48 protein-coding genes and 2 pseudogenes (1 of these 50 only partly in view) are annotated in these 57,671 nt (G+C 65.2%); 29 read left to right on the forward strand and 21 right to left on the reverse strand.

The annotated features are described in order from the left end of the window. From C457_RS15635 to C457_RS15660, 6 genes are all read left to right on the forward strand, one after another. Positions 1 to 856, forward strand: partial view of an ABC transporter substrate-binding protein gene (locus C457_RS15635; RefSeq protein WP_008096161.1) — the 3' portion only. It extends 743 nt beyond the left edge of the window; the window shows 856 of its 1,599 coding nt (coding positions 744-1,599); its start codon lies off the left edge, out of view; the stop codon is at positions 854 to 856. Positions 857 to 877: 21 nt separating this feature from the next. Then, positions 878 to 1,882 (forward strand): ABC transporter permease, encoded by a 1,005-nt coding sequence (locus tag C457_RS15640; RefSeq protein WP_008096162.1) that lies wholly within the window; start codon positions 878 to 880, stop codon positions 1,880 to 1,882. 34 nt (positions 1,883 to 1,916) lie between these two features. Then, positions 1,917 to 2,930, forward strand: coding sequence for an ABC transporter permease (locus C457_RS15645; protein ID WP_008096163.1), 1,014 nt, complete (start codon positions 1,917 to 1,919; stop codon positions 2,928 to 2,930). Between the two features lie 42 nt (positions 2,931 to 2,972). After that, the gene (locus tag C457_RS15650; protein WP_008096164.1) at positions 2,973 to 4,019 is read left to right on the forward strand and encodes an ABC transporter ATP-binding protein; all 1,047 of its coding nucleotides are present in this window, start codon (positions 2,973 to 2,975) and stop codon (positions 4,017 to 4,019) included. Beyond that, positions 4,016 to 5,122, forward strand: a complete 1,107-nt coding sequence (locus C457_RS15655; RefSeq protein ID WP_008096166.1) for an ABC transporter ATP-binding protein — start codon at positions 4,016 to 4,018, stop codon at positions 5,120 to 5,122. Before C457_RS15650 ends, C457_RS15655 begins: the two co-directional genes overlap by 4 nt. 132 nt (positions 5,123 to 5,254) lie before the next feature. Continuing rightward, positions 5,255 to 5,488, forward strand: a complete 234-nt coding sequence (locus C457_RS15660; RefSeq protein ID WP_008096168.1) for a hypothetical protein — start codon at positions 5,255 to 5,257, stop codon at positions 5,486 to 5,488. A gap of 758 nt (positions 5,489 to 6,246) precedes the next feature. Here C457_RS15660 and C457_RS15665 read toward each other — a convergent pair. Next, positions 6,247 to 7,116: a class 1 fructose-bisphosphatase gene (locus tag C457_RS15665; RefSeq protein ID WP_008096171.1), complete on the reverse strand. Its 870-nt coding sequence runs from the start codon at positions 7,114 to 7,116 to the stop codon at positions 6,247 to 6,249. Between the two features lie 416 nt (positions 7,117 to 7,532). Here C457_RS15665 and C457_RS19825 point away from each other — a divergent pair, with 416 nt between their 5' ends. Further along, positions 7,533 to 7,733 carry a hypothetical protein gene (locus C457_RS19825; RefSeq protein ID WP_081605163.1) on the forward strand — a complete coding sequence of 67 codons (201 nt, stop codon included), beginning with the start codon at positions 7,533 to 7,535 and terminating at the stop codon, positions 7,731 to 7,733. A 237-nt stretch (positions 7,734 to 7,970) separates the two neighbouring features. On the opposite strand, the gene C457_RS19830 is transcribed toward C457_RS19825, so the two are convergent. Then, positions 7,971 to 9,287: an RNA-guided endonuclease TnpB family protein gene (locus tag C457_RS19830; protein WP_008096172.1), complete on the reverse strand. Its 1,317-nt coding sequence runs from the start codon at positions 9,285 to 9,287 to the stop codon at positions 7,971 to 7,973. 97 nt (positions 9,288 to 9,384) lie between these two features. Here C457_RS19830 and tnpA point away from each other — a divergent pair. After that, a pseudogene (tnpA, locus tag C457_RS19835) lies at positions 9,385 to 9,729 on the forward strand (IS200/IS605 family transposase). Between the two features lie 831 nt (positions 9,730 to 10,560). Here tnpA and C457_RS15675 read toward each other — a convergent pair. The 3 genes from C457_RS15675 to glpK are packed head-to-tail and all read right to left on the reverse strand — an operon-like array spanning position 10,561 to position 14,406. Further along, positions 10,561 to 11,727 carry a Cdc6/Cdc18 family protein gene (locus C457_RS15675; protein WP_008096173.1) on the reverse strand — a complete coding sequence of 389 codons (1,167 nt, stop codon included), beginning with the start codon at positions 11,725 to 11,727 and terminating at the stop codon, positions 10,561 to 10,563. A gap of 47 nt (positions 11,728 to 11,774) precedes the next feature. Continuing rightward, complete coding sequence (locus tag C457_RS15680) at positions 11,775 to 12,854, reverse strand: hypothetical protein (protein WP_008096175.1); 1,080 nt, start codon at positions 12,852 to 12,854, stop codon at positions 11,775 to 11,777. A gap of 1 nt (position 12,855) precedes the next feature. Next, a complete protein-coding gene (gene glpK, locus C457_RS15685) occupies positions 12,856 to 14,406 on the reverse strand; it encodes a glycerol kinase GlpK (RefSeq protein WP_008096177.1) in 1,551 nt (516 codons plus the stop codon). A gap of 372 nt (positions 14,407 to 14,778) precedes the next feature. Here glpK and C457_RS15690 point away from each other — a divergent pair, with 372 nt between their 5' ends. Both C457_RS15690 and C457_RS15695 read left to right on the forward strand, forming a co-directional pair. Continuing rightward, positions 14,779 to 15,012: a DUF2249 domain-containing protein gene (locus C457_RS15690; protein ID WP_008096179.1), complete on the forward strand. Its 234-nt coding sequence runs from the start codon at positions 14,779 to 14,781 to the stop codon at positions 15,010 to 15,012. Between the two features lie 110 nt (positions 15,013 to 15,122). Next, positions 15,123 to 16,463, forward strand: a complete 1,341-nt coding sequence (locus C457_RS15695) for a hypothetical protein (protein ID WP_008096181.1) — start codon at positions 15,123 to 15,125, stop codon at positions 16,461 to 16,463. Positions 16,464 to 16,495: 32 nt separating this feature from the next. On the opposite strand, the gene C457_RS15700 is transcribed toward C457_RS15695, so the two are convergent. Continuing rightward, the gene (locus C457_RS15700; RefSeq protein WP_049913653.1) at positions 16,496 to 16,795 is read right to left on the reverse strand and encodes a hypothetical protein; all 300 of its coding nucleotides are present in this window, start codon (positions 16,793 to 16,795) and stop codon (positions 16,496 to 16,498) included. 167 nt (positions 16,796 to 16,962) lie between these two features. Here C457_RS15700 and C457_RS15705 point away from each other — a divergent pair, with 167 nt between their 5' ends. Continuing rightward, complete coding sequence (locus tag C457_RS15705) at positions 16,963 to 17,265, forward strand: cupin domain-containing protein (protein ID WP_008096185.1); 303 nt, start codon at positions 16,963 to 16,965, stop codon at positions 17,263 to 17,265. A gap of 33 nt (positions 17,266 to 17,298) precedes the next feature. Here the strand turns inward: C457_RS15705 and C457_RS15710 are convergent, their stop codons facing one another. Further along, positions 17,299 to 17,916 carry a hypothetical protein gene (locus C457_RS15710; protein ID WP_008096187.1) on the reverse strand — a complete coding sequence of 206 codons (618 nt, stop codon included), beginning with the start codon at positions 17,914 to 17,916 and terminating at the stop codon, positions 17,299 to 17,301. Between the two features lie 175 nt (positions 17,917 to 18,091). On the opposite strand from C457_RS15710, the gene C457_RS15715 reads away from it, so the two are divergent. Further along, on the forward strand, positions 18,092 to 18,358 hold the full coding sequence (locus C457_RS15715) for a hypothetical protein (protein ID WP_049913654.1): 267 nt from the start codon (positions 18,092 to 18,094) through the stop codon (positions 18,356 to 18,358). A gap of 216 nt (positions 18,359 to 18,574) precedes the next feature. Here C457_RS15715 and C457_RS15720 read toward each other — a convergent pair whose 3' ends face one another. From C457_RS15720 to C457_RS15730, 4 genes are all read right to left on the reverse strand, one after another. Beyond that, positions 18,575 to 18,895: a DUF5789 family protein gene (locus C457_RS15720; RefSeq protein WP_008096191.1), complete on the reverse strand. Its 321-nt coding sequence runs from the start codon at positions 18,893 to 18,895 to the stop codon at positions 18,575 to 18,577. A gap of 154 nt (positions 18,896 to 19,049) precedes the next feature. After that, positions 19,050 to 20,129: a copper-containing nitrite reductase gene (gene nirK / locus C457_RS15725; RefSeq protein ID WP_008096192.1), complete on the reverse strand. Its 1,080-nt coding sequence runs from the start codon at positions 20,127 to 20,129 to the stop codon at positions 19,050 to 19,052. A 170-nt stretch (positions 20,130 to 20,299) separates the two neighbouring features. Further along, complete coding sequence (locus tag C457_RS20455; RefSeq protein ID WP_008096193.1) at positions 20,300 to 20,452, reverse strand: HVO_2142 family zinc finger protein; 153 nt, start codon at positions 20,450 to 20,452, stop codon at positions 20,300 to 20,302. A gap of 139 nt (positions 20,453 to 20,591) precedes the next feature. Continuing rightward, positions 20,592 to 20,951: a DUF2249 domain-containing protein gene (locus C457_RS15730; protein WP_008096194.1), complete on the reverse strand. Its 360-nt coding sequence runs from the start codon at positions 20,949 to 20,951 to the stop codon at positions 20,592 to 20,594. A 32-nt stretch (positions 20,952 to 20,983) separates the two neighbouring features. Between C457_RS15730 and C457_RS15735 the strand changes: the two genes are divergently transcribed. From C457_RS15735 to trpS, 4 genes are all read left to right on the forward strand, one after another. After that, positions 20,984 to 22,156 (forward strand): TIGR04053 family radical SAM/SPASM domain-containing protein, encoded by a 1,173-nt coding sequence (locus tag C457_RS15735; protein ID WP_008096195.1) that lies wholly within the window; start codon positions 20,984 to 20,986, stop codon positions 22,154 to 22,156. A gap of 85 nt (positions 22,157 to 22,241) precedes the next feature. After that, positions 22,242 to 22,808 carry a halocyanin domain-containing protein gene (locus tag C457_RS15740; RefSeq protein WP_008096196.1) on the forward strand — a complete coding sequence of 189 codons (567 nt, stop codon included), beginning with the start codon at positions 22,242 to 22,244 and terminating at the stop codon, positions 22,806 to 22,808. Positions 22,809 to 22,903: 95 nt separating this feature from the next. Then, positions 22,904 to 23,398, forward strand: a complete 495-nt coding sequence (locus C457_RS15745; protein WP_008096197.1) for a hypothetical protein — start codon at positions 22,904 to 22,906, stop codon at positions 23,396 to 23,398. Positions 23,399 to 23,765: 367 nt separating this feature from the next. Continuing rightward, on the forward strand, positions 23,766 to 25,040 hold the full coding sequence (gene trpS / locus C457_RS15750; protein ID WP_049913655.1) for a tryptophan--tRNA ligase: 1,275 nt from the start codon (positions 23,766 to 23,768) through the stop codon (positions 25,038 to 25,040). A gap of 137 nt (positions 25,041 to 25,177) precedes the next feature. Here the strand turns inward: trpS and C457_RS19845 are convergent, their stop codons facing one another. Together C457_RS19845 and C457_RS15755 are read right to left on the reverse strand one after the other, a co-directional pair. Beyond that, positions 25,178 to 26,098, reverse strand: a complete 921-nt coding sequence (locus C457_RS19845; protein WP_199514362.1) for an alpha/beta fold hydrolase — start codon at positions 26,096 to 26,098, stop codon at positions 25,178 to 25,180. Between the two features lie 166 nt (positions 26,099 to 26,264). Beyond that, entirely contained in the window at positions 26,265 to 26,921 is a 657-nt protein-coding gene (locus C457_RS15755) for a helix-turn-helix domain-containing protein (protein ID WP_049913656.1), read from the reverse strand. 220 nt (positions 26,922 to 27,141) lie between these two features. On the opposite strand from C457_RS15755, the gene C457_RS20215 reads away from it, so the two are divergent. Together C457_RS20215 and C457_RS15760 are read left to right on the forward strand one after the other, a co-directional pair. Beyond that, entirely contained in the window at positions 27,142 to 27,288 is a 147-nt protein-coding gene (locus C457_RS20215; RefSeq protein WP_007543159.1) for a DUF2080 family transposase-associated protein, read from the forward strand. After that, complete coding sequence (locus C457_RS15760) at positions 27,289 to 28,518, forward strand: RNA-guided endonuclease InsQ/TnpB family protein (protein ID WP_008096211.1); 1,230 nt, start codon at positions 27,289 to 27,291, stop codon at positions 28,516 to 28,518. It begins immediately after the preceding gene. Between the two features lie 495 nt (positions 28,519 to 29,013). Here C457_RS15760 and C457_RS15765 read toward each other — a convergent pair whose 3' ends face one another. Next, the gene (locus tag C457_RS15765) at positions 29,014 to 31,296 is read right to left on the reverse strand and encodes a nitric-oxide reductase large subunit (protein WP_008096213.1); all 2,283 of its coding nucleotides are present in this window, start codon (positions 31,294 to 31,296) and stop codon (positions 29,014 to 29,016) included. Between the two features lie 119 nt (positions 31,297 to 31,415). Here C457_RS15765 and C457_RS15770 point away from each other — a divergent pair, with 119 nt between their 5' ends. Next, on the forward strand, positions 31,416 to 31,739 hold the full coding sequence (locus tag C457_RS15770) for a CGCGG family putative rSAM-modified RiPP protein (protein ID WP_008096215.1): 324 nt from the start codon (positions 31,416 to 31,418) through the stop codon (positions 31,737 to 31,739). Between the two features lie 60 nt (positions 31,740 to 31,799). On the opposite strand, the gene C457_RS15775 is transcribed toward C457_RS15770, so the two are convergent. Further along, positions 31,800 to 32,435 carry a hypothetical protein gene (locus C457_RS15775; protein WP_008096216.1) on the reverse strand — a complete coding sequence of 212 codons (636 nt, stop codon included), beginning with the start codon at positions 32,433 to 32,435 and terminating at the stop codon, positions 31,800 to 31,802. Positions 32,436 to 32,588: 153 nt separating this feature from the next. Further along, positions 32,589 to 33,686, reverse strand: a complete 1,098-nt coding sequence (locus tag C457_RS15780) for a halocyanin domain-containing protein (RefSeq protein ID WP_008096217.1) — start codon at positions 33,684 to 33,686, stop codon at positions 32,589 to 32,591. A gap of 156 nt (positions 33,687 to 33,842) precedes the next feature. Between C457_RS15780 and C457_RS15785 the strand changes: the two genes are divergently transcribed. Then, positions 33,843 to 34,481, forward strand: a complete 639-nt coding sequence (locus C457_RS15785) for a helix-turn-helix domain-containing protein (protein WP_008096218.1) — start codon at positions 33,843 to 33,845, stop codon at positions 34,479 to 34,481. A gap of 3 nt (positions 34,482 to 34,484) precedes the next feature. Here C457_RS15785 and C457_RS15790 read toward each other — a convergent pair whose 3' ends face one another. Next, positions 34,485 to 34,853: a winged helix-turn-helix domain-containing protein gene (locus C457_RS15790; protein WP_008096219.1), complete on the reverse strand. Its 369-nt coding sequence runs from the start codon at positions 34,851 to 34,853 to the stop codon at positions 34,485 to 34,487. A 254-nt stretch (positions 34,854 to 35,107) separates the two neighbouring features. On the opposite strand from C457_RS15790, the gene C457_RS15795 reads away from it, so the two are divergent. From C457_RS15795 to C457_RS15815, 5 genes are all read left to right on the forward strand, one after another. Next, entirely contained in the window at positions 35,108 to 36,265 is a 1,158-nt protein-coding gene (locus tag C457_RS15795) for a multicopper oxidase domain-containing protein (RefSeq protein WP_008096220.1), read from the forward strand. A 152-nt stretch (positions 36,266 to 36,417) separates the two neighbouring features. Further along, positions 36,418 to 40,134 (forward strand): glycoside hydrolase family 97 catalytic domain-containing protein, encoded by a 3,717-nt coding sequence (locus C457_RS15800; RefSeq protein ID WP_049913657.1) that lies wholly within the window; start codon positions 36,418 to 36,420, stop codon positions 40,132 to 40,134. Positions 40,135 to 40,284: 150 nt separating this feature from the next. Beyond that, on the forward strand, positions 40,285 to 40,710 hold the full coding sequence (locus C457_RS15805; RefSeq protein WP_008096222.1) for an EamA family transporter: 426 nt from the start codon (positions 40,285 to 40,287) through the stop codon (positions 40,708 to 40,710). A gap of 155 nt (positions 40,711 to 40,865) precedes the next feature. Beyond that, the gene (thiC, locus tag C457_RS15810) at positions 40,866 to 42,314 is read left to right on the forward strand and encodes a phosphomethylpyrimidine synthase ThiC (protein ID WP_049913658.1); all 1,449 of its coding nucleotides are present in this window, start codon (positions 40,866 to 40,868) and stop codon (positions 42,312 to 42,314) included. A gap of 118 nt (positions 42,315 to 42,432) precedes the next feature. After that, entirely contained in the window at positions 42,433 to 43,467 is a 1,035-nt protein-coding gene (locus tag C457_RS15815) for a sodium:calcium antiporter (RefSeq protein ID WP_008096225.1), read from the forward strand. A gap of 54 nt (positions 43,468 to 43,521) precedes the next feature. On the opposite strand, the gene C457_RS15820 is transcribed toward C457_RS15815, so the two are convergent. Beyond that, positions 43,522 to 44,421 (reverse strand): universal stress protein, encoded by a 900-nt coding sequence (locus tag C457_RS15820; protein WP_008096227.1) that lies wholly within the window; start codon positions 44,419 to 44,421, stop codon positions 43,522 to 43,524. A gap of 181 nt (positions 44,422 to 44,602) precedes the next feature. Here C457_RS15820 and C457_RS15825 point away from each other — a divergent pair, with 181 nt between their 5' ends. The 4 genes from C457_RS15825 (at position 44,603) to C457_RS15840 (ending at position 54,121) form a co-directional block, all read left to right on the forward strand. Next, positions 44,603 to 45,397: a helix-turn-helix transcriptional regulator gene (locus C457_RS15825; RefSeq protein WP_004976123.1), complete on the forward strand. Its 795-nt coding sequence runs from the start codon at positions 44,603 to 44,605 to the stop codon at positions 45,395 to 45,397. A gap of 966 nt (positions 45,398 to 46,363) precedes the next feature. Beyond that, positions 46,364 to 51,418: a PKD domain-containing protein gene (locus tag C457_RS15830; RefSeq protein WP_449271578.1), complete on the forward strand. Its 5,055-nt coding sequence runs from the start codon at positions 46,364 to 46,366 to the stop codon at positions 51,416 to 51,418. Position 51,419: 1 nt separating this feature from the next. After that, positions 51,420 to 52,625: a hypothetical protein gene (locus tag C457_RS15835; protein WP_008096233.1), complete on the forward strand. Its 1,206-nt coding sequence runs from the start codon at positions 51,420 to 51,422 to the stop codon at positions 52,623 to 52,625. Further along, on the forward strand, positions 52,622 to 54,121 hold the full coding sequence (locus tag C457_RS15840) for a PGF-pre-PGF domain-containing protein (protein WP_008096235.1): 1,500 nt from the start codon (positions 52,622 to 52,624) through the stop codon (positions 54,119 to 54,121). Before C457_RS15835 ends, C457_RS15840 begins: the two co-directional genes overlap by 4 nt. 60 nt (positions 54,122 to 54,181) lie before the next feature. On the opposite strand, the gene C457_RS15845 is transcribed toward C457_RS15840, so the two are convergent. The 3 genes and pseudogenes from C457_RS15845 to C457_RS15855 form a co-directional block, all read right to left on the reverse strand. After that, positions 54,182 to 54,682 carry a hypothetical protein gene (locus C457_RS15845; RefSeq protein WP_008096236.1) on the reverse strand — a complete coding sequence of 167 codons (501 nt, stop codon included), beginning with the start codon at positions 54,680 to 54,682 and terminating at the stop codon, positions 54,182 to 54,184. A 46-nt stretch (positions 54,683 to 54,728) separates the two neighbouring features. Continuing rightward, entirely contained in the window at positions 54,729 to 54,926 is a 198-nt protein-coding gene (locus C457_RS15850) for a hypothetical protein (RefSeq protein WP_004976138.1), read from the reverse strand. A 229-nt stretch (positions 54,927 to 55,155) separates the two neighbouring features. Then, positions 55,156 to 57,565 (reverse strand): annotated as a pseudogene (locus C457_RS15855) (NADP-dependent malic enzyme). Between the last annotated feature and the right edge of the window lie 106 nt (positions 57,566 to 57,671).

Raw genomic sequence — 57,671 nt, forward strand, 5'->3', positions numbered from 1 at the left:
CGGTGTCCTGTTCAATCACGACGACCCCGACTTCGGGAAGCGAAACGTCCGGCAGGCGGTCGCTCACGTCATCAACCGCCAGCAGGTCGTTGATAACGCAGGGCCGCGAACGAAAGCGCCCGCACCGAAGGTGACTGGCATCGCCCCGGACGACCAGGAGTCGTGGCTCGGTGACGCGTACGACTCCTTCGAGGGGTACGGCATGGCGGCGTCGCAGACGGACAAAGCCGCTGCGCTCCTCCGCGAGGCCGGCTACTCGAAGGAAGACGGCACGTGGACACACAGCAGCGGTCGAACCCTCGGTGGGACGTACTACACTCCCGCTGGCTGGACGGACTGGACCACGGCGACGAACACTGTCGTCGACCAGTTGAACGCGTTCGGCTTCGACTTCGAAATCAGCCAGAAGCCGACGGGAGATTTCTTCGGCGGCTACATCGAATCCAACTTCAAGATCGGCGCGTTCTACTGGATGCCCGGCGGTGCACGGTCGGCGTTCCCGTACTTCCCGCTCCGCTGGCAGCTCACTAACCCGGACATCGACGGCGGGCACAACTTCCCGGAGGGCGAACAGACTGTCCCCGGGATGGACGGCGGCGAGATGACTATCGACCCACTCTCGGTGGCACAGGAGATTTCGACCACGCAGGACCGAGCCACGACGGAGGAACTCATCAAGCGTGTCGCGTGGCACCACAACCAGAACCTTCCAATACTGGGGCTGGTCGCGAAGCTCGAACAGTCGTGGCTCACCACCGACGAGTGGGACATCCCGGCGGAAGGGAGCGACGACCGAGCAATCAAGTGGCCAAGCGAGTGGCTCCCACGCCAGGGACAGCTCATGGCCGAGCAATAATCGAAGTGGAGCAACGTAACCATGAGTAACTACTACGTCCGTCGGACGGCCAGGGTGTTCGCGACCATCTTCGCGGTCGCGACGCTCACGTTCGGGCTGATTCGCCTCCTTCCGGGCGGCCCCTTCACGCAGTTGCGCGCGCAACTGCTTCGGCAGGGCGTTCCGGCATCGGAGGTCGACGCCCGGATTTCGAACCTCCAGAACATCGACCCCAACGCGCCGCTCTGGCGGCAGTACCTGGACTACATGGGCGCCGTCGCTCAGGGGAACTTCGGCGAGTCGATCTCGCTGGGCGAACCGGTGGCGCAGATCATCGCCGAAGCGGTGCCGTGGACGGTGTTCGTCGTCCTGGTGTCGACGATTCTCATGTTCGCCGTCGGTATCTTCCTCGGGTCGTTACAGGCCTACTGGGAAGGCTCACGGTTCGACAAGGCGTTCAGTGGCCTCTCGATCGGCCTCATGTCCGTCCCCTTCTACGTCGTCGCCGTCATCTCACTGTACGTCTTCGCGTACCAGTGGGGATGGTTGCCGACGGCGGGAACGGTCGGGACCAACGTCGAGAAAGAACTGAGCGTCCCGTTCGTGCTCAGCGCGCTCGAACACAGTCTCTTGCCCATCTTCTCGTACACGCTGGGCGGGATCGGCGGGCAGGCGTTGGCCATGCGCGGGAACAGTATCCAGGTGCTCGGTAACGACTACGTCCGGGTCGCGAGACTCCGCGGACTCCCCGACCGCCGTATCGCGACTCGGTACGTGGCGAGGAACGCCATCCTTCCGATGTACACCGGGTTCCTGTTGCTCCTCGGATTCCGCCTGTCGGGGACCGTCATTCTGGAGCAGATATTCTCGTACACCGGACTCGGCTACTACATGTTCGCCGCGCTGAAGGCGAACGACTACCCGCTCATGATGGCGACGTTCCTCATCATCACCGTCGCGCTCATCGTCGGCGTCTATATCGCCGACCTGACCTACAGCAAGATCGACCCACGAATCAGTGCCGGAGGTTCTGATGAAGCGTACTGAGAGAGAAGAGTCCAGCGCAACGGAGTCCAGCGCAGTGGTTACCGACGGTGCCGGCGTCGACTGGCGGGGGTCGGCCTCGTCGTCGGTGACGGTGACTCGTGCGGAGCGACTTCGAGAGTTCTACGAGGAAACCGTCTTGAAACCGATGCTCGTCGCGTGGTCGGACAGCAGAACCCGACTCGGACTGCTCATCATCGGTTTCTACGTGTCGTTGGCGCTCGTGGCCGTCCTCGGTCTCTGGCGAGCGCCTTCGACGAGTCAGGCCCCTCGGTACCTGACGCTGTTCGAGAACATGCAGTACCCACTCGGGACGACTGCGTCGGGGACGGACCTCGCCGCACTCATCATCCACTCGACTCCAGACATCTTGCTGATGGTCACCTCGGGTGGACTCTGGGCGACCGGTATCGCCGTCCTCGTCGGGACCGTCGCTGGGTACAAGGGCGGTTCGGTCGGACGCGCGTTGATGTCGATATCGGACTTCGTCATGGCCATCCCCGGGCTCCCACTGGTGATGATTCTCGCGATTACGTTCAATCCCAAGAACCCGATCCTGCTCGGAATCGTCATCAACATCAACTACTGGGCTGGCCTCGGCCGGTCGATCCATTCACAGGTGCTGACGATTCGGGAGAACAACTACGTCGAAGCCTCCCGGACGATGGGCGTGAGCACGCCGCGAATCATCCTGAAGGACGTGCTTCCGAACATCATGCCGTACGTGACGGTCAACTTCGTGTTCGCCGCGCGGTACGTCGTGTTCGCATCGATCGGACTGTTCTTCCTCGGCGTGTTGCCGTACTCCGACCAGAACTGGGGCGTCACCCTGAACTTCGCGTACAATGGTGGTGCCCTGTTCTCTTGGAGTGCCGCACACTGGCTTCTCGTCCCGATGGCCGCGATTATCGGCCTCTCGGTCGGACTCATCCTCCTCGGCCAGGGGATGGACCGCGTGTTCAACCCGCGCGTTCGGACTCGTCTGACGGGAGAATCAGCGTCGACCGCTTCGGCCGACGAGAAAGAGACCGGGATGACGGAGGTACTGTAGATGACTGCCAAACAGCGCGAAACGACGACCCCTACGACAGCTATGACGACAGACGACCCAATCATCGAGATCAACGACGCGGCCGTCACGTACGACGGCGGCGAGACGTTCGTGTTGGACCACGTGAGCATGTCGATCGAACGTGGCGAGATTCTCGGCATCGTGGGCGAGAGTGGAAGCGGCAAGTCGATGTTCGCCGACTCGATGCTGGACGCCATCCCCGACCCCGGGCGACTGTCCGGTGAGATACGCTACCACCGTGACGATGGGACCACAGTCGACGTGCTCGAACTCTCCGACGACGAACTTCGAGAGTTTCGGTGGGAGGAGGTGTCGATGGTCTTCCAGGGCGCGATGAGTTCGTTCAACCCGACGATGAAGATTGGCGGGCACTTCAGAGAGACGCTGAAGGCCCACGACGCCGATGTCACGTCGGGAATGGAGTTCGCCCGTGAACTCCTGTCTGACCTGTACCTCGACCCGGAGCGCGTGCTGACGTCGTACCCGCACGAACTCTCCGGCGGGATGCAGCAGCGGGCACTCATCGCCCTGTCGCTCGTTCTCGAACCCGAGGTGCTGGTGATGGACGAACCGACCGCCGCACTCGACCTCCTGATGCAGCGTTCGATTCTGACGCTCCTCGAGGACTTACAGGAAAAGTACGACCTGACGATGGTGTTCATCACCCACGACCTGCCGCTGGTCGCCGAACTCGCCGACCGGATGGCCGTCATGTACGCCTTCCAACTCATCGAGGTCGGCGACCGTGAGCAACTCATCGCGAATAGCGGGCACCCATACACGCGAGCGTTGCTCAATGCGACGCCCGACATCGAAGCGCCGCTCGAAGAGATGCGACCGATCGAGGGACAGAGTCCGGCACCCATCAACGTTCCACAGGGGTGCGCCTTCGCACCACGATGTCCACTTGCCACCGAAGAGTGCCGAGTTGAAGACCCGGCGTCCACGCAACTCGACGACGACCACGCCGTTGCCTGTCACTACGCTGAAGACGCACGAGACGAGATTGCGCTGCACTTCGACCGTTCCGAGGAGACCGTTCCGGTCTCGGGAGGTGATGGGTCGTGAGCCGTGTCGACGAATCGTCGACCGGGTTCGACCAGCACGACGAACCACTCATCTCACTCGAAAACGTCGAAGTCCACTTCGAAAAAGAGCAAGGACTGTCCGACCTCTTCGAGGAGCCAGACGTGGTCAAAGCGGTCGACGGCGTCTCGCTCGACATCGAGGAGAACGACGTCCTCGCACTCGTCGGGGAAAGCGGGTGTGGAAAGACCACCCTGGGCAAGACGACCATCGGGCTCCAGCGGCCGACGGGCGGGACAGTGACGTACAAGGGACAGGACATCTGGGCCGCCAAAGACGGCAACGGAGAGATACCGTTCGACGAGATTCGGTCGTCGCTCCAGATTATCCATCAGGACCCTGGGAGTTCGCTCAACCCCAATCGACGGATTCTGAACATCCTCGCAGAGCCGATTAAGCTCACTCACCCAGCGGTCGGGGCCAGCGAACGCCGCGAGCGGATTCACGCGCTTCTCGAGCGCGTCGGTATGAACCCCGCAGCAGACTTCGCAGACCGGTACCCACACCAGCTCAGCGGCGGGGAGAAACAGCGCGTGGCGCTCGCTCGCGCGCTCTTGATGAATCCCGACGTGATCCTCGCAGACGAGGCCATCAGCGCACTCGACGTCTCCTTACGGGTCGAAATGATGGACCTGATGCTCGATTTGCAGTCGGATTTCGACACCTCGTTCGTGTTCGTCTCGCACGACCTCTCGAACGCGCGGTACTTCGCGGAACACGGTGACGGTCGAATCGGTGTGATGTATCTCGGAAATCTGGTCGAAGTCGGTCCAGCAGAACAACTCATCGGCGACCCCAGTCACCCGTACACGAACGTCCTCCGCTGGGCGACGCCTAACTTGTCCCGACAGTCGGGTGAGGCTAGTGAGCCACCGATGCGGAAGATAGACATCCCAGACCCGGTCAACCCACCGAGCGGGTGCCGTTTCCACACGCGCTGTCCCGAAGCCCGTGAGGCGTGCCAAGAGGTAGTCCCACAACTCCAACAGTCCGGTGAGGCTGCCGGCCATCGCGTCGCCTGCTTCAGAGACGACCCGAACCACTCCTATTGGGATAGCGACCCGCTGACGGGGGAGGATGACTGATGTGAATGGGTGGTTGTCGCTTCCGCCTCACCCGCTGGTCACCGGTGCGAACCCGCCCTCCAATCTCGACCGAAACCGAGCCGATACCGTTCGAATCGGGAGCTTGATACTCTGTGCTTGATATGGAACCATATGGCACGCTTAGAGACGGTTGTCGACGTGATCTGCGACCAGCGTGACCGGTTTCCGCTGTTCGTCGCAATCGGCATCGTGATGGGGCTCCTGCTCGGGTTCTCGTTGTTGTATCTCGAACCGGGAACTGCCGCGTACGCGATCGCGCTCATCGACATTGGCCTCGTTGCAGTCACGGTGGTCGGATTTGGCGGCGGCTTTTGGCTCTGTACGAAGCGGTCCGTAGAGGAGTGATACGGTACTGGCGACGGCGATGAGCGCTCGGAGCGGACGAGCGGCCGGTCTCGCGAGAAACACGGAGTCAGCCGTGTATTGGAACTAGATATTCTCGTTTTATACCAAATTCAATACATTTAATTGTTGGCCTGCTTCCTTCGAGAGTATTCATCTGAAATAACAGCGTTCTGGATGGATCTCTCGTCAACGATACTCAACTTCGACAGTATAGTATTGATATTATCACACAATAATAATGAGTCGGTTGCTTCTTGGCGCTAAATTGGTTTGACGCCGTGAAGCTGCTCTGAGTACGTTCTACCTCCCCGAAAGAGGCACTTAATCACCCGTTTGACGCCATCCACGTCGTTGACCGCCGGTATTGGGCTCAGTCCCGAACCTCCTGACCGACTCGATTCGACCACGTGAAGAGAATCTCCAAAAGAGCCCCGTTCACACGATTGAGTACCGTTTGACCGGGAATCCCCTCCTACGAGTGGATAGCACACGCCCACAGACAATATTTTGGTTACCATACAATTTCATGTGACTCGTACGGCCTCGGTAGTTAACTGACGAGCCCAGTTGGAGACGTTGTCGCCGAGTCCCTGAGTCACCTCAAACAGACATAGAAATTTAATATTAACTTTGTTGATATGTTTTCAGCAGTCGGAACGGTCGGGTCCCATGGTAGCGAGCGCGTTGCTCGGTTCGGTAGGTGTCGGTGAGTCTGGCTCGTATCGGACCGCGACTCCGCCACCGCGTGAGTCGGACCGTCAGCCCAGTCGCGCTTCCAGCGACTCGACGAGCGAGTCGTTGCCGATGTAGACCGGGACGCGGTCGTGGATGCCGTCGGGCGTCCCCGAGAGGAGCGATTGCTCGCCGTCCGACGACCGCCCGCCCGCGCACTCGATGATGTAGCCGATGGGAAAGCCCTCGAACTGCTGTCGGAGTTTCCCGCTCGGTGCGTCGGTCTGTGCGGGGTACGCGAAGACGCCGCCGTAGTGGAGAATCTGGTTCACGTCACCGATCATCGACCCGCCGTAGCGGAGTTTCATCCCCTCGGTGCGCTCGGTCTCGCTGGCGAACGCCTCGAACTCGTCGAACCAGTGGTTGACGCGGCCGCCGAAACTGAAGATGGCGGGGTCGTCGGGCAGCGTCAACTCCTCGCGGAGCGGGCGCTTGATGCCCGATTCGAGGATGTACTCGCTGACGACGCCGTCGCGGGCGGCCACGAGCGTCGTCACCGGGCCGTAGAGGATGTAGCCAGCGGCGAGCAGGTTCTCGCCACCCGTGGGGAGCGGTTCGTCGTAGACGCTGTACAGCGTCCCCATCACGTTGTTCGGCTTCAGGTTCGTCGACCCGTCGAGCGGGTCGAGCGCGACGGACACGCCCTCGCCGATGTCGATGACGTCGGCGCGCTCCTCGCTGGCGTACTCGCCAACGCCGTCGAGGGGCCGGAGCCGCTTCAACAGCAGTTCGTCGGCGTAGGTGTCGGCTTCCAACTGGCGCTCGCCGCTCGGATTCGTGCCCTCCTCGTAGACGCGCCGGCCGGGCAGCCCCGCGCGAATCGACGGCGCGGCCGCACAGAGCGTCTCGACGACGGCGTCGACCACGTCGTCCTCCCGACTCGATTCGTCTGTCATGCGTTCGATACACCCTGCGGGGTCGCGGATGCGTCGAAGCGATTCGACGGGACGCCGACGGGCGGCGCGCGGACGGACGTCGGAGTGGTCGTCATTACCTACAGATTCCGTGGACGGAGTATAGTTCTGTCCCCGAGAGTAAGCGTTGCACCGTGCCGATGACGGGGTAGGCGGCGAGTTTTCGACTACGGAGGCTCTGTTGAAATCTTCCGCCGATAGAGGTTGTTGGACTCGTGCTGAATACAGGGTGCGAGTCGGCTATGAGTTCAGCACTCGATATGGGCAGAGCAAATCGCTACGTACACCCTCTATATTCAGCATACCTCACTACTCAATTCTCAATCATTTCAACAAGTCCAGAATTTCACAATCGGATATGCGAAAAGCCAAACATCGCTTCCCTGTACCATCAGTTAATGAGCGAGTCAAAAGACGCGGACGCGAGGCCAAAAATATCAGTTGCAGTTGTAGATAAGACGCACGCGAACGAGATTCCGGACAATATTGACTCTGAACTATATACGACAACAAGGCCTGAGTCATCGTTGGTTGAGTTTGCGGCTGACCCTGATGGGGAACTAGCAGAGGCACTCAGGCGAAACGGATTCGACGTCTGAGTTAATCCACTCGCACGCGCTACTGAACGGTTGGTTCAGCGTCGATACGATGGAATAAACGAAGGCTCCGTGAGAGATTACACCCTCTGTCTGTTGCACACTCCTTCTGACAGAACTTGACCGGTCATCGGTTGAAACTGGCGGCGTAGTGATACACCAGCGCCGGGTCAAGGAACATCAGGCATTCGGTAAACGACCACGGGTCGGGTAACCCGTGGCTTTTGTTGTTCCCTCAGCCTACGTTGTAAGCACTCCACGCGAAGCGATTTCGCGGGATGAGGATGGGCGGTTTACAGAGCGCCCCGACCCAGACAGGCTCACCTTCCGAACACTTGGTTGGGTTTTGCGAGTCCGGTAATTAACCGATTCAACATCTACGCCAGCGTGTTTCGCCCACACTCGCCACGCCACATTCACACTCGCGTTCCGGTCAGCATGGTCTTGATGAACCGCACACGAATCATTTGTACACCGGAACCGTCGTCCTTGACGGTATCCCCGATGACCACAGCACGAACATGACTTCGAGTTGTACGGAGACTCGACCGTCTCACACGGAATCTGGTTCCACGTCGCTTTGTAACGAACCTGTTGCTCGAACTTGTGGAACGGGAGTTTGTGCAGACGCCGATTCATGTACGTGCCGTACTTGATGGCGTCTCGAATTCCACTCAAGTCCTCGAACACCATAACGGGGTTCGGGAACTGTTGGGCGAACTCGACCACGACTCGGGACATTCTGTGAAGAACCCACTCTGTGTAGCGTTCTTCTTTGTCTCCGAGTTGGTTGTGGATGGAATGTTGGCCGTGTTCTTGACAGCGTTTCGTGATGGTGTGGTAGCGTTGGCGTTCGGCTTTCACCGAACCGTAGTCAAGCACGAGTGTTCCGAGCGTGTCCATCGTCTCACGGTTAAGAGCGGTGAGGGCGATGTTGCGCTCGTTAATATCGACGCCGACGAGTGTGTCCGCGTCTTCGGGTTCTGGCACCTCAACTTCTGTTTTGACCGTGACGTGTAGGTAATACACGCCATCTCGGTACAGAAGCTCGGCCTGTCCCAACGACCACTCATCTTCAGTCAAGGCTGACTCGATGAGGTTGAAGTCTTCCGGTCGCCCTCGAAGGTGTCCTTTCACCTTCTTGTACGGCTTCGGACTCACACGGAACCGAATCCTACCTTCTTCATCGTTGTGGGTGAGGCGGTAACCTTCGGTGTGTGCCATAACGAGTGGGTAGGCTCCTTTCTTGTCCGTGGCTGGTGGCGACGGTTTCCCGACGGTAGTGTCATCTTGGTCGTACCACCAGTTGAGGAGTTCTTTGTAAGAGTTCCACGCTTGCAGAGCCTTAGCGACGACCGCACACTTGTTGTTCCGGAGGAAGTCCTCGCGGTCAACCTCGCGTTGAATCTCGGTTTTGTTGTAGCCGTCTTGTTTGAGACGGAGTGTGTCGTTGGAGATGTCTCGTGCGGTGAAGCGGGCATCTTTGAGCCACGACCGCTCACCAGACTCTATGCAGAGTCGAGTGCGTGCGGTCTTCGTGACTGGTTCGATACCCATACATTGACTATCGAATCAAATGATAATAAGCGTAGGGATTCGGATGGAAGAGTACTGGAGTCATGCACATTCGATTAGTTTGTGTAAGTAACATTTCGTGTGGTGTCCGAAGTATCGACACGGGATGTTGGAGTTAGTTCGAGACGAACTTGCAGAGTTGTTCCGAGGAACCGCCGAACGGTTCGGTCACGAGATTGTGTCGATGGAGATTGCTACCGACCACGTTCACTTGTTCGTGGAGGCCGACCCAAAATGGAGTCCTGCCGAGATTGCCAAGCAATTCAAGGGATACTCGGGGCGAACAATTCTCAATCGTCACCCAGAAATCAAATAGCGGTACTTCTGGGGGAGTGGGTTGTGGAAGGAGGGATACTACGTTGGGACGACTGGTGTGGTGTCCGAGGATGTGGTTCGTCGGTACATCGAGGAAACTGAACATTAGGCAAGCGTACGCGATTCACCCACGGGTCAGGTGACCCGTGGAACTCTCGCTGTCTTCTTTAGAGAGAATAAATAGGTGAACAGAACAATCGAACTGCCAAACGTCAATGCTCCGTACAGCGGCAAAGACTTCCACGAGGAGGTTGGGCTGATCCAATTCGACACGAGTGTCCCGACTGCTGACAGTCCCAGAAGACCAGACACGATTGGCATTCCTTCCAACGAGAGATAGCCACCAATTACGTCCACAGCAATCATTGTGAAGTACCTCGGGGACAAGCCCCGAGGCTTCACCGTTTTGTCTGAACGCCCGAAAAGCGGACGGACAGACGCAGGCGAATTTAATTCCCCTCGGACTCCCGTGAGGTCGTCTGGAATTAACACCCGAACGTCCGATACGTCCGTGAGGGTCGGCGGCTCCACCCCCGCCCGACAACACCCGTCTCACCTGCCGTAGCAGGGTTTTGAGAGGTGTCGCATTCCTCCGCAACTGCATGCAGTTGCGACGAATNCCCCCGCCCGACAACACCCGTCTCACCTGCCGTAGCAGGGTTTTGAGAGGTGTCGCATTCCTCCGCAACTGCATGCAGTTGCGACGAATTAAGGTCTTTAACCCGCCCAACTGTAACGTGAGAGGCGGTTGCATGAGCAATAGGGGTGTCGGCATTCACCCTCGGGGTCAAGCCCCGAGGCACTCTGCCTTGATTTCTGTAGAAAGGAGTCCACAACAGACAGCGAGGATGCCAGCGGTGGCCCGTCGCGTAATCGTCAATCCCATACGAAGTTGTGACAATACTCTATAATAAATTCGTTGTCGCTCGGTGGAAACAGATTACCGAGCGGCGAACAGGCGTTCGAACACGACCGTTGGGAACCGCGGTTCGAGTCGGCTCGGCGGCCGGCCCTTCCGGTCGACGCGCTCCGCCGTGACCCGACGGGTGATGCCGTCTTCGGCGAGTTCGTAGAGGATCCGCTTGACCGTCGCCGCCGAGAGGTCGACCGACTTGGCGATGTGCTGGCTCGTCGCCCGCACCGACTGCTGTTGGTCGGGTCGCAACGCGAGGAGTTCGTGAAGCACCTGCTGGCGGTTCTCCGGGAGCGCGAACACGCGGCCGAGCGAGACGCACGGGCGCGGCACCGCAGCGATTCCCGCGGCGGTGTCGGCCGCGGTGATGCTCTGGTGTCTGTTCCGAGTCGCCTCGTCGGCCGCGCCGAACAGCGCCGCGAGCGCGTCGTGGGCGTCGCCGTCGGCCCACTCGGCGATGTCGCGCGCGAGTCGGTGGTCGAGCGTCCGCTGGGACCCGGCCGACGACGCCCGGGTCATCAACACGTCGATGAGCACCTGACTCTGGTACGGTTCGAACTGAATCTCGCTGGCCGTGTAGTCGGTCAGCACCGTCTCGTCGGGCGACGAACGCCCGATGGCCAACCAACTGACCTTGCTCGGCAGTCCAGCACAGAGGTCGACGAACGCCTCGCCGTCGAGCGTCCCCGGCTCTTCGAGGTGGTCGACGGCGACGATGGCACCCGTCTGCGGGCCGTCGAGCGTCGCTTTGAGCCGCGACTGGAGCGCCTCCGTCTTGATGCCTTGCTTCGGCACCGACTCGTCGACGAGCGCGGCGAGCACGGCGTGATAGAACGCGAACGCGCTCGTCGTCTCGCGCGCGTCGACGTAGACGAACCGCGGCGCGAACGTCGCCTGCACGCGGGTCGTCGTGTGAATGGCGGCGTTGTTGACGCTCGACACGCGGACGAGGCGGTCGAAAAGCGCCGTCACGACCGCCGACTTCCCCGACCCTTTGGGGCCGTAGACGTAGGCGTTCGGCGGGAGGTGGCCGTCGAACACCGGGTCGAGGTAGTCGAGTAATCGCTCCAACACCGGCCCGCAGTTCACCGGGTCGTCGATGTGCACGACCGGCGAGAGCGAATCGTAGTCGACGAGGAGGCGAGGCTCACCGTCACGGCGCTGCCGACGTTTGATCCTCGCTTCGATGTCCATGTCGTGGATGATAGTTCCGAAATGGGAGGTATATCAGTTCTGACTGCTCACGGCAGCGGCACCGCGCCGGCCGTGGTGAAGACGCCCGCGATGGCGAGCAGGCCGAGGACGAACGTGGTCGTCACGATGGAGGCCGCGGGCGGGTCGAAGTGGGTGCTGCCGTGCGCGTAGAAGACGCGCTCGTACACCTCGCCGAGGACGCCGCCGAGGACGCCGAAGCCCGCACCGAGCACGAGCGCCACGGGGACGCTCGCGCCGTCGAGCATGGCCATGCTGGCGATGAACGTCGCCGGGAGGCTCATGTGGTGGGTGACCGGAATTTTCTCGACGCCGAGGTTCAAGAACAGCAGGCTCGTCGCGGAGATGCCGAACGGGATGAACAGGCTCCCCGTGCGCGCGAAGATGTACGCGCTGAGGATGCCAACGGCCATCCCGACGGCGGCAACGCCGCTCCACTTGTACTGGTGCGGGAGCCACGGCTCGACCGCGAGGCGGTACGAACCGCCGGTGGCGGTCCCACCGTCGGTCATCGCCTCGCGTTTTGTGCCCGTCTCGAACGGCGACACGTCGAGGAAGCCCTTGCCGCGGGGGGTTCCGACGAGTTCGTAGCCGAAGACGGCGCGGGCGAGCAGCGCGGTCAGGACGACGCCGACCGCGGGCGGGTCGAGCGGGAGCGCGAGGCCAGCAGAGGTCTGACGAATCGCCATCCCGATGACGCCGAAGACGCCGCCCACCGCGAGGATGTCCGGTCGGGTGCCGAGCGCGTACGCGATGTCCTTCGCGGGGTGGTAGTCGCCGTCGGCGGGCGCGGGCATACCGTCGTTCTTCGCGGCGTAGGCCGCGGCGGCGACGCCGCCCGCGAAGGCGACGTGGGGGCCGAAGACGGGGCCGAACGCCAGCGGGCCGACGATGCCGGCACCGTAGCCGCCCGCGGCGTCGGCGACGAGGCCACCGCCCCCGACGAACTCCGTGGAGACGACGTTGCCGGCCTCGCCGACGAGCACCATGATACCGGTGAAAATGAACGCCGGCAGCGCCCCGAGGGACGCGCCGAACATCCCGCCCGCGAACGAGGCGATGACGAGCACGAGGATGTCGATGGCTTCGAGGCCGAACACGATGGCCATCTCACTCGTCCCCCTCGGCTTCGTCTTCGCGCGCCCAGTCGAGCGAGCGGTCGACCGCGTCGTGCCAGCGGTCGTACATCTTGTCGACGCGCTCGGCGTCGGCTTCGGGCGAGAACTCTCGGTCGACCTGCCAGTTGTCGCGGAGTTCGTCCACGGTGTCCCAGTAGCCGACGGCGAGGCCGGCGGCGTACGCCGACCCGAGGGCGGTCGTCTCGTCGACCTCCGGCCGGGCGATGTCCGTCTGGATGATGTCGGACTGGAGCTGACAGAGGAAGTTGTTCTTGACCGCGCCGCCGTCGACGCGGAGCGCGTTCAGTTCGACGCCCGAGTCGGCCTCCATGGCCTCGGCCACGTCGCGGGTCTGGTAGGCGATGGATTCGAGCGTCGCGCGGACGAGATGCTCCTTCCGCGTGCCGCGGGTCATGCCGACGATGGTACCGCGGGCGCGGCCGTCCCAGTGGGGCGCGCCGAGGCCCGTGAACGCCGGGACCATGTAGACACCGTCCGTAGACTTCACGGAGCGAGCGAGCTCCGCCGTCTGGGCGGCGTTGTTGATGAGGTCGACGTCTTCGAGCCACTCGATGGCCGCGCCGGTGATGAAGATAGAGCCTTCGAGGGCGTACTGGACGGGCTCGCCGGAGAGTTGGAATCCGATGGTCGTCAGGAGGCCGTGGTCGGACGAGACCGCCTCGGTCCCGGTGTTCATGAGGTAGAACGAGCCGGTGCCGTAGGTGTTCTTCGCGTCGCCCTCGTCGAAGCAGGTCTGGCCGAACAGCGCGGCCTGCTGGTCGCCGAGCGCGCCCGCGACGGGGATTTCCGCGCCGAGGAAGCCGTCCGCGTCCGTGTGGCCGTAGAGGTCCTCGTCCGAGGACGGCCGGACCTCCGGAACCATCTCTTTGGGTACGTCGAACTCGGCGAGGAGGTCGTCGTCCCAGTCGAGCGCCTCGATGTCGTAGAGCATCGTCCGCGAGGCGTTCGACACGTCAGTGATGTGGTTGCCCGTCAGGTTGTAGATGAGCCACGCGTCGATGGTGCCCATCAGGAGTTCGCCCTCCTCCGCCCGACTACGGAGGTCGTCGCCGCGCGAACTCTGGAGCTTCAGCGGCTCCGCGTTGTCGAGAATCCACTCGACTTTCGTCGCCGAGAAGTAGGCGTCTGCTTCGAGGCCGGTCTTCTCGCGAATCCACTCGACTTTGTCTTCGGCCTGGAGCTCCTCGACGCGGTCGGTCGTCCGGCGGTCCTGCCAGACGAGCGCGTTGTGGACCGGCTTGCCCGTCTCGCGGTCCCAGACGATGGTCGTCTCGCGCTGGTTCGTGATGCCCAGCGCTTCGAGTTGCTCCGCGTCGAGGCCGGCGTCGGCCAGCCCGTCCGCGATGACCTGTTTCGTGTTCTCCCAGATTTCGAGGGGGTCGTGTTCGACCCAGCCCGGATTCGGGTAAATCTGCTCGTGTTTCTCGTAGGCGTTGCCGACGACCTGCCCGCTGTGATCGAAGATCATGAAGCGCGTTCCGGTCGTCCCCTGGTCGATCGAACCGACGTATGTGTCTACCATGTGTGTTCCGTGCCCTGCCCAATTTGTTATTGCTGGTGTGGGCTTACCAGTAAACAATATATTGAATCGTTATAAATATATCTCTCAGACTGATTTTCGTCGGTGACACTCGAGAAACGACTGTCGTTCGGGTGGGTACTCCGAGAACCCATAGACACTATAGAGGCGCGTTATTCCACAAATTCCCGGCCCATCCAGTGTTCATCCGAAAGCAACCGACGCTCGGCGACGAACGTATTCTTCACCGAGAACAATCACAGAATCAGTATGTTTACTAGCCATCCGCAGTGGGTAGTGTCGATTCGGTTCAGCTGTGCGAGCGAACGTGTTCGGGGTAATCGACTCGGTGGTCTCCCGCGAGGGACGATACGCATGGCAGACACCACCCTCGACGTGCGCGACCTTCCCCCGGTAGAGCGCCATCCGAAGATTCACGCCGCCTTCGACGACCTCGACGCCGGCGAGTCGCTGACGATTCTCAACGACCACGACCCCAAGCCGCTGTTCTACGAGATGCAGGCGGAAGTCGACGCCTTCGACGCCGACAACTACACCGTCGAACAGCGCGCCCCCGACGAGTTCGCGGCGACGTTCCCGAAGAAGTAGCGTCGCGGCCGCGGGTCGTGACCGCGCTTCCGACCCGCCACCCGCAGTTCTCCACCTCGACGAATATGTTCGGAGTCACCGGTAGGACTCCGCGCCGCGCTAGGTCGCGTATGAGCGCCATTCCCGCCGACATCGACACGGCTCGACAGCCACCGATGACGATTCCGCTCCGGCACTTCGTCGTCGCGCTCGGTCTCCTCGCGGCCGCGGTGGGCCTCCGGGTCGGCCTCGCCGTCGGCGTCGCTCCCGGTGCCGCCCGCCTCGCGCACGTCCACCTCCTCGTCGCGGGGTGGGTGTGCGTCACCATCATGGGCGCGATGACGCAGTTCGTCCCGGTCTGGTCCGGCGTCGACCTCTACTCCCGACGACTCGCGACCGCCCAACTGTGGGCCGTCGGCGTCGGTCTCGTCGGCCTCGCCGCGTGCTTCCTCCTCGGCGCGTTCGCGTGGCTCCCGGTCTTCGGTGCCGCCGCCCTCCTCGGCTTCTGGACGTTCGCTTACAACATCGCGCGCACGCTCTCTCGACTCGACGGGTTCGACGTGACCGAGCGCCATTTCGGCCTCGCAATCGGCGCGCTCGTGGTCGTCACCGCGCTCGGGTTCCTGCTCGCAGTCGACTTCACGCGGCCGCTTTTCGCCGGCGTCGGCGCGACCCACGGAACCGTCCGCGCGACCCACGTCACGCTCGCCGTCTTCGGGGTCGTCGTGACGACCGTCGTCGGCGCGCTCTACCAACTCGCGACGATGTTCACCCAGACGAAACTCCGCGGCGTCGACGTGTGGCTCCGCCGCGTCGAGGAAGTCGGCTATCCGCTCGGCGTCGTCGCACTCGCCGGCGGGAGACTCGTCTCCGAGCCGACGCTCGCGCGGGTCGGCGGCGCACTCGTCGCCCTCTCGCTTCTCGGCGTCGCGGCGATTCTCGCCCGCCGCCTCGTCGAGTCGTCGGTCGACTGGACGCCCATGCTCACACGGTACGCCGTCGCGGCCGTCGCGCTCGCCGCCTGGGCCGTCCTGACGCTCCCCGCGTGGTTCGCAGACCCGCTGGCCGGGGACCGCTTGTTCGGCGCGTCGGGGGGCGACTCGCTGTTCCTCCTCGGGTTCGTCGGCTTCGTCGTGCTCGGGACGCTCTACCACGTCGTCCCCTTCATCGTCTGGGTCCACCGCTACAGCGACCGCCTCGGCCTCGAACCCGTACCGATGCTCGACGACCTCTACAGCGACCGCCTCGCCCGCCTCGACTTCGCCCTCGTCGTCGCGGGCGTCACCGCCGTCGTCGCACACGACCTCGTCGGACTCTCTCCGGCCGCTGAGACGTTGGGCTGGACGCTCATACTCGTCGGTGTCGCGGTGTTCGCCGCGAACCTCCTGCGGGTTATCTGGCTCCACAGCCCGCAGTCGCTGGTCGGCGGCGCAGTCGCGTCGGCCGCCGATGCGGACGACGGCGCGCACTGAGTCGGGTCGTCAGCGACGCGTCTCGCACTCCCTCACAGTCCGAAGAGTTCGGGAGCGAGGAAGAGAATCGCGAGCAGGCATGTCAGGACGAGAATCGCCGCGACGCGCAGGACGCCGGCTGCTCGTCGTCGGTGCTTCGGAAGCGATTCCGCGAGTCCGGACAGCGCAGTCCCGGCTATCATGAACAGCAGCCACCCGCCCGACAAAGACTGTTCCACGACCGCGTACTGCCAGTACAGACCCGAGAAGACGAGCGCGCCGCAGAGCTGGACGACTGGAAAGAGGCCGCCGGAGGGCTCGCTGAACACGGTTTCGTTCACAATGGAGGGCATCGAACGTGTCATCTCCCGCGACAGACAAAAGCGCCTGCATTCGCCACCCCGTTAGCCCTCGTTCTCACACTCAGACTCGCGCTCGCGCTCATTCGCTCCCGGTCGTGTCTCTCCCGAACAGGTTCGGCCGCAGGCTTACCGACGGCGCGGGCGACGACTCAGTCGTGATGCCAGAACACGCCGCGCTCGACGACCTTCCGGCACAGATGCACGCGCCCGTCTTCGAAACCGACAGACCGAAAACCGTCAGACTCCGCCTCGAGGCCGGGGACGAGGTGCCGGCGCACTCCCATCCCGGCTTCGACATCGTCTTCCACGTCGTCGACGGCCGGATGGAACTCGCGCTCGACAGCGAGACGCACGAGGTCGCGGCGGAGGAGTTGCTGCGGTTCGGCGGCGACCGCGACATCTCGCCGCGCGCGCCGGTTGATAGTAGCGCAGTGCTCGTGTTCGCGCCGGCTGACGACTGAACCGCGGGGTCACGACGAACGAAAAACGGACGCCTACTGTTTTTCGCCCGACAGCCGATTCAGCGCCGCCTCGAATCCCTCGGACAGCGACAGCGACTCCGGGTCCGACTCGTCGTCGCGCTCGTCCGTTGGCGTCCCGGCATCGGTGGTCGAGCCGTCCGTCTCCGCCTGCGCGTCGCCCGCGTCCATCGCGTCGAGTTCCGCGTTGATGGCGCCGGCCTGCTGGTGCATCGGCGCGACGCGGACCCGGACGCGGTCGTAGTCGTGGCGGTCGGCGAGGCCGTTCCACGCCCGGAACGCGCCGACGGTGAGCGTCTTCGACTGCGGGCAAAACGGCGTCGTCGGCGTGAACTCCGCGCGGAGGACCGACGGGTCGTCTCGGTCCTCCGCGTAGCGGAAGCCCGCGTTGGGGTGTCGTCGGTCGAGATTTAGTCGCGCGAGGTTGTAGCCGAACGTCACGTCGTAGACCCCGCGGTCTTCGAATAGTTCGCGGGCGACCCGGTGGACGGCGACGTGGTCGTCGCCCTCGAGGACGCGGTGACCGTCGAGGAAGGCGTCCGGGTCGGGCAGGTGCTCCGGGACGAACTGGTCGCTATCGTCGAAGCGGTCGGCCCGCGACCCGCCGCCGAACAGGGACGAAATGTCTGGCATAGTCCGAAATAGGGTCGCCACGGGCGTAGGCCCACCCCCGAACACGTTCACCACACTGTGCGGGGTGCCGGCGCTCCGGCTGGGTCGGAGCGGTCGACTACATACTGAACCGTCCACCCAGTCTCGAAGTGGCTTTATCTGCGGTCTACATCTACTGTACACCGCTTACGGAACGATGAGTTCTAACCAATCGCTCGAAATTCTTGCCGTGGCTATTCTCTATCTGTGCGTGTTTGTGATGGTCGTCGGACCAGCTATCGAGTCGATACTCGGCTTTGAAACGCTCTCGATGGATGCCACAAGCGGCGTTGAACGCACATGGGACTTAGTCTCGAAACCACAGGGCTGGGTTCTCTGTCTCGGCTACGTCCCAGTTCATTTCGCGTACCTGTTCATCCGCGCACGACTCGCTGGCGAATCGGTTGACACCTACTGGGACTGACACGCCAAGATGTGTGAATACGCCCTCTACATCTTGCACGCACCTTCTGACAGACGTCGGGTGAGTCTCAGCAGGTGTGCTGAATCGAGTGCGCGCCTCGGTTGTGGGAAGGGAGCTACTGATGCGGACGAGCCACGCGTAGGACAAACAGCGAGGACGCGTCTCGGAACGCAGGTTACCGAAATATCGTCACGACAGAAGCTGCTTTGGACGCACTCATCTCCGATTTATTTGTCGCTGTATCCGGTCGCGAACGTCGTCCGCGGAGTCGTATATTTCGTTGTCGACCGAAGCGAGCACCTCGTCGAGGGGTTTCCACCCTCCTTGCGTTTCGACCTCGTAGTCGCCGTAGTTCTCGGCGAGTTGCTCCGTTGTGGTCGGATAGTCTTGAACTTCGAGTGCATCGTCGAGATCCCCAAGTTCCTTCCCGGGTTTGGGTTCGTCGGCGCGGTTACGTGCCTCTTGGAGCGCTCGCTCGCGCTGGCGCTGTTCTTCGTTGGCGGCTTGCTTATCTCGTCCCTGTTTATCGTCTGGCATCCTTGGCTTCGCATTTTGAAAGCGAACGGCATAATGCTGTGGTCGATTCTCGGTATGTCGCTTCCGCCACACGGGTTCTGTCAGTCCCGGCGGGGTTCAACAGCGTCAGGTAGAAAACCGGTCAGTCCGGGGACTGCCGGCCGGTGCGATGGCGCTACTGCGGGTCAGGGTCGGGGTCGAATATCTCGGGGTCTTCCGGCCCTTCGGCGCGGACGACCGCCATACAGCCCTTGCGGACGACGCGGGACAGCGAGTGGTCGACGAGTTTGAAGTCGCCGGGGACGGGCGAACTCATCGTTGCGATGGTCGTGCTCCCCGGCGGCACTTGTCGCGTCTGGATGTGGGTCTGCGGGTCGGTCGTCAGCGACCCCTCGGGGTAGAGCGTCTCCCAGACGCTCCCGATGGGGTGGAAGCTACTGGAGAGGTTCGGCCCCCCGTCGACGAAGTACACCCGGACCGTCTCGTCGAGGCCGACCGTCGCGGCCGGCCCCCGACCGTTGGGCGTCCACGCGTACTTCTCGCCGTTCATGAGGACGTACGTCGGGTCCTCGTTCCGCATGGCCTCGTAGTCGAAGCTGTGTTGGCCCTCCTCGCCGGCGTCCTTGTCGGTGTAGAGTTCGTGCTGGCCGAGGTATATCTCGTGGTCGACCTCGGGCATCCCCTCCGGCGGTTCGACGAGGATGAGGCCGAACATCCCGGCGCTGATGTGCATGTCCATGTTCGGCACGGCGCAGTGGTAGATGTACGCGCCGGGGTAGGTGGCCTTGAACCGCAGGTGCGCCGTCTCGCCGGGGTTCGTCATCGTCGCTTCCGCGCCCCCGCCGGGGCCGGCGACCGCGTGGAAGTCGACGTTGTGCGGCATGGTGTTTTCCTCGGGGTTCTCGAACGTCACGTTCACCGTGTCGCCCTGCCGGACGCGGACGAGCGGGCCGGGAACCTGCCCGTTGTACGTCGTGTAGGTGAACGTCACACCGTCTTCGACCTCGGCTGTCACCTCCTCCGGCCGGAGCGTCACGTCGACTTCGGCGGGTTCGCGCCGGTCGATGGGACCGGGGATGTCCGTCGGGTCGGCCGCGACTTGGTCGACCAGATTCGTCGAACTCTGTTGTGTCGGTTCCTCCGTCTCGTCGAGCGACTGCGCGGCGGTCGGTGCGTCCGTCGCACAGCCGGCGAGCGAGGCGACGCCGCCGAGTCCGAGCCACTGGAGCGTCCGCCGCCGGGTCGTAGATAGCATCTGTGTCTCCCTCCAGTTGAATCGAGTGCCCGAACACGGGTATAAACGAACAATGGTTGTACGGTTGGGAGACGCACTCCGAACATCTTCGCGAGTCGTACCACGCCGCGAGACGCGAAGAAGCGCGGCCGCTTTCGAGCGCGTGAATCCCGAGAAGACGAACGGTCAGTTCAGTCGTCGCCGACGAAGCGGTCACGGCGGTACCGGCACTGCTCGCAGAAGAACTGCGCGAGTCCCGCTGGTTGTGTGCCGGTGAAGGCCATCTCGGAGCCGCAGTCAGGGCACCATTCGGAGTGGGTGGTATTCGTGTGGTCTGAACTCATACCACGTACAAACGCGTGAGGAGTTATTACATTAACGATTATGCCAAATTGCGCGCGATTGATACGTTTCGGGCCGCAGACGGGGCAACGCCGACGTTATCGAGGGGCACGTAGGAGGAGGGTCGGTGACGGCGACGACTCAGGGTTCCCAAATCGCGGTGACGACGCCGTCGTCTCGCTCGGCGGAGCAGTAGGCGAACCCCCGGTCGTCGAGCTTCGGGTAGAGGAACTTCGGCTCGCGGTCGTTGAGCTGGACGAACACGGTGTCGCCGTCGAGTGCGGCGAGGCGGTTCATCGTCTCCGTGAGCGGTTCCGGCGGCGGCAGCTCCCGAACGTCGAGGAAGCTCACCGCTCGTTCGCTCGGTGCGTCGAGTCCGTCGAGGTACGCTTCGTGCTCCATACCGGTGTCGTGGGGCCGCCGGAGCAGGAAGTTCACCCCGAACGTGTTCGTCCCGTCGCCACCGGTCTTGCGGCCGAACGCGTTCGGGGTGTGGCTCACCTTTCACGCCCTCGAACCACCCGACCAGAGCCATGTCTCGACCGCCACACCTCGACACCGACACGGGCACGGGGAGCGACGCGGACGCGCCGCCGACGGCGACCGCCCCGCCGGACCCGTCGAGCATCGACACCTCGCGGCGGCCGTTCGTCCTCATCTGGGAGGTCACCCAGGCGTGCGACCTCGCGTGCGACCACTGCCGGGCGGACGCGACGCCGGCGCGACACCCCGATGAACTGACGACGGCGGAGGGAACGCGCCTGCTCGACCAGGCCCGCGAGTTCGGCCCCGGGCAGCTCGTCGTCCTCTCCGGCGGCGACCCACTCGCCCGCTCGGACCTCGTCGACCTCGTCGAGTACGGGACCGACATGGGCCTCAGGATGACGCTCACGCCGAGCGGGACGTCGTCGCTGACGTCCGAGACGGTCGCCGCCCTCGCCGACGCGGGCGTCAAGCGCATGGCGCTCAGCCTCGACGGCGCGACCGCGGCGTCGCACGACGCCTTCCGAGGCGAAGACGGAAGCTTCGAGCAGACCGTCGCGGCCGCCCGCGCGGCCCGCGAGGCCGGGCTCCCGCTCCAGATAAACACGACCGTCTGCGCCGAAACGGTCGACGAACTCCCCGCGCTCTGCGACCTCGTGGCCGACCTCGGCGCGGTCCTCTGGTCCGTGTTCTTCCTCGTCCCCGTCGGTCGGGGGCGCGTTCTCGACCCGATTTCCCCCGAACGCGCCGAGCGCGTCATGGAGTGGCTGACCGAGGTGAGCGAGGAAGCGCCCTTCGGCGTCAAGACGACCGAAGCGCCCCACTACCGCCGAGTCGCCATCCAGCGCCGGCGGGACGCGAGCGACGCGCCCCCGACCGACGGCATCGGCCGCCGACTCGGTATCACCGCCGGTGACGGCTTCGCCTTCGTCAGCCACACCGGAGAGCTGTTCCCGTCGGGCTTCCTCCCCGCGTCCGCCGGCTCGGTCCGCGACGGCGGACTCGTCGAGCGGTACCGCGAGAGCGACCTCTTTCGGTCGCTCCGGGACCGCGACGCCCTCCGCGGGAAGTGCGGCGCGTGCGAGTTCCGCCACGTCTGCGGCGGCAGTCGCTCGCGGGCCTACGCCCACACCGGCGACCCGCTGGCCAGCGACCCGCTCTGCGGGTACGTGCCCGCCGACTACGACGGCCCGATACCCGGGACTCGGTCGGCGGGCGACTGACGCCTCGGGAAGTGGCAGCGCACGGGAAGCGACCCGAACACGTTCGGGACAACCGCTTGCATCCGTCGCCGCCGAGGTGTAGCTGATGACGCGCGACACAACCTTTACGAGACGGCGCTTTACGGCACTGACTGCGACGGCGGCGCTGTCGACGGCGCTCGCCGGCTGTTCCGGCTCCGGCGGTGACGCCGCGAACGCGGCCGCGGCGGACGGGGACGACGCGACGACCGCCGAATCGACCGCCGAGCCGACGACCGAATCCGGCGGCACGACCGGCGGCGACGACGGTTCCGGCGACGGGAGCGCTCCACAGTTCGACGGCTGGTTCGACAACGTCGACAACTACGACGGAGTGCTGGACAAGACGGGGAGTTCGACGGTGACGGTGACTGTTGGTGCGCAGGCCAACGGCGGGGCGTTCGGGTTCGGCCCGGCCGCCGTGCGGGTCTCGACGGGCACCACGGTCGTCTGGGAGTGGAACGGGAAGGGCGGGTCACACAACGTCGCCGCCGCCGACGGCGGGTTCGAATCGGAACTCGTCGGCGACAGCGGTCACACGTTCGAACACACCTTCGAGGAGGCCGGGACGTACAGATACGCCTGTACGCCCCACGAGACGCTCGGCATGAAGGGCGCGGTCGTCGTCGAGTAGCGTCCGGCCACGTCGTTTTTCGGTCTGTTTCCGCCCGCAGTCGGTCGGTTCTCGACTGCCGCGAACTTCTTCTTCCGGTGCGACGAATCTCTCGCATGGGCCACCCGCTCCTCGCCGCCGCGCGCCGCCGCCCCTCGATGACGTTCGCCCTCGCGGGCGGCGCGTTCGCGCTCTGGTACGTTCTCGCCGACCCAGTGGTCGCGTTACTGACCGGCGGCGACCCTGCCGTCCCCTCCGGACCGATGGTGGTGCTCGTCGCCGGGGGCTTTCTCGGGGGCGGCCTGCTCGCCAGCCTGCTCTGGCGGCGACTCGGCGGGGCGAACTCCCGAGTCCGCGGCGCGCTCGTCGGCGGCCTCGTGGGGTTGCTCGCGCTTCCGGTCCCGATGTACCTGCTCGAACTCGCGGTCGTCGTGATGGAGGGCAGTCCGTTCGAAGCGTCGGCCGGCGCGGGGCCGGTCTCGGCGCTCGTGGAGACCGTTATCCTGTTTCTCGTCGTCCCGCTGTTGCTCGGGGCGCTGGGCGTGATTGCGACCCTCGGCGGAACGGTCGTCGTCGGGGCCGCGACGGGGCTGGTACTCGCGTGGGAGTGAGTCGGGAGTCCACCGGCGGCATAAATCGGAAGAGGTGAATCAGTCGCTGGTGGCTCGTTGAATCCGCTTACTGGTGGGTGTACGGGACACGGACAACGGGTGTGTGCAGCGGGTTGGATTGACAGCCACGATAGTACAGCATCGAAGAAAACGTAACAATCGAAGCACAGATTATATATCTGAAGTACCCTTCGTCAGGTGTATGGAGTCCACTTCCTCCGCCAACTGCTGGCGTTGGCACGCGTCACGGGAAGTGGACAGTGTCTCGGTGTAGGGTCTGACGGGCTTCACCCAACGATACCACCGCGATGCTCACTCGCTTCTTCGCTGTACCGCACTCCAAGTGACTACCCTATCAACACCACCAATGCCAGCAGAAGACAACTTCACCGTAACGCCCTACGCCGTCGAAGGCGACATCGACTACGACCGACTCCTCGACCGATTCGGAGCCGACCAACTCACCTCCGAACAGAAAACGCGATTCCCCGACCCCGGCCACCCGCTCGTCCGTCGAGACGTCTTCTACGCCCAACGAGATGTAGACTCGTTCCTTGATGCCGCAAACGATGGCGAACCCCATTCAATTGTGACCGGACGTGGCCCCTCCGGGCCGATGCATATCGGCCACATCTTCCCCTTCTACTTTGCAAAATATCTCCAAGAGCAGACTGGCACACGCGTCTACATCCCGTTCTCCGACGACGAGAAGTACGTTCTCAAGGACAAATCGCTCGACGAAATCAGCGACTACACTCGCCAGAACCTCCGCGACCTCCTTGCCGTTGGCTTCGACCCTGACCGCACTCGCATCATCGTAGATACAGCAGACGCCGACGTGGTGTACCCACTTGCTACTGCCTTTGCAAAGGAAGTGACCCAATCGACAGTCGACGCGACGTACGGAGAACCGGAGAATATCGGCCTGTCGTTCTNGTACCCACTTGCTACTGCCTTTGCAAAGGAAGTGACCCAATCGACAGTCGACGCGACGTACGGAGAACCGGAGAATATCGGCCTGTCGTTCTACCCTGCCGTGCAAGCAACTCATCTGCTCCTTCCACAACTTGTCGAGGGACGCCACCCGACACTCGTTCCAATTGCAGTAGACCAAGACCCGCACGTACGCGTCTGTCGTGATATCGCCGCGAAGCAACGCTACGACGTGAGCAAGCCCGGGGCATTGCTTTCGAAGTTCCTCCCGAGTCTCGAAGGGCCGGGAAAGATGAGTTCGTCTGACGACGCCCCGAGTATCCTCCTTTCGGACGACCGAGAGACGGTCACCGATAAAATCCGGACGTACGCGTACTCAGGTGGACAGACGAGCATCGAGGAACATCGGGCGAAAGGTGGGAATCCAGAGGTTGACGTCCCCTATCTATTGTTGTACTACTTCTTTGAGGAGAGCGACGAGCGGGTTGAACAACTGGCAGCAGATTACCGTGAGGGCTCTCTATTGAGTGGTGAACTCAAGGCATTCGCGGCAGAGCGTATCGCGGATTTCCTCGAAACTCATCAAGCACGTCGGTCGGCACTCGGTTCGCTGGAAGACGAGTTGTCTGCATATCGACTGACTGAAACCGAGCGGCAGGCTGCAAGAAGGCGGGCAGGATATCCCGATAACGAACTCTCACGACAGTAGGCATATCGTTTCACCGTTCCCCTACAGTAGTTGAGATCGACTGTCTCAATGCATACGGTTCTCAAATTACTTTGTGGTCGAGAGCGACTTCGTCAACAGAGTGATTATTGCTCCCGTCGGAAACTAATAGTGCGGTTTCACCGACTCGGTTGATTCGAGTCTGTTGTTCCTCTGAGATGACGGTCTAGCGCATCAGTAACCTCTTCACGCTCGTGATGGACCCAATGTGAAGCGTCAGGAAACATCCGTATCTGGCCGTCTTCACAGTAGTCGATGCTTCTTTCAGCCATTGAGGGTAGGAGGGCTATGTCATCTTCTCCCCAACAAATCAGCGTCTTCTGGGTAACGATGTCGCATGATGGGTGTTCCGACCGACGGAATCCACGATACCAATTAATCCTCGGCTCAATACCTGTATGCTGCCAAGCCGCCTTGTAGCGGTTAATCGTTTCTTCGTCGAATGTCCCTTCGTTCGAGGTTATTTCAAGCGAGTCAACCATATTGGCCATATCGTTCCGACGCAGCATCCACTCGGGGAGCTTCGGTACCTGATAGAACCAGACGTACCAGCTCCGGAGAATTTGTTCGAGGCTAGACCGTAAGGTCTCTCGATACACCGTGGGGTGTGGGACGTTTAAGATTCCGAGACGATTAACAACAGATGGATAACAGAGTGCGACGTTCCAAGCGACGAACCCGCCAAAGTCGTGCCCGACTACGTGGGCCGAGTCTCGGCCCTCGCTGTGAATCAATTCGCGCACGTCAGCGACTAATTCCGATTGCCGGTAGGCATCGACCTCATCAGGTGCGTCGCTCAGATTACAGCCTCGCTGATCCGGAACAACCACTCGAAACCCGGCCTCAACGAGCGAACGAATCTGATGACGCCAGCCGTACCAGAAATCGGGATGTCCGTGTAGAAGGACGACCAGAGGTGCGTCGGGATCGCCGGCGGTGACGACGTGTAACTGCACGCCATTGATGTCACGATAGGTCGATTCGACATCGTGCCCACTGAGCAACGATGCATCAGTCGTTGTAACCGTCTCTGTGGCCATGGGTCTGGGTTTCGTCGTCGGCATCGTGCTCTCGTGGGAGGACATACGCGACAAAGCTGAATACGAGAACTGCCGCACCAATGTGGCTCCTTATATCTCCTGAAGCTTCTGGCTACTGTACGGCGGGAATCTCACTGACGCTACGATTCGTGAGCGAAGATCAGAATCAGTGAACGAGCTCGCTGAACACGCGTTCTTCGGCTTTCCGAAGGTGCTCACCGACTGTTCCGGGAGAAATCCCAACGATGTCGCCGATGTCTTCGAGTGACGCTTCGCGGGGCTCACGATAATATCCTAGATCAACTGCTGCCTCAAGCACTTCCTCCTGCCTCGGTGTAATCATTCTATTGAGCGATGATTTATCAGTCTTATAATCTCCCAGTCCAAGGACCTCGAATGTGAGTTGATCCATTTTCCTGGCGTATTCGTATAACTGACTGAACGTTTCGTCAGTTCCCAGGTAAGTGATTTTAAGGTGATTCTCGGACGTGAAGTGAATCGGGGTCTCTATCACCAGCAGTGATTCCTGTTGCAGTTGAAGAGATCGGCGAACCGCTTCTGTCGGTTCGAATTGGCTCACAGCCATCCATCGGTCTTCACCCGCAGTAAGATAACTAGTGACATGAGACGAATCCTCCATAATCTGTTTGTATCGTTTCTTACTGCCGCTTGCCTCGGCAAACAGGAGGACAGTATCATCATCAAGAAGCTCAAGATGATGGATAGCCCGCCGCCTGATCGACGGGTCATCCGCCAGTTCCTCTCCGAGTGGATGGAATGCCGCCCCTCCATCTGGTTTGACTAAGGCAGTAAGGTATCTCATAGCGTCAACCAAAACTGCGCGCAGTAAAATACCTCTGTAATCGAGGTTTAACTGGAAATAGGCGCTAAGTCCCCTTCCTCAAGGAGCAACGCAGGGAGCGAAGCGACCGAGTAGCGCAGTAGGGAGGGGATACAGCGCCGCACGATTCTCAAACACGTTCACTGCCCGGTCCACAGGCCCACCGCTACCTTTATGTCTATCCATAGTCTATACATCGGTGATGGATAGGTTTGAAATCGAAGGCGAAGAAGTCCTCGACGGGACGGCAAAACCGTCGGGGAATAGTGCCCACGTCATCGTCCCCAAACGATGGCGCGGAGCCGACGTGAAAGTCGTCCGCGTCTCCGAACCCGATTCAGACGAATAGATGCAGTACAACTACAAGTATCGACTTGACCCGTCGAAAGCCCTCACAGAGACGCTTCTGCACCACGTCGATACTTGTAGGCAACTCTACAACCACGTCCTCCACCTGCTCAACAAGACAGACGACAATCCCGCTCGCTACGAGATTCAGGGACGACTCCCCGACCTCAAAACGTGGTGGAGCGACCTCGGAGATGTTCACTCGAAAGTTCTCCAGATGGTCGTCAAGCGCATCTACGACAACCTCTCCACGCTTAAAGCGCAGAAGGAGAACGGACGTGCTGTGGGGATGCTCAAGTGGAAACCCCCTCGGGAGTATCGCTCGCTCACCTACAACCAGTCCGGCTTCAAGCTCAAGAATACGAGTGGTCGGCCCGTGTTGTGGTTGAGCAAAATCGGTGAGATTCCGATTCCCCTCCACCGAGACATTCCCGAGAACGCGACCATCAAACAGGTCACGGTCAAACAAGAACCCACGGGCGAGTGGTTCGCCACGTTCGGTATTGACGTGGATGAAGCCACGCCCGAGAAACCGGAGACACCCGAGCGAGTCGTTGGAATCGACGTGGGGATTCTCAAGTACGCCCACGATACTGACGGGTACGCCATCGAGAGTCCCGACTTCAGCGACGAGCGCGAACGGTTGGAACGCGCTCAACGCAACCTCTCACGGAAGGAACACGGGTCTGCGAATTGGGAGAAACAACGCCGAGTGGTGGCCGAACGCCACGCCGACCTGAAGCGGAAGCGACGAGACTTCCTTCACAAGTTGTCGAACTATTACGCCACCGAGTACGACTTGGTGGCCGTCGAGGACTTGGACGCAAAGGGCTTGGTCGAACTGCCGGGCAACTCACGGAATCGAGCAGGTTCGGCATGGGGAACGTTTCTACGGATGCTCGAATACAAATGCGACCGAGAGAGAACGCACTTCATCGCGGTTGACCCGAAAGACACGACGAAAGAGTGCGCCGCCTGTGGAGTCAAGACGGACAAGCCGCTGTGGGTCCGTGAACACTCCTGTCCTGCCTGCGGGTTTGAGGTGGACAGGGACGCGAACGCGGCGTGGAATATTCTTTCTCGCGGTCTCGAAGATGTAGGAGTGGGATACTCCGAATCAACGCCTGTGGAGACTGCGCTTCCTGTGGATACTTTGGTGTCTGCAAAGCGCGTCGTTGAAACAGGAAGCCCCACCCTCAAGGAGCGAACGGCGTCAGCCGTGAGCGAGTAGGGTGGGGTAGTTCACACCTCCTACTGGTGAGGTAGCGTGGCTACGGGACCCTACCGAGACCTAACAGCCGAAGGACGATGCAACAGCAACAGTTCTTGACCGTCAACCCACTCGTGGACGAGCCGGTCACAACCCTCCCCGGGATGTCATCGTCAACCGTGGCTCACACGAGAACACCCCCGCACTCGTGATTCGAGCCGATCACGTCCAGAAGGCACTCTCGGCGCTTCGCTCGGAAATTGGGTCTGGTTGGATGTGTGATAAGAATAGCCGCCTGGAGAGCTATCTGGGGAAGTGTCCGCTGACCGAATCGGTGAAATTCACGCATCACAGCTCTGCTAAATCGGTTTTAGTCTCAACACACCTTCCCCTAAATTGGCGGAAGCGACTGGGGAGTGCTTCTGCATAACCAGAACAAACTGACCAACTCGGCTCGCCATTCACCACGACCGTAACAAGTGAGCAGAAAAGAAGCGATTCGACAGCGCTCGCCCGTTAGTCGTCGCCCAGGATGCCCTCGGCGACGGCCATGTCCTCGACGCTCGGGTCGTCGGCGGACTGCCGGAGGACGAACCGCTTTCTGACGAGGTCAGCCGCGTAGATGACCGTCCCGAGGATGATGAGGGAGTCGCCGGGGAGCCGCGCCCAGAACAGCGTCTGAATCAGCGGCTGGTCGTAGAAGGCGACGCTCCGGGCGGCGGCGTAGCTCCCGGTGAACGCCGTCTCCAACTGGAGGAAGCCGACCGGGAGGACGGAGACGAACACCATCAACACGAGGCCGACGTTCCAACACCAGAAGGCGGCGTGCAGCCACGAGCCGTCCCAGCGCTCGGCGTCGATGGAGAGCTGGAGCATGTAGGTGACCATGCCGAGCGCGAGGAAACCGAACGCGCCGAACATCGCGGCGTGGGCGTGACCGACCGTCAGGTACGTCCCGTGCTCGTAGTAGTTGATGAGCGGGAGGTTGATGAAGAAGCCGAGCACGCCCGCGCCGACGAAGTTCCAGACGCCGCTGGCGACGATAAACATGAACGGCAGACGGTACGGGAACGACTCGCCCGACATCGCCCGGTACTGCCCGAGCGCCTCGTAGAGGATGAACACCAGCGGGATGAGTTCGAGCGTCGAGAAGACGCTCCCGATGGGCACCCACATGTCGGGCATGCCGACCCACCAGTAGTGGTGCGAGACGCCGATGATGCCCGTCCCCATGACGAGCAGCGCCTGGAGCATGACTGCCTTCTCGGCGCTCCGGCGCGACAGGAGGTTCATCGACACCAGCGTCAGGCCGACGATGGCGACGATGAAGAACTCGAAGGCCCCCTCGACCCACATGTGGACGACCCACCAGCGCCAGAACTCCGTGACGGCGATGTTCGTCTCGGGGGTAAAGAGGAAGCCCGCGGTGAACAAGAGGGCGATAGAGCCGCCAGCGTACAAAATCATGTGCGCCAGCCCGTACGGCGGTTCCTTGTCGAGAAGCGGCTTCAGCCCGCGAACCGCCAACCCCGCCCAGATGAGGAAGCCGGCGAGGATGCCGAACTGCCAGAGCTTGCCGACTTCGAGGTATTCGAGCCCCTCGTTGCCGAGAATCCACCACAACGAGCCGTCGATGTAGCCGTTCGCGCCCAGCCAGATGCCCGACAGGCCGCCGACCACGACGACGACGATAGCGCCGAGGAGGACGTCGATGTACGTCGACTGCTTCGGCGGTTCGTAGCCGGTCAAAAGCGGCGGGAGGAACAGCCCCGCGCCGAGCCACGTCGCGGCGATCCAGAGGATGCCGAGGTCGATGTGCCACGTCTTGGCGATGGCGAACGGGAGCAGTTGCAAGATGGGCACGCCGAATATCGACTCGATGCCGAAGAAGCCGGCGCGCTCGATGTAGAAGTGCGCGAGCAGGCCGCCCAACAGCACCTGCGCCAAGAACAACCCGGCGGCCACCGGGACGAACCGGAGCGCCGCCCGCTGGCTCGGGAAGACGCTCACGTCGCCCGGTTCGGGCACCGTGATGTCCTCGGCCGACGGCTCGGGGAGTTCGACCGACTTGTACAGCCAGATGCCGAGACCCGCGCCCGCGACGAGAAGCACCATGGCGATGACGCTCCACGTCATCGAGGCGGCGGTGGCGTCGTTGCCCGCGCCGGGCTGGTACGGCCAGTCGTTCGTGTACGAGTGAGTGCCGTCAGGGCGGTCGGTGTGGGAGAACCACGCCGTCCACATGGCGAAGTCCGCGAACGCCCGCGCCTCCTCCTCGGAGTCGATCATGTTCGCGGGGACGCCGCGCTCGTGGTCGCCCTCGTGGTAGCGCTCGACGTACTCCTGGCGCACCTGCTCGTGGGCGTAGACCTCGGCCGCGGTGTACCGAATCGCGCCGCCCTCGTAGCTGTCGTCGAGGTCGGATTTCACCACGTCGGCGACGGCGGCCTGGTCGGCGGAGTCGAGTTGGTCGTAGGGGTCACCGTACCGCTCTTGGGCGTAGTAGTTCCGCATGAACTGGACTTTCAAGTCCAGCGCGTCGGCGGTGTAGTCCGCGCCGTAGTACGCGCCGTTGCCCAGTATCGACCCGTGGTTCATCAGGCCGTCTTTCTGGAACACGGTCTTGCCCTCTCGAATCACGTCGCCGCTGACGACGACGTCTCCGTCGGGTCCGACCACCTCGTCGGGAATCGGCGGGGCCTCCTGGTAGGCGAACCAGGCGCCCGCGCCCATCACGACGAGGTTGAAGACGAACACGACGACGATTGCCTTCGCGATGGTCTTGCGTTGAAGCTCCATACAGGTCGTGGTTCACACGCCTGCTATAGGCTACACGCGGCGCTTCCCGACCTCGCACAGCCCGGACGAACATGTTCGGATAGCCGCTCTTTGAGCCGGAAGCCGTCTCTCGAACCGTGATGACGACCGACTCCCGACCCGCGGACCACGACCACGAAACGCCCGACTCTGCGACCGACCGCGTCCACGACACCTCGTGGTCGGCGAACCTCGAACTCCCGCGGCACGCCGCCGACCGCGACCTCGTGGTTTCGGAGGCGGTCGCCGCGGTTGAACACACGACTGCCGGCCACCACGTCAACCTCGTCACTCACGGCGACCACGGCCACCCGGAGGCGTACCTCTACGACGCGCTCGCGGAGCGATTTGGCGCAGACCTATCGTACGACTACGTCGAGCAATGCGGCTGTGGCGGGCACGTGACACGGGTGTTCGTCGAGTAGTCGCATCTCGGTCTCGAACGTCGAGACCGGTGTCCGCACTCGCGACGAGCCGGTGTCTAGCTACCCCGACGAGTCCGGGGTTTCAACGGTTCCGTCGCCAGTATCCGTTTCGGCGAAGAAGTCGAACGTCAGTTCGGCGTCGAGGACGTGCGTGTGCTCGAAGACCCCCGTCTCGACGAGTTCCACGGTACTGTCGACGACGAGCCTGCGGGCCGATTCCGGCCATTCGGTGACCGCGAGGTTGAGAAACGCGGTCTCGTCGGCGAGCTCGCCGAACCGGTGGACTTCGACGACCGCGGCCGTCTCGTCTCGGAACAGCGACACAGACGGGTGAGGTCTGCGGCCACCCTCGAACGGCCCCCGGAGCGAGAGTCGCGGCGGGGACCCGTCACCGTCGGGTGCCGTAAAGCGCTGTGTGAGCGACCGCAGTTCGGTGTCTTCTGTATGCGAAATCGAGACGGCGAGCGGTCTCGGGAGGGGCCCGGAAGTGGGGTCGACACCAACGGTGGCGAGGTCTCCGTCGTCTCCGTCGTCTCCGTCCCCGTCGAACTGGAGATATTTCGCCCTGTCTCGGGGGTTGTCGTCGGGCTCGACCACCGGGTCCGTGTGTTCGGTCGGCGACCCGATGGAACCGCATCCCGCGGTCAGGGTGGAGGCGGCGGTCAGTGCGGACGCGAGGAACGCGCGGCGGCGCATAGTTATCAACACGCTGGTAGCAGTAACAATGTTCTGGACTGGCGACACGCGCCGTGAGTGTTCGACAGCGCCACGGTCTCCTCTCACCGTCGCCACGCCGCGAACGCGGCACAGTCACCCAGTCTTCGAAGACGTTGCCCGGCTGTGGGCGGCCTACTCCGACTTCTCCTTCGGATACGTCTCGCCCGCCGATTCGTCGCCCTCGCCTTTGAGCCACATGAACGCGCCGAACAGCGCGGGCGACGCCAGCATCGCCCCGAACGTCCCGGCCAGCGCGATGCCGCCGAGGCGCTCCGTCTCGGGGTCGCCGAACGGTTCGGCGACCGACGCGTTCGACCCGCCCTCGTCGTCGGTGACGACGACCGCGCCTTTCATCCCGAGCGTCTCGTGCGGGGTGCAGGCGTATCTGTACGTCCCGGCCTCCTCGAAGGTGTGTTCGAACGTGTGGTCGCCGGCGCTGACGAGGTCGGACTCGAAGCTCCCGTCCTCGGCGACGACGTTGTGCGAGCCACCCTTTCCGGACCACGTCCACGCGACGGTCGTCCCCTTCGAGACGCGAATCGCCGCGGGGCCGAAGCCGAACGCCCCGCCGTTGGCCTGCGACCCGACCTCGACCGTCACGCGCTGGAGACCGGTCTGTCCCTCCACGCCGTCGAAGTTCGAGGTGTTCTCGAACCACGCGTCGAGGTCGGCGTCCCCCTCGCCGCCGCTCTCGGCGGACGCCTCCGTCTCTTCCTCGCCGGCCGAGTCGGCCGCCTCGGTCCCGGTCGCGCCGCCGGCGTCGCCGACGACGATTGCGCCCTTCATCCCGAGCGTCTTGTGCGGCGTACAGACGTAGGTGTAGACGCCCGCCGCGTCGAGCGTCTGCTCGAACGTGTGGCCGCTGTCGCCGACGAGGTCGGACTCGAAACTCCCGTCGCTGGCGGCGACGTTGTGCGACCCGCCCTTCCCGTTCCACTCCCAGACGACGGTCGTTCCGGGGTCGACGCGTACGGCGGCCGGGCCGAACCCGAACGCCCCGCCGTTGGCCTGCGACCCCACCGTCACCGTCACCGTCGAACTCCCAGTCTTGTCCACTACCCCCTCGTAGTTCGAGGTCTGTGCGAACCACGAGTCGAGGTCGGTCCCCGACTGCGCTCGCGCGGAGTCGGCGACGCCTCCCAGTGCGGTCGTGGAGACGGCCGCGCCGCCGAGGAGTCGAAGTACGGTTCGCCGGCCGAGCGTCGGAGATGTGGCATCGTTCGAACTCATGATTGAGTGCGGCGAGACGGTGGACCCGCCCCGCTCGACACTCGACGGTCCGCGTTCCGGTGAAAAACCCGTCTCGCTGGTTCCCGAAACGCGGCCGGGGGCCGAACATGTTCGGAACTATCTTTGTGCGGCGGGGACGACTTCGTTTCACTACCGATGCCCCGGGCAACACTCTCCATCACGCTCCCCGAGGAGGTCTGGGTTTCCGACCTCTCGGGCCGCTATCCGGACGCCGAGTTCACCGTCCTCGCGGCGATGCCGGCCGACGAGACGGGCGTCGGCCTCGTCGAGATACGGGCGGCCGACATCGAGCCGGTCGTCACCACCATCGACGAGTACGAGTCGGTCGTCTCGGTGACGATTCTCGAAGCGCAGCCGGAGCGCGCGCTGGTGCAGTTCGAGACGACCGAGCCGCTGTTGATTCTCACGCTCAGCGAGGTGGGCATCCCGCTGGAACTGCCTATCACCATCGTCGACGGCGAGGTGACCGTCGAGGTGACCGCGCCGCGCGAGAACCTCTCGGAGCTGGGCGAACAGCTCACCCAGTTCGGTATCCCGTTCGACCTCGTCTCTATCCACCAGTCGATAGACACGGAATCGCTGCTCACTGACGACCAGTACGCCCTCCTCGAGACGGCGGTCGCCGAGGGCTACTACGACACGCCGCGGACGTGCACGCTCACCGGGCTCGCCGAGGCCGTCGGGCTGGCGAAGTCGACGACGAGCGAGAAGCTCCACCGGGCGGAAGGGAAAGTCATGAAGGCGTTTCTCGCGCGGGACGACGCGACGATCTAACCCTCAGTCGTCGGTCTGGTCGCTGACGGCCGACCACAGCGTCGAGAGCTGGTCTGAGGCCGACCGCGACGGCGACGACACCGAAATCGAGAGGTCGCCCGGTTCGCGCGTGACGACCACCTCCTCGAAGCCGAGCGCGTAGCGAGCGGCCTCGCGGCCGCGGTCGCGTTTCTCCAACAGCCCCGCCTCCACCATCTGTTCGAGCTTTCGGTACACCGTCGAGCGCGGGAGGTCGCACGCGGCGGCGATGTCCGAGGCGGTCATCGGCCCGTCGAGTCGCTTGAGGACGGCGCGACACTGCGTGCTGGTGAGGGCGTCGAACACCGTCTCGAAGTCCGGTTCGAGCGCGTCTGAGAGTGGATTCGTCGACATCTGCGTAGGCTTGGGTTGCTCGGCGCGGCGCGCGCCGTCGGTTCGGGTTCCGATACGCCACCGAGTCGTATGAAAGGTGTGGGCACCAGCGTCGAGTCGGTCGAACCGATGGCCGTCGATTCGCACTGGCACGCCCGACTCGACTGTTCCCCCGCCCGGTACGTATCGACCGCGCCGAACATGTTCGGAAGGCTCCTGTGGAACGGGAACCGGCGAGGCGGTATTCCACTCCCCCGGGCCAACGACCGACTGTAATGAGCAACTACGTCGGTGCACCCGGTTCGACGGTGTCGCGTCGTGAATTCCTCGCTGCAACGGGGAGCGTCGGAGCGCTCGGCCTCGCGGGGTGCGCCGCGCCCACGAACGGCGATGGCAACGCCGCCGTCGGCGCAGACGAGACGACCGTCTCCCAGACGAGCGAGTCGGCGCTGCCGTACACCAGCCCGCCGGAGGTCGTGCAGGTGGACGAACAGGGCGGGAAGGTCACCCTCAAGAGCGCGCCGGCGCGCCACGCGGCCCATCCCCTCGAGACGATGGGCGGGCCGGTCGAACTCCCGCAGGTGTGGGCGTTCAGCGCCGACGATGGCGCGCCGAGCGTCCCCGGGCCGATTCTCCGGACGACCGAGGGCAACGACATGGAGGTCACGCTGGACAACACCGACGGGATGCGCCCGCACACGGTCCACTTCCACGGCGTGCGCAAGGCCTGGAAGGACGACGGCGTGCCGACGACGACGGGCATCCGCGTCGACCCCGGCGAGAAACACACCTACACCATCCCGGCGAACGTCCCCGGGACGCACCTCTACCACTGTCACTACCAGACCCACCGGCACATCGAGATGGGGATGTACGGCATCCTCCGCGTCGACCCGAAGGGGTACGAACCGGCCGACAGGGAGTACTTCATGACCGTCCGCGACTGGGACTCGCGGCTTCCCCGGCAGATGGCCGGCGAGAACGTGGCCTACGACCCCCGGAACCGGAAGCCGGACGTGTTCACCGTCAACGGCAAGAGCGCGCCGCGGACGCTCCACCCCGAAGACGGCTCGCCCATCATCGTCGAGCAGGACGACACCGTCCGCATTCACTACGTCAACGCGGGCTACATGAGCCACCCGATGCACATCCACAACCACCGCTTCCAAGTCGTCGAAAAGGACGGCGGCGTTGTCCCCGAGGCCGCCCGCCACGACATGGACGTGACGAACATCGCGCCCGCGGAGCGCCACACTATCGAGTTCACGGCGGACGCCCAACCCGGCATCTACCTCATGCACTGCCACAAGGTCAACCACGTCATGAACGGGGGCTTCTACCCCGGCGGCATGCTGGGCGGCGTCGTCTACAAGGAGGCGATGGACACCGACATCTTCGCGAAACTGATGGAGTACGCCGGCTATGAGGGGTGAGGTGACGAGTCGGTAACGGCGTTCACGCGCGCTTTTGACGGCGTTTCGGCGACTGATTCTGCGCGACCGGCCGTGGCCGAGCCGCCCCATCGTGTCAACTATCGAGGCGGCAATAAGATTTTTATTCGTTATAGAATAACAATTTTTCCAGAATGTTTGATGAACAATCTCATACAAGCTCAGACGAGTCGGAGTTCAGTAGGAGACAGTTCCTCGGTGGCCTCACGTCGTTGGCCGCGGCGACGTCGTACACGCTCGACGTTCCCGACGATGTCGCTGCCACCGTCTCGAACAACGACGACGGGCCCGTTCAGACGGTTTCGTCACCCGATGGGTCGCTCGTCGTCCGCGTCGATGTCTCGACCGGGACGCCGACCTACGCGGTCTCGTACGAGGGCCGCCGGGTCGTCGAACCGTCGGGACTCGGGTTCGAGTTCGCAGACCAACCGGCGTTCGGGACCGACCTCGCCGTCGCCGGCACCGAGCGGGCGACGGTCGACGAGCGCTGGACGCCCGTCTGGGGACAGTACGACGAGGTTCGCGAGCACTACAACGAACTCCGTATCGGTCTCGTCGAGACGGCCGAACCGGAGCGAACCGTCACGCTCGCGATTCGCGTCTTCGACGACGGCGTCGGCCTCCGCTACGTCTTCCCCGAGTCGTCCGGCTTCGGCGACTTCGTCGTCACGAGCGAGCGAACGGAGTTCGCGTTCGCCGACGACTTCACCGCCTGGTGGGTCGAAAACGACTTCAACAGCTACGAGTACGTCCACGAGCGGACCCCGCTGAGCGAAATCGGCGACGAGAGTTCGTTCGGCGGCGCACACACCCCGATGACGATGCGAGCCGACGACGACTGCTATCTGAGCGTCCACGAGGCGAGCCTCGTCGATTACGCGGCGATGGCGGTCGAACCCGTCTCGGCCGGGTCCACGACCTTCCGCTCGACGCTCGCACCGCGTCCCGACGGGACGAAAGTGACCGCGAGCGCGCCGCACGCGACGCCGTGGCGGACGGTGCAGGTCGGGTCCAGCCCCGGCGACCTCGTCGAATCGACGCTCGTCGTGAACCTCAACGAGCCGCACGACCCCGCGGACTTCCCCCAGGGGACCGACTGGATAGAACCGCAGAAGTTCCTGGGCGTCTGGTGGCTCATGATAACTGGGCGCGCCGACTGGCAGTACCGCGGCCCACAGACCGGGAACCACGGCGCGCAGACGAAGCGCATGAAGCGGTACATGGACTTCGCCAGCGAGCACGACGTTCCGAGCGTCCTCGTGGAGGGATGGAACGAGGGCTGGCGCACCTATCCCGGCGACGGCAGCGCGATGGACTTCGACGAGTCCTACCCCGATTTCGACATCGAGGCGGTGACCGCGTACGGCCGCAGTCTCGACCCGCCGGTCGCGATGACCGCCCACAACGAGACCGCCGGCAACGTCTCGAACTACGAGTCGCAACTCACGGGCGAGTCGAGTCCGTTCGCCTTCTACGACGACCTCGGCATCAACTCGATAAAGACGGGGTACGTCGCGGACAGCGGCGTTACCATCGACGGGGAGACGTACAACCACCACTGCCAACCGCTCGTGAACCACCACCGGTTGGTCTACCGCGAAGCGGCCAAACACCGCCAGATGCTCGAAGTCCACGAGCCGCTCAAACCGACCGGCGAGCGGCGGACCTTCCCCAACGTCATGACCCGCGAGGGCGTCCTCGGACAGGAGTACGACGCCTTCGGCTACGTCGACCCCGAACACCACGTGACGTTCCCCTTCACCCGGATGCTCGGCGGCCCCGTCGAGTACACGCCCGGTATCTTCGACTCCGACTCCGGGTCCGGCGGCATCGAGACGACGCGAGCCAAACAGCTCGCGATGTATCCGACCTACTTCAGTGGCCTCCAGATGGTCGCCGACCTCCCGAGTTCGTACCTCGCCGACCGGGACGCCACGGTCGGCGTCGGCGACGTGGCACAGGCCGAGAACGCGGAGCTGGATGGCGTTTCGACTGCCGCGCGGTGGGCGGGCGCGCAGGGCGGCCGGTACGTCCCGGTCGACCCCAATACCGTCGACGCCGGCGCGGGGCTCTCGTGGACCGTCGAGAGCGTCACCGAGGACGTCACGTACGAGTTGCACCTCCGGTACGCCAGCGACGGGGAGAACAACGCCGTCCCCGAAGGCACGCCGCGGACGGCCACGGTCCTGGTCGACGGGGCCGAACAGGGTCAAGTGACGCTCCCGCCGACCGACTACTGGGACGACTGGAACGCGGTTTCGACGCCGGTGTCGCTGTCGGCGGGCGACAACGAGCTAGCGGTGCGCCTCGCCGATGGCGACACGGGCGGGTTCAACCTCGATTCTGTCGCCGTCACGCAGACCGGTGCGCCGATGCCCGAACCGGCGACTGACCCGACGCTCGGGCCGACCGTCGACGCCTTCGACTTCATCGAGTCGGTCCCGGCCGGGCCGTGGAGCGACACCCGCGTCGTCGACGCCGAAATCGGCTCGTACTCGGTGGTCGCGCGAAGGCACGAAGACGAGTGGTTCGTCGGCGCGATGACCGACGAGAACGGCCGCGCGCTGGACGTTCCGTTGGACTTCCTCGACGACGCGCCGGGCGAACGCAAGGGACACAACAAGAACGACCACGGCGCGGGTCACGGCGGGTCGAACGGCCGCGGCCACACCAAGGGAGCGTACGTCCTCGAACTCTACTCCGACGGCATCGACGCGGCGTACGACTCGAACCTCGACGCCGTCCGCGTCGACGAGGCAATCGTCACCGCGGACACGACCGTCCTCGCGTCGATGGTCGAGACCGGCGGAACCGCGATGCGACTCCGACCGGCCACGAACGACGACCTCGCGCGACTGCCGAGGTACCGACGGCCCGAACAGGAAGTGGATATCGAGGTGCGCGACGACCCGTTCGTCGGCGAGTCGTTCGTGACCGCGACGGGGTCGAACGAGGGAGACTACATCGGCGGGACGACCATCCGCCTCGTCGTCGACGGCGACCTCGCCGCGCCCTCGAACGTGCGGTTCGAACCGGGGACGACCGACGCGCGAGACGAACTCTCGTACGCCATCGAGACGCCCGGCGAGTACGAGGTCGCCGTCCTGACGGCCGACGGTGAGACGCTGGCCGACGAAACGGTGACGGTGAAGCCGCCCGAGACGGTCGCCGACCTCGCCGACCCGGCGGGAGACGACCACGGCCCCGGCGGGTACGTCTATCCGACGAACGCGGCCTTCGAGGACGGCGCGTTCGACCTCCGGTCGGTCACGGTCGAACAGACGCCGAGTCGGTACCAGTTCAGTTTCGAGGTCGAGAACCTCTACAACGCCTTCGGGAGCAGTCGCGGCTTCTCACCGCAGTTGTTCCTCCTGTGGGTGCGCGACCCCGAGAAACAGGGTGGGACAGACGAGAGCCTCGACGACCTCGGGGCGAATGTGACGTTCGCCGACCCGTGGCACTACCGCCTCGAAATCAGCGGTTTCACGAAGGGCGCCGTCGACGCCACCGGCGCGACCCTCACCGACGACGAGGGGAGCACGGTCACGCTCGGCGAGGCGGTCGATGCCGACGCGAACACCGTCACGCTGACGCTCGACCGGGCCGCCTTCGACGGCGTCGACGCCGCCGACCTCGAAGTCGTCGCCGCGGTCCAGTCCGAAGACCGGGGGTCGCTTCGTCCCGTCGCGGAGTCGGCCGGTGAGTACGTCTTCGGCGGCGCGAAGGCGGGTGCAGTCGATACCGCGCCGCTCCTCGCCGACCTCGTCACACCCGACGGGCGGGCGCAGTCCTCTGTCCTCGACTACGCCGCCGGACAGCGCGCGACGATTCCGTTCGTCTCGCTGGAGTAGGTCGACGCGTCGGCCCACCACAATCGCCCGAGTTTTTCCTGAACGACGAGTCACCGCATCGCGTTCTACAGGTATCTCTGTCCGCCCCGTATATACACCAGTCATAATCGAGGTCCGGTTTCTTTTGAATGCCGACGCGAGGCGTTACAGATGGAATTCGCTGAGATGGACTCGGCTGTGTTGTTCGGCCTGATTACGATGGTGACGTGGGGGATTTGGATAATCTTAGGCAACGCCGCGTCGGAGTCCATGGACCCGAGGACTGCCGCGGCTATCTCGTATCTCGTAGCGGCACTCCTCGCATTCGGCTTCATCATCGTTTCGGACGCATCGCTCGCGGTTACTGCAAGGGGAGGTCTCCTCGCTGGCGTGGCCGGGTTGTTTACTGGAACCGGCCTCATTTCGATGTATATCGGGTTCACCCACGGGTCGACGACAGTTGTCTCGACGCTCGGTGCCATGTACTTCGTCGTCGCGGCCGTCATCGGCATCGTCGTTCTCGGAGAGAACCTCACAGTGACGAAAGTCACGGGTATCGCGTTCGCAGTTCTCGGAATCGTCTTGGTCACCCGATAGATTGAACACCGTCTGTGTCACGCCGCTCCAGACAATACTCGTGAGGGTTCTGTCGCCGTGCTGAACTCGGCGTAAGCCGCCATTTTCCGACGACTATCTTCCGCTGGCCGCGACTGTCACAACAGTTATTAGTCAGTTGTATCACTAGGTAATTAATGGCGTCAACGCAACTCCAGCACGCCCGAGCAGGACGCGTCACCCCCGCGATGGAACGCGTCGCCGAGCGCGAGAACCGCGACCCCGAGTTCGTCAGAACGCAGGTCGCCGAGGGGCAGGCGGTCATCCCCGCGAACCGCAACCACGACTCGCTCGACCCGATGGTCATCGGCCGCGAGTTCGCCACGAAGGTCAACGCGAACATCGGCAACAGCGAGACGACGAGCGACCTCACCGAGGAGTTGGAGAAGCTCCACACCGCGGTCCACTACGGCGCGGACACGGTAATGGACCTCTCGACGGGGTCGAACCTCGACGAGATTCGGGAGGCGAACGTCGCGTACTCGCCGGTCCCAATCGGCACCGTCCCCATCTACGAGGCGGTCAAGCGCGTCGACAGCCCCGAAGACATCACCCGCGACCTGCTCCTCGAAATCATCGAGAAACAGGCCGAACAGGGCGTCGATTACATGACGATTCACGCGGGCGTGCTGATGGAACACCTCCCCCTGACCGACGGCCGGAAGACGGGCATCGTCTCCCGCGGCGGCTCCATCCTCGCTCAGTGGATGGAGGAAAACGGCGAGCAGAACCCCCTGTACGTCGCGTTCGAGGACATCTGCGACATCTTCGCCGAACACGATGTGACGTTCTCGCTCGGCGACGGCCTCCGACCCGGCTGTCTGGCCGACGCCGGCGACGACGCGCAGTTCGCCGAACTCGACACGCTGGGCGAACTCACGCGGACCGCGTGGGACTACGGCGTGCAGGTGATGGTCGAGGGACCCGGCCACGTTCCGATGGACCACATCGCAGAAAACGTCGAACGTCAACAGGAGGTCTGCGACGGCGCGCCGTTCTACGTCCTCGGCCCGCTCGTCACCGACGTGGCTCCGGGCTACGACCACATCACGAGCGCCATCGGCGCGACCGAGGCGGGCCGCGCCGGCGCGGCGATGCTGTGTTACGTCACGCCGAAAGAACACCTCGGGCTTCCCGACCGCGAGGACGTGCGCGAGGGGATCGCAGCCTACCGAATCGCCGCCCACGCGGCCGACGTGGCGACCGACCTCCCCGGCGCGCGCGACTGGGACGACGCGCTCTCGGAGGCCCGCTACGAGTTCGACTGGGCGCGGCAGTTCGACCTCGCGCTCGACCCCGAGCGGGCGCGGTCGTACCACGACCAGACGCTCCCCGGCGACAACTACAAAGAGGCGCGCTTCTGCTCGATGTGCGGCGTCGAGTTCTGTTCGATGCGCATCGACCAGGACGCGCGCGAGGCCGACGGCGAGATGGAGACAATCGCGTCCGCGACCGACCTCGACGCGTCGCTCGCGGCCGACGCGAACCTCCCTCCGGTCGGCGCGCACGACACCGACCGCGTCCCCGACGAAATCGAAATCGGCGGCGTCACGTTCACGCCCGAATCGGCCCACGGCGACGACTGACGACCGTCTGAGTCCGCGGGCCATCGACCGAGTCCGCGAACCACCGACCGACTGGGTACCCACCGCCGACCACCCGTGTCGGTGGGTTCTTTTTCCGCGTCGCTGAAAGGGAGTACCAATGGTCCTCGGCAGTCTCGTCCCGTCGTCGCCGCTCGCGAACGTCGTCGTGATTCTCCTGACGACCGGCCTCATCTGGGTCGGCAGCGGCTGGCTCGAAGAGTCCGCCGACCACCTCGCGGCGTACTACGGCCTCCCCGCGGTCGTCCAGGGCTCCATCATCGTCGCTCTCGGGTCGAGCTTTCCCGAGTTCGCCAGCGTCGCCATCGCCGCCACCGCGGGCGTCTTCGACATGGGCGTCGGTGCAATCGTCGGCTCGGCCATCTTCAACATCCTCGTGATTCCGGCGCTATCGGGGCTCGCCACCGACGGCGACCTCGAAACGAGCCGGCTGGTCGTCTACAAGGAAGCGCAGTTCTACATGGTCGCCGTCGCCACGCTCGTCGTCACGTTCTCGCTGGCGGTTATCTACTTCCCCGTCCCCGACGGCCCGGCGCTGACCGGACAGCTCACCCGCCCGGTGGCGCTCATCCCCCTGCTCCTCTACGGCCTCTACCTGTTCATCCAGTGGCAGGACGTCTCGGAGTACGAAGCCGAGAACGCGGGCGTCGCCGACGGCATCGGTCGCGAGTGGGCGCGCCTCCTCGGCGGCCTCCTCGTCATCCTCGTCGGCGTCGAGCAACTGGTCGGGAGCGTCGAGTCGCTCAGCGGGACCTTCGGCGTCCCGACGTTCCTCGCGGGGGTCACCGTGGTCGCCGCCGCGACGAGCCTCCCCGACACGCTCGTCAGCGTCCGCTCGGCCGCCGACGGCAACAGCGCGACGAGCCTCGGCAACGTCCTCGGGTCGAACACGTTCGACCTGCTCGTCGCCATCCCCGTGGGCGTCCTCATCGTCGGGAGCGTCCCGGTCGACTTCGCCGTCGCCGTCCCCATGCTGGGCGTACTGACGCTGGCGACCGTCCTGCTGTTCGGCCTGCTCCGGACGGACCTGTCGCTCTCGCGGCTGGAGTGCTACGCGCTCGGCGCGGCGTATCTCGTCTTCGTCGGGTGGATCATCGCCGAGACCGCGGGCGTCACGAGCCTGCTTCGGAACTGACGGGCGAAAGCGACCGGCGTCCGCCGACCGCGGGCCGACGCCCGACGGCTCTCCCTACTCGTTTCGCGGCTCTCTGACCGTCACCACCGGCACCGGCGAGGTTCGGACCAGTTTCTCTGCGACGCTCCCGAGCATGTAGCGGTCGAAGCCCGTGTGGCCGTGGGTTCCCATCACCACGATGTCCACATCGTGTTCGTCGATGTACGCGAGGATACCGTGGTGAATCGACACGTCGCGGCCGACGGACTCCCTGACCGTCTCGACGCCCGCGGCGGCCGCCACGTCGCCCGCCTGTTCGACCGCGTCGCTCGCCCGCTCTTCGAGTTCGTCGATGAGGAGCGGCCCGCGGATGTCCGCGCCGAAGGCGGCGACGTTGACGACCGAGACCGCGTGGAGCGCGGCGTCGGTCGCCGCCGCCACCTCGCTGCCGAACGTGACCGCCGCGGTCGCGCAGGCGCTCCCGTCGGTGGGCGTCAGCACGTCGGCGTAGGGGTACGCGAGGTCGGTCGCCGCGTCCGGCCGGACGGTGAGCACGGGCACGTCGGACCGTCGGACGACGCGTTCCGTGGTGCTCCCGAGGAGCAGGCGGCTCAGCCCCGTCCGCCCGTGAGTCGGCATGGCGACGAGGTCACTGTCCTGTTCGGCGGCGTACTCGGTGATGACCCGATACGGCTCGCCGCGCTCGATGCTCGTCACGACCGCCGCGTCGGACTGGGACGCGCGGGCCGCGGCGTCGCTCACGAAGCGCTCGCCGTCGGTTCGGCGGCGCTCGTCGGGTTCGTCTCCCTCGCTCTCACCCTCGTCGCGCAGGTTCGGGCGTCGCTCGGGCTCCGGCGGGGCGACGTGCAGCAGGTGGAGGGTCGCGTCGTGGGCGGCGGCGATGTCGACGACGTGGTCGAGGACGGCGTCCGCGCCGTCGCTCCCGTCCGTCGGAAAGAGGAGTCGGTCGAACATAGTTCGATGTTCTCAACGAGTCCACATAACCGCTGAGGTGCGTTCGCTCGCGGTGGGAACGAGGCGCGGGGTTCGCGACTGACGCGGTGGCGGCGATTCCGCGGCACACAGCCTCGTTCGCGTGTGGTTTCGCACCCACGCAGAGGGGAACCACTATTACGGCGGTGTCGTATCGTCTACCATGGACGGGGTCGTGGACGAACTTCGGAGTCTCATCACCTCACCGAACCGGTTAGCGGCGCTCCGGGCGCTCGACGAGGGACCGGCGACCGCGAGCGAGTTGCAGGCGACGCTCGACACGTCACGGTCGACAGCCTGGCGGGTGATGAAGTCGCTCACCGAGCGGGAGTGGGTTTCGAAAACGGGCGAACACTACGAGATTACGCCGCTCGGTGTGGTCGTGGTCGAACAGCTCCAGACCGCCGTCTCGACCGTCGAGGCGGCGACGACGTTCGCGGAGGCCGACCTCTTGCAGTGGCTCCCGCTGGACGACCCCGGCTTCCGTCTCGGCGCGCTCGCGTCGGCGACCGTCGTGACGCCGACGCCGAGCGACCCCCAGGCCCCACTTCGGCTCGCGGTGTCGCACGTCGAGTCGGCCGACCGAATTCGCATCCTGACGCACGCCGCCTCGCCCGACGTGTTGGCGACGGTTCATCGCCGCCGGAACGACGACGTCGACGTCGAAGTCATCATGACCGACGGGGCCTACGAGGCGATGGCGCGAAGCGAGAAGACCGCGGGGCAGTTGGCCGACCTCTTCGACGCCCCCAACGTCTCTCTGTACCGCTACGAGCGCGTGCCGTACGTCCTCTCGATTCTCGACGCCGACCGCGTCGGCATGGGCGTCGTCGACGACCACGGCCGCCCGCGCGCGGTGTTGGACGCCGAGGCCGACGCCGTGGTCGACTGGGCCCACTCGACGTACACGCGGTATCGCACCGAATCGACGCCGGCCGAACGCGACGCGTTCCTCTGAGGCGACGGACTCGCCGCCGCGGTCGAACAGCCGACAGCGGCGCGGCTCGGCGGCCCACGATTCGCGGTTCGAAACGTCGTTTCAGGCCCTGAAACACCGCTGTATGGCCAGTAACACAGAATTATAGCCTCGCCATGATGACACACGATATCGTTCCGGATTTCGTGGCTATCGCGGGTTTCGGAGAGACGAAGGGGGGGCATGACAACACGTTATCGACACCAGGTAGGGGCAGCATCGCTCACGATTATCGTCCTCGTCTCGCTGGCGAGTCCGTTCGTCGCGCTCTCGGGGGCGGCCGCCGGGCAGTCGCTCGCGGGGTCGGTCGACCGCGCGACGGGCGCGCCCGCCGCAAGCGACGTCGTCTTCGCCGCGACCGACGGAAGTGAACCGAGCTACGACGAACTCTCGGCGCAGGGGGCGTACAACCTCACGGGCCTCCAATCGAACGCCACGTACGACGTGAGTTACCTCGCGGCCAACGGGTCGCAACCCGGCGCTCCCGGCGCGTTCCCCCGAGACGGGTCGCCCGACGTGTTCGCGCTTCAGCGGGCGTCGCCCGGCGCGACCGCCGACCTCGGGAACGCGGCGCTTCCGGGTGCGCACGTGGTGAACCTCTCGGTCGTCAACGAGACCGGCGCGCCCGTCTCGGGGGCGGCCGTGGCCTTCCAGCACACGAACGCGAACGGCGCGACGGTGAACACCTCGCAGTTCGGCGAGTGGTTCCTCACCGAGGCCGACGGCGACGTCCACCTCTCGAACGGGACGGCCGGAATCGAACTCACGGGCAACGTGACCGTCGCCGTCGCCCCGCCGAGACAACTCAGCTACGACGGCGGACTCGAAGGCGAGCCCGTCTCGTCGTCGAGCGGCTACGTCCAGCGCGTCTACACGACACGGCTCGACGTGACGGGCGACGAGACGGTGACGGTGACGCTCGAATCGGCCGAACAGCCGGGCGCGACGATGACGGCGAACGAGACGGCCCCGGCGCTCGGCGAGCCTGTCAACGTCTCGCTGTCGAACATCACGGGCGAGACGCCCTCGTTCTACACGTGGACGGTCGACGGCTCTTACGCGGGGTACACGACGCATCCGAACGCGAGCCTCGTCCTCCCCGGGTTCTCCGCCCCCGGCCCGCACACCGTCGCCGTCACGGCGCGGAGCGGGAGCGAGCAGTTCCTCTTCGAGGAGTCGCTCACGCTCGACGCGGTGACGGCCGGAGACGGCACGCTCACCGCCGCACCGACGCCCGCCCGCGCCAATCTCGATACGGTTCGGTTCGCCCTCGTGAACGTCTCCGGCGTCGGCGACGGCGACTTCTACACGTGGACGTTCGGCGACGGCGACCGCACGTACACGAGACACCCGAACGCGACGGCGAATCACACCTACGCCGAGCCGGGCGCGTACAACGCGACCGTGCGGGTCCGCGACAACAGCACGGAGGCGCTCCTGGTCGAAGACACGCTCCGACTCGACGTGACGGCCGCCGGAAACGGCACGCTCGTCGCCACGCCCGACAGCCTCACCGAGGGCGAATCTGTCGCGTTCGCGGTACGGAACGTCTCGCTCGCGGCCGGCCAGTCGGTCGGCGAGTACCGGTGGGACTTCGACGGCGACGGGACCGCCGACGCGACGACCGCGGCCAACGAGACCAGCCACGCCTACGCCGACCCCGGTACCTACGACGCCGCCGTGACCGTGACGAACGCGAACGGAACGCCGCTGTTCACGGCGTCTGCGGCGGTCGACGTCGCCGCCGAGGAGTTCGCCGCGCCGACCGACGGCTGGCCGCAGTTCGGCTACGACGACGCCAACACCGGCGCGAACGTCGCCGGCGTCGGCCCGGCGGGACCCGTCGAGGTCCGCTGGAACGAGACCACGTCCACGCTCTACTCGCGGCCGCCGACGTTCGCTGACGGGCGGGTGTTCGTCGCCAGCGGCTACGGAATCGTCGCCTACGACGCCGCGAACGGCTCGACGCTGTGGTCCGCCAGCGCCTACCCCGACGAGGTGACCGCGCCCCCGACCGTCGAGGGCGACTCGGTGTTCGTGAGCAGTCACAACGACGCCGCGAACAACGAGCGCGACACGCTCACCGTGTTCGACGCGGCCGACGGCTCCGAACGCTGGTCGGTGTCGGTGCCGGCCGACAGCGACGGTCTGTTCACCGACGGCGAGTGGCTCTCCGCGCCCACGGTGACGAGCGACGCGGTCTACGTCGTCTCGGAGGCCGAAGACGCGCTCTACGCCATCGACCGGGGGTCGCACTCGCTCCGCTGGCGGAAGAACCTGACCGAACTCGAAACGACCGGTGACGCGCAGGCCGTGCCCGCGGTGGCGAACGGCACCGTCTACGTGACGCAGGGGTGGGACGGCTCGCGCTTCACCGGCTTCGGCTCGCACCTCTACGCCTTCGACGCCGACACGGGCACCGAGCAGTGGAACCGGAGCCTCTCGAACCACCGCGGCGCGGCACCCACCGTCTCGGACGGCGTCCTCTACGTCTCGACGTACGGCTCGCTCGTCGCCTTCGACGCCGACACGGGCGCGCAACTGTGGTCCGTGGCCGCCGGCGAGACCGAGAGCCGCTCGTCGCCCGCCGTCGCCGACGGCATCGTTGTCGACACCCGCGGCGGCTTCTACGACGACGAGAAGGGCGTCGTCGCGGTCGCCACGAACGGCTCGCGCGCGTGGAGCTACGACACCGACAGCGCCGTCCTCGGCGCGCCGGCCGTCCTCGGCGACACGGTCTACGTCGCCGAGTTCGACGGCACCGTCCACGCGCTCGACCTGCAGACGGGCGCGCCGGTGTGGAACGACTCGCTTGACGCCCCCGGCTTCGACACCACCGTCGCGAGCGCGGTCGTCGGCGGCGACGGCTGGCTCTACGTCCAGACCGGGTCGTCGTCGGACATCAACCGCTCGCTCGTCGCACTCGGCGACGTGGAACCGCTCGCGTCCTGTCTCTTATACACATCTNCCTTCGAGACGACCGTCTCGGGCGACGCCGACAGCGTCGAGACCTACCGCTGGTCGTTCGGCGACGGCGCGACCGCCGAGACGACGGCGCGGAACGTCTCGCACGCGTACGACCGGACCGGAACGTACACGGCCCGCGTCTCCGGCTTCGACAGCTACGACCGCAAACTCTACACCGCGACGACGGCCGTGACCGTCCGCGACATCGGCTCTGCGGACCTCCGCGTCGCCCCGACGCCGGCCGACGTGAACGTGACGAACGTCTCCTTCGCCGTCACCAACCGCTCGCTCCCGGCGTCCGTGACGGACGTTCGCTACGGTTGGTCGTTCGGTGACGGCGAGACCGTCTTCACGAGCGCGAACCGGACGAACCACACCTACGCGGCGCTCGGGGACGCGCCCGTCTCGGTCGAGGTGCTGGACGGGACGACCGAACAGACGCTGGTGACGCTTTCGACGACCGTTCCGGTGGTCGACCGCGTGCCGCCGACGGTCTCGGCGAGCGCGCCGTCGCCAGTCAGGACCGGCGGGAACTTCAGCGTCGTCGCGAGCGCGACCGACAACCACCGCGTCGCGAACTACACCTTCGAGACCGACGAGGGGCAGTCGATGACGACGGCCGCGAACCGGACGAACCTCTCGTTGGCGACGGCGGGCGCACACACCGTCACTGTCACCGCGACCGACGCGTCCGGGAACAGCAACGCGACGACGCTCGTCGTGAACGCCTCGGCCGCGCCCGACCTCGAACCGCGCATCTCGGTCGAACCCGCCCAGACGCTCGGCAATGACCGCGTGACCGCGAACGTCACCGTCGTCAACGACGGCACCGCCGAGGCGACCGACGTCGACGTGCGACTGGTCGCGCGGTCCCGCGTCGGCTACTACGACGACGCCTCGACGACGTACACTCGCGCCGTCGGCACCGTCGCCGCCGGCGCGAACGAGACGGTGACAGTCGACCTCACCGACTGGCTCCGCGGCAACCTGAGTTCGGCGTATCCGGACGTGGAACTCGTCGCCGTCTCGGACCCCGACGGCGCGGTCGCCGAGGGCGACGAGACCGACAATCGAACCACGGCGACGACCGAGGTCAGCTACGCCGACCTCCGACTCACCGTCAACGCGCCGTGGCGGGTCATCCCGACCGAGGCCGCCGAGACGCGTGTCTACGTCAGGAACTACGGGAACGCCCCGAGCGACGCCCGCACCGCCGAGCTCGACTTCGGCGACGGGTCGTCGAACGAGACGCTCGCCGTGCCGGCGCTCGACCCACGCGAGACGGCCGTCTTCACGCGGAATCACACGTTCGCGACCGGGCGGCACACGCTCGTCGCCTCCGTCGCGGACCCCGACGCCCCGCGCGGCAACGCCGACCGCGACGTGACGACGAGCCAGCCGTACGAACTCCGCGGACGGCTGTCCGCCGCCGACCCGGTGCAGGTCGGCCGGAACGTCACCGTCTACGGCCGCGGCTACAGCAACTACGAGAGCAACGTGACCGCGAACCTGTCGCTCCCGGCGGGCCTCGAATTTGCGCCCGGCGAGACCGCGACCAAGTACGACACCGACGACCGAACGTACTTCGAGTGGACCGTGGTCGCCACCGCGAACCGCGACGCGACCTACGACCTCGAACTGAACCTCAGCGCCCGCGGTGAGAACGAGACGGCGACCGAACGCCTCACCGTCGAGCGCCCGAAGACCCGCGTGGTCGACACGGCGGCGGTGAACTTCACCGGCACGGGGAGCGACTCCGCGACGCTCACCCTCCGCAACGAGACGACCTACGAACACGGGGTGACCATCTCCACGCACCTCGGGACCGACGGGCGGACGCTCGCCGGGCTCGACTACCTCGTGGAGTACCCCCACGCCTGCGTCGAGCAGACGACCTCGCCGATGCTCGGGGCGCTGTACACCGGCCAGTACTACCGGCGCAACCCCGCACCCGGCGGATACGACACCGGCCAAATCAACGCCAGCGTGGACGCGGGCGTCGCCCGTCTGACGACCGGACAGGACGCGCAACACGAGAACGGTTCGTGGAGCATGTACGGCAACGACCCCGACGGCGACGTGTTCTACACGGCCTACGCGCTGTTCGGCACGAGCGCGGTCGGAAACGACCCCGTGCAGAGCGCTCGCGCGCCGGTCCGCGCCGACCTCGACCGGATAGACGCTAACGCGACCGTCGCGTGGCTCGCGGACGAACAGGCCGCCGACGGCCGCATCCGCAACGACAAGTTCTACTTCGACGATGACGCCGCCATGACCGGGTTCACCCTCGTCGCCCTCGACCAGGCCGGCCCGTACAACGCGACCGCCGCAGCGACCGCAGACCAACTCCGGGGCGACGCCGCGAGCTACCTCGTGACCGCCCAGCGCGCCGACGGCGCGTGGGGCGACGGTTCCACCCCGAACACGATGTCCACCGCGCTCGCCGTCTGGGGCCTCGAAGCCTCGGGCGTCGAGACGGCTCCCGTCCGGACGGCCATCGACGACGGCCGGGCGTGGCTGCTCGACAACCAAGCCGACAGCGGGGCGTGGTCACAACGCCGCTCCGCCTCGTGGAGCGACGTCGGCACCTCCTCCGAGACGACCGCGTACGCGCTCATGGCGCTCAACGCGACGGGACTGGAGAACACGAACGCCTCCGTGCAGGCCGGCCAGACCTACCTCGTCACCGTCTACGACGACCGCGGGTCGTGGGGCTACACCCGCGCGACCGCCCTCGCAATCAACACGCTGTTGACGCTCGGACAGGGCGGCTCGAACCCGACCCACGACGTGACCGTCACCTTCGGCACGGAGTCGACCCCGGCGCTCGTGACGAAGACCATCGACGTGGACTCGACCGACGCGCTCGACTCGGTCGAACTCACCGAGAGCGAACTCCAGACGCTCCGGGACAACGCCGACGGGCCGATAACCGTGCAGGTCGATACGACCGGGACGGGCGTGCTCGTCGTCGGTCTCGAAAACGACCAACTCGTCGCCCGCGACGAGTACGCCGCGAACGAGGGAGGTGCCTGAGATGTCCGTCGCACGCGCCGTGACGGGACTCCTGCTCGTCGCGGTCGTCGTCGCCGGCGTCTCCGCGCCCACCGCGGCCGCGGCCGGCTACGGCGTCTCAATCGACGCGCCGGCCGACTTCCACGTCGGCGACAACCGACTCGAAGTGACCGTCGACAACACGGCGAGCGGCACGGACCTGTTCAGCCCCATCGTCGAGGTCCCCCTCGAAGCCGGGCTGTCGGCCCCGGCGGACCCGAATCCAGTGGTGAAATCGACCGACGGAACCCGGACGTGGGCCGTCCAGAACAGCACGATTACGAGCGGGGACTCGCTGTTCGTCTACGGCCGGAACGTCCCGGCGGGCGAGTCGCGGACCTACGTCTTCACCGTCACCGTCGAGTCGGCGGGCGAGCGCACCGTTCGGGCTGACGTGCGCCCCCTGTACAACGAGTCGAACAACGTCCGCGCGCAGACGACCGTGACCGCTGTCGCCACCGGCGCGCTCTCCGTGGACGTGCTCGACGAGGCGGGCGACCCGGCGTCGGGCGCGACCGTCACCGTCGACGGCACCGACCGCGCGGGGGCCACCGTCCGCGACGACGTGACCGCGGGCGACCACACCGTCTCCGTCAGCGTCGGTGGCGCGACCTACCCGGCGCTGAACGTCTCGGTCGCCGCCGGCGGCGAGACCAACGTGACCTACCGCCACGGCTCGCTGGACGACCCCGCGGTCGTCGTCGCCACCGACGCACAGTCGGCCGTCGCGAACGGCAGCGCCGAGAGCGCCGTCACCGAGGCCGGCAACGCCACCGCCCGCGCGCGGTTCGAAGTCGCGTTCCTCGCGGACGTGCCCGACGGCCGGGCGGTCGTCGGCGTCGCCGACCCCGCTGCCTTCCCGTCGGGCTACCACGACGTGACGGCCACCGTGGACGGCCAGCAGGCCACGCCCGGCCGCAATGGTGGAACCACGACCGTCGCCCTCGACTCGCCCGGCCTGCTCGACGTGGCCATCGAGTTCGTCGGCTTCCCGGTCGGCGACGCGACCCGCGACGGGACCGTCGACGACGGCGACGCCGCGGATATCGCGGCCGCGGTCGCCGCGGTCGACGACGGCGACCCCTACGGCGACGTGGACGGCGACGGCGAGGTGACGGCAGTCGACGCGATGCTCGTCGCCCAGTACGACGCCGGCAACCGCACCGCCGACTACGGAGGTGCGCGATGAGCCGCCCCGCGTTCGCGCGGCGTGTCGTCGTCGCGGCGGTCGTCTGCGCGGTCGTCCTCGCGGGCGTCGCACCGTTCGCCGCGGTCTCCGCGGCCGGCGCGGCGTCTTCGGCGACCGTCTCCGTCGCGGGCGTCGATTCGGTCGGCCTGGAGGAGACGGCGACGGCGACCCTGCGGGCCGCGGACGTTCCCGCCGGCGCGGGCGTCGGCGCGTTCGCAGTCAACGTCACCTACGACCCCTCGGTCGTCTCGGTGCGCGTCGCCGACAGCGACTTCGCGGTCGAGACGGCCGCGCCCGAATCGGGCGTCCTCAGAATCGTCGGCTACACCGACGCCCGGTCCGGCCCGACCGGCGACGTCGCGCTCGCGGCGCTCGACGTGACGGGCGAGTCGGCCGGCGACGCGACGCTCGGCGTCGAGGTCGACACCCTCGCCGACGCGGACGGGTCGGCGATTACGCGCACGACGGCCGACGCGTCCGTCGAGGTGACCGGCGGCTCCGACGGCGGCGAGACCGACGGCGGCGACACGACGGACAGCCCGGACGACCCGGGCGGCGAGAGCGACGACGACACCGGCGGCTCGTCGGGCGGTTCCAACTCCGGCGGCGCGCGGACGTCGGTTCGCACGTCGGCCAGTAACGGCGGCCTCGCGGTCGACATCCGAAACGCGAAGCCCGGCGCGCCGGTCGAGGTCGACCTCTCCGGCGTCGAGCGCGGCGGCGTCCGGGTCGACGGCCTCTCGCTCACGCTCGGCGCGAAGTCGGACGCGAAACTCACGGTGCGGGCGCTCGATTCCGTGCCGGACGGGACACCGGCGCTCGACGGGGGGCCGCTTTCGTACCTCGACGTGGCCCACGACGTGGACGACAGCACCATCTCCGGCGTGAACTTCACCGTCTCCGTCTCGAAGGCGACGCTGACGGACCGCGGCCTCGACGCGGCCGACCTCCGGCTCTACCGCTACAGCGACGGCGAGTGGCGGGCGCTCTCGACGAGCGTCGCCGGCGAGACCGGCGACGAGGTCCGATTCACCGCCGTCTCGCCCGGCCTCTCGGTGTTCGCGCTCGCCCCCGCGCCCGCCGGGGCGGCCTTCGCGGTGACGACCGGCTCCCTGCCGTCCTTGGTGGTGGTCGGCGACTCGGTCACCGTGACCGCGACGGTCGAAAACACCGGCCAGACCCGCGGCGAGACGACAGTCGACCTGACGGTCGACGGCGCGGTCAGCGAGTCGCGGACACTCGACCTCGCCCCCGGCGAGACGCGGACCGTCGAGTTCGTCGTCGCAGCCGACGCCGTCGGGCGCTACGACGTCGCGGTGGGCGGCGTCTCGGCCGGAACGCTCCGGGTCGACGCCGAGTCGACGCCGACGCCGACCGCGACGACCGAGTCGGAACCGGCGACGACCGGGACCAGTACTCCCGGCTTCGGTGCGGTGACCGCGGCGCTCGCGGCGGCGTTGGCGGCGCTCGTCGCACTCGCTCGGCGACGGACGTAGGTGCGGGCGTCGCGAGCAGCGACTCGCAGGCGCGCGGTCTCGTCGACCCGCGTTCTCGGTTTACGCTCGTTCGAGAGTCTGCAGTACTCGGAGCGATAGCTCGTCCGCGCTGATGTCGCCGCGGTCGTAGGCGTCGAACCACGCGGACTCGGCGCGCCAGCGGGCGACGACCGCGCCCGAGTCGGCGGCGGCCGCGACGATGGTCGCTTCGAGCCGCGACGCGGTCCACCCCGCGGCGACCTCCCTGAAGAACCCGCCGGCGACGGTTCCGATTTCGTTGCTGAGGCGGTCCGTGCTGCGCGCGTCGCTCTCGTAAGTGAGCGAGACGACAGACGCCCGTTCGTCGGCGGTCAGTTCCGCGAGCGCCACCGACTCCGAGTCGAGGAACCGTCCGAACGAGGCGAGATGGGACTCGTAGGGGTCAGGGGTCGACGTCGCCGTCGGCGACTCCGGCTCCGCTCGCATCGTCGGCGAATCGGGCGTCGTCGGCGGCGACGGCGACGCGCTACAGCCGGCGAAAAGCGAGGCGAACGACCCGAGAACGAGGCGACGTGATGGCACGCGCGAACGTTCGAACGACGTCGATATAGCTGTTCTCCGCCCGCCGTCAGCGTCGGAGCAGCCAGACGGCCAGTCCGATGACCTCCCGAAGCGTCACGCCCGCCGCGAACACGTACACCGTCTGCAACGGCAGTTCGAGGAAATCGATGGCCGCCACCGCGAGCGACATCACGATGGCCATCCCGACCCACCCGAGTGCGAACCGGCGCTCCGACGCCGACGTGTGTGTACCCAACTCGACCATACTCCCTGACTCGGCTGAACGTATTTAATTTCTCGTGCTGACACGACGGGGTGACCGTCGCGGCCAGCCGAGGTGGCTCGACGCCGCTCGGAGCGCGTTACTCCTCTTGGGCGTCAACCACCGCGACGCCCGCGAGGTCGAACGACCACCTTTTTCCGGTTCGGGTTCGCTCCGCTCACCCTCTCCGCAAAAATCTGGACCAAAAAGTCCTCGCTCCGCTCGGAGCGCGCTACTCCTCTTGGGCGTCCACTACCGCAACACCCGCAAGGTTGACGATGTCTTTGACTTCGTCGCCGCGCTGGAGGACGTGGACCGGCTTGTCCATGCCGACGAGCATCGGGCCGATTGCCTCCGCGCCNATGTCTTTGACTTCGTCGCCGCGCTGGAGGACGTGGACCGGCTTGTCCATGCCGACGAGCATCGGGCCGATTGCCTCCGCGCCGCCGAGACGCTGGAGGAGTTTGTAGCCGATGTTGCCCGCTTCGAGGTTCGGGAACACGAGGACGTTCGCGGGGTTGTCGAGTTCCGCGAAGTCGTAGGTGTCGGTCAGCATCTCCTCGACGAGGGCGGTGTCGGCCTGCATCTCGCCGTCCACCGGGAAGTCCACGTCTGGGTCGGCGTGCAGTTGTTCGACCGCGTCGCGGGGCTTGCGCGTCCCCTCGTTCGTGACGCTCCCGAAGTCGGAGTACGAGAGCAGGGCCGCGCGGGGGTCGACGTTGAACCGCCGGGCGAGTTCGGCGGTGTGTTTCGTCACCTCGGCGAGCACGTTCTCGTCGGGGTCGAGGTTGACCGTCGCGTCGGCGCAGAAGATGACGCGGTTCCGGAACGTCAGCATGTAGACGCCGGCGGCGTAGTCGGCGTCGTCGGCCGTGCCGATAATCTGCAGCGGCGGGCGGAGCGCCGAGGGATAGTGGTGAGTCAGCCCCGTCAGCATCGCATCCGCGTCGTCCATGGCGACCATCACGCTGGCGAAGTAGTTCGAGTCGCTCCGCACGAGTTCGGCAGCCTCCGTCCGGGTGAGGCCCTTGCGCTGGCGGCGCTCGTAGAGGTGGTCGACGTAGTGGTTCCACTGACCGCTTTCGGGGTCGGCGATGGTCGGGTCGAAATCGAGGCCGAGGTCCTCGGCGGTGCGGAGAATCTCCTTCGTCCGGCCGACGAGGATGGGTTCGGCGATGCCCTCTTCGACCAACTGGCTCGCGGCGCGAATCATCTTCTCGTCTTCGCCCTCGGCGAGAACGACCCGCTTGGGGTTCGTCGCCGCCTTGTTGAGGACGACGCGCATCATCTCGCGGGACTTCCCGAGGCGGGCCTCCAACTCCTCGCGGTAGTCGTCGAGGTCGCGCTCGCGGCGGGCCGCGCCGCTCTCCATGGCCGCCTCGGCGACGGCGGGCGTCACCTCGTAGAGGACGCGCTGGTCGAGCGGCTTGGGGATGAGGTAGTCGGGGCCGAACTGCAGCGGCCCGTCGCCGTAGGCCTTGACGACCGCGTCGGGCACGTCCTGTCGGGCGAGGTTCGCCAGCGCCTCGGCGGCCGCGCGCTTCATCTCCTCGTTGATTTCGGTGGCGCGTACGTCGAGCGCGCCGCGGAAGATGAACGGGAAGCCGAGGACGTTGTTCACCTGATTCGGGTAGTCCGACCGTCCGGTGGCCATGATGACGGTGTCCTCGCGGGCCTCTTTCGCGTCTTCGTAGGCGATTTCGGGGTCCGGATTCGCCATCGCGAAGATGATGGGGTTGTCGGCCATCGACCGCACCATCTCCTGGCTCACGATGCCGCCGACCGAGAGGCCGACGAGCACGTCCGCGCCCTCGATTGCGTCTTCGAGGTCGCCGTCGTCGACGCCGCGGGCGAACGGTTCGGCGTACTCGTCGAGTTCGCCGGCCTCGGCCCGCGAATCCGAGAGAACGCCGTCGATGTCGCACAGCGTGATGTTCTCGTGGGGGATGCCCAGCGAGACGTAGAACCGCGCCGTCGCGGTCGCGGCCGCGCCCGCACCGGAGAAGGTGACGTTCAGCGACGACAGGTCCTTGTCCGCGATGTCGGCGGCGTTGAGGAGCGCCGCGCCGGAGATGATGGCCGTGCCGTGCTGGTCGTCGTGGAACACGGGGATGTCCATCCGGTCGCGCAGGGATTCCTCGATTTCGAAGCACTCGGGCGCACGGATGTCCTCCAAGTTGATGCCGCCGAACGTCGGCTCCATCGCGGCGACCGACTCCACGAACGCTTGGGGGTCGTCGTGGTCGAACTCGACGTCGAACACGTCGATGTCGGCGAAGCGCTTGAACAGCACGCCCTTGCCCTCCATCACCGGCTTCGACGCCTGCGCCCCGATGTCCCCCAGCCCGAGGACGGCGGAGCCGTTCGAGACGACGCCGACGAGGTTGCCCTTCGCCGTNCCCGATGTCCCCCAGCCCGAGGACGGCGGAGCCGTTCGAGACGACGCCGACGAGGTTGCCCTTCGCCGTGTACTCGTAGGCCGCCGTCTCGTCGTCGGCAATGTCGCGACACGGCGCGGCCACGCCCGGCGAGTACGCCAGACTCAGGTCGCGTTGGGTGTTCGTCGGCTTCGTCGTCGCTATCTCCACTTTCCCCGCGGGCGGCCGCCGATGGTAGTCCCGGGCGTCGTCTTCGAGCGTCATTGCTCGTGATGGGAACGGTAAGATAGGTAGAGTCTTCGCTCCGACAGAGGCGTTCGTAGAAATAATCATGTAGAATCAGGCGACACGGAACCGGGATTTCGCGCCG

Source organism: Haloferax prahovense DSM 18310, assembly GCF_000336815.1.
In the GTDB taxonomy this organism is placed as follows: Archaea; Halobacteriota; Halobacteria; order Halobacteriales; family Haloferacaceae; genus Haloferax; species Haloferax prahovense.

Excerpts from the sequence above, each read along its gene's own strand:
- C457_RS15745 (WP_008096197.1), top strand. The coding sequence starts at position 22,904 with ATGGGCCACCCGCTCCTCGCCGCCGCGCGCCGCCGCCCCTCGATGACG.
- C457_RS15760 (WP_008096211.1), top strand. The coding sequence starts at position 27,289 with ATGCAGTACAACTACAAGTATCGACTTGACCCGTCGAAAGCCCTCACA.
- C457_RS15735 (WP_008096195.1), top strand. The coding sequence starts at position 20,984 with ATGTCTCGACCGCCACACCTCGACACCGACACGGGCACGGGGAGCGAC.
- C457_RS15800 (WP_049913657.1), top strand. The coding sequence starts at position 36,418 with ATGTTTGATGAACAATCTCATACAAGCTCAGACGAGTCGGAGTTCAGT.
- C457_RS15775 (WP_008096216.1), bottom strand. The coding sequence starts at position 32,435 with ATGCGCCGCCGCGCGTTCCTCGCGTCCGCACTGACCGCCGCCTCCACC.
- C457_RS19825 (WP_081605163.1), top strand. The coding sequence starts at position 7,533 with ATGAGCGAGTCAAAAGACGCGGACGCGAGGCCAAAAATATCAGTTGCA.
- C457_RS15695 (WP_008096181.1), top strand. The coding sequence starts at position 15,123 with ATGAGCGCCATTCCCGCCGACATCGACACGGCTCGACAGCCACCGATG.
- C457_RS15850 (WP_004976138.1), bottom strand. The coding sequence starts at position 54,926 with ATGGTCGAGTTGGGTACACACACGTCGGCGTCGGAGCGCCGGTTCGCA.
- C457_RS15835 (WP_008096233.1), top strand. The coding sequence starts at position 51,420 with ATGTCCGTCGCACGCGCCGTGACGGGACTCCTGCTCGTCGCGGTCGTC.
- C457_RS15680 (WP_008096175.1), bottom strand. The coding sequence starts at position 12,854 with ATGGCCATCGTGTTCGGCCTCGAAGCCATCGACATCCTCGTGCTCGTC.
- C457_RS15700 (WP_049913653.1), bottom strand. The coding sequence starts at position 16,795 with ATGCCCTCCATTGTGAACGAAACCGTGTTCAGCGAGCCCTCCGGCGGC.
- C457_RS15720 (WP_008096191.1), bottom strand. The coding sequence starts at position 18,895 with ATGCCAGACGATAAACAGGGACGAGATAAGCAAGCCGCCAACGAAGAA.
- C457_RS20215 (WP_007543159.1), top strand. The coding sequence starts at position 27,142 with ATGGATAGGTTTGAAATCGAAGGCGAAGAAGTCCTCGACGGGACGGCA.
- C457_RS15690 (WP_008096179.1), top strand. The coding sequence starts at position 14,779 with ATGGCAGACACCACCCTCGACGTGCGCGACCTTCCCCCGGTAGAGCGC.
- C457_RS15820 (WP_008096227.1), bottom strand. The coding sequence starts at position 44,421 with ATGTTCGACCGACTCCTCTTTCCGACGGACGGGAGCGACGGCGCGGAC.
- C457_RS15780 (WP_008096217.1), bottom strand. The coding sequence starts at position 33,686 with ATGAGTTCGAACGATGCCACATCTCCGACGCTCGGCCGGCGAACCGTA.
- glpK (WP_008096177.1), bottom strand. The coding sequence starts at position 14,406 with ATGGTAGACACATACGTCGGTTCGATCGACCAGGGGACGACCGGAACG.
- C457_RS15705 (WP_008096185.1), top strand. The coding sequence starts at position 16,963 with ATGCCAGAACACGCCGCGCTCGACGACCTTCCGGCACAGATGCACGCG.
- C457_RS15805 (WP_008096222.1), top strand. The coding sequence starts at position 40,285 with ATGGAATTCGCTGAGATGGACTCGGCTGTGTTGTTCGGCCTGATTACG.
- C457_RS15650 (WP_008096164.1), top strand. The coding sequence starts at position 2,973 with ATGACGACAGACGACCCAATCATCGAGATCAACGACGCGGCCGTCACG.
- C457_RS15790 (WP_008096219.1), bottom strand. The coding sequence starts at position 34,853 with ATGTCGACGAATCCACTCTCAGACGCGCTCGAACCGGACTTCGAGACG.
- C457_RS19845 (WP_199514362.1), bottom strand. The coding sequence starts at position 26,098 with ATGGCCACAGAGACGGTTACAACGACTGATGCATCGTTGCTCAGTGGG.
- C457_RS15840 (WP_008096235.1), top strand. The coding sequence starts at position 52,622 with ATGAGCCGCCCCGCGTTCGCGCGGCGTGTCGTCGTCGCGGCGGTCGTC.
- C457_RS15795 (WP_008096220.1), top strand. The coding sequence starts at position 35,108 with ATGAGCAACTACGTCGGTGCACCCGGTTCGACGGTGTCGCGTCGTGAA.
- C457_RS15770 (WP_008096215.1), top strand. The coding sequence starts at position 31,416 with ATGACGACCGACTCCCGACCCGCGGACCACGACCACGAAACGCCCGAC.
- C457_RS15640 (WP_008096162.1), top strand. The coding sequence starts at position 878 with ATGAGTAACTACTACGTCCGTCGGACGGCCAGGGTGTTCGCGACCATC.
- C457_RS19830 (WP_008096172.1), bottom strand. The coding sequence starts at position 9,287 with ATGGGTATCGAACCAGTCACGAAGACCGCACGCACTCGACTCTGCATA.
- C457_RS15715 (WP_049913654.1), top strand. The coding sequence starts at position 18,092 with ATGAGTTCTAACCAATCGCTCGAAATTCTTGCCGTGGCTATTCTCTAT.
- C457_RS15765 (WP_008096213.1), bottom strand. The coding sequence starts at position 31,296 with ATGGAGCTTCAACGCAAGACCATCGCGAAGGCAATCGTCGTCGTGTTC.
- C457_RS15825 (WP_004976123.1), top strand. The coding sequence starts at position 44,603 with ATGGACGGGGTCGTGGACGAACTTCGGAGTCTCATCACCTCACCGAAC.
- C457_RS15710 (WP_008096187.1), bottom strand. The coding sequence starts at position 17,916 with ATGCCAGACATTTCGTCCCTGTTCGGCGGCGGGTCGCGGGCCGACCGC.
- nirK (WP_008096192.1), bottom strand. The coding sequence starts at position 20,129 with ATGCTATCTACGACCCGGCGGCGGACGCTCCAGTGGCTCGGACTCGGC.
- C457_RS20455 (WP_008096193.1), bottom strand. The coding sequence starts at position 20,452 with ATGAGTTCAGACCACACGAATACCACCCACTCCGAATGGTGCCCTGAC.
- C457_RS15665 (WP_008096171.1), bottom strand. The coding sequence starts at position 7,116 with ATGACAGACGAATCGAGTCGGGAGGACGACGTGGTCGACGCCGTCGTC.
- C457_RS15785 (WP_008096218.1), top strand. The coding sequence starts at position 33,843 with ATGCCCCGGGCAACACTCTCCATCACGCTCCCCGAGGAGGTCTGGGTT.
- C457_RS15815 (WP_008096225.1), top strand. The coding sequence starts at position 42,433 with ATGGTCCTCGGCAGTCTCGTCCCGTCGTCGCCGCTCGCGAACGTCGTC.
- C457_RS15675 (WP_008096173.1), bottom strand. The coding sequence starts at position 11,727 with ATGGACATCGAAGCGAGGATCAAACGTCGGCAGCGCCGTGACGGTGAG.
- thiC (WP_049913658.1), top strand. The coding sequence starts at position 40,866 with ATGGCGTCAACGCAACTCCAGCACGCCCGAGCAGGACGCGTCACCCCC.
- C457_RS15740 (WP_008096196.1), top strand. The coding sequence starts at position 22,242 with ATGACGCGCGACACAACCTTTACGAGACGGCGCTTTACGGCACTGACT.
- C457_RS15660 (WP_008096168.1), top strand. The coding sequence starts at position 5,255 with ATGGCACGCTTAGAGACGGTTGTCGACGTGATCTGCGACCAGCGTGAC.
- C457_RS15755 (WP_049913656.1), bottom strand. The coding sequence starts at position 26,921 with ATGAGATACCTTACTGCCTTAGTCAAACCAGATGGAGGGGCGGCATTC.